Consider the following 55785-nt stretch of genomic DNA (forward strand, 5'->3'; position numbering starts at 1 on the left):
CAACCCGGGCTTGGGTTTGGGCTCTGTCATCTACTCCAACCTTTCGAAACGGACGAAACGTAGCCGTCTCCTGGTTGGGTGTTTCAGCCGGGCTCTGGTGTATTAACTCTGACGCGGAAGGGGACCAAGGCAAACTGCTGACGATCAACACCAACGGCGGCCGCCTCTTCCAGACCGACCGCCAGCCTGACGGCAGCCACATTGTTCGGGAGGATCCAACCCAACCAGGCGGCTTCGGGATCGGCGACATACGCGTGACCGATGCTCTCATGATCGTCCTAGCCCGTCTCGATATCGAGGGCGGCGTCGTGCCGATCCTCGAGAGGCAGTCAACTAGCGGCCGGGCCGCGCTTTACTCGTTCGCAGAGGCTCTCCGCCGGGGAGTTCAGGCGGAGCTCGATGTCGACCCGAGTGAAGTCACCGTCGGTCTCCAGCCACGCCGAGCGGGCGATGTGGTGACTGCAGGCATCTACGTGGCGGATCAGCTCGAGAACGGGGCCGGCTACGCCTCGGAATTGGGGCGGGGTGATCGACTTGTGCGGGTGGTCGCACGGATCGCCGATGACCTCGGCGCGATATGGTCCGCTGCCTCACACCAGAGTTGCGATTCCTCGTGCCCTGACTGCCTTCGTTCCTACGACAACCGTCATCTCCACCCAATGCTGGACTGGCGTCTTGCGCTCGACATCGCAGAACTCGCGCTCGGTCGCCGGGCGTCAGCTGACCGTTGGGCTCCAATCACTCGCCGCACCACCGAACAGTTCGCTGATGCATTCAGCGACTCGCTGGGGCACATCGAGGTGGGGAAGCAAGCGGGGGTGTCTTTCGTCGCTCATGGTCAACGAGTAGTCGGACTTGGGCATCCTCTGTGGCGAGCAGACTCGATGTCAGTCACGAACCCGCGCGGAGTTTTCGTGGCATCAATGACCGGAAACGGGCGGATCGCCACGGTCGTGGACGGCCGTCTCGCGGCGGCCTTCCCAGAGAAGATCTTCCGGGAACTGCAGGCATGAAGGGGTTTTGCGGGGCCGAGGATCTCATCGTGGCAGCGCGCCTTGCTGTTGGGGACTCGCGCTCGTGGACTATTGCACCTAGTCGCTCGCAGGCACAATCGATCTGGTGTAGATCAGGAAGTTGTCGATGTCCTTCTTCCTGATGGACACCTTGGCCTTGCGCGGCTTGCCATCGGGCTGGCGGAAGTCTTTCTGAAAGTCCTTGAGGACGATGCCGACGTTCGCTGGGTTGACTTCGAGGATGTTTACTCGCATAAACCGCACGGCCTCCTTGAACCTGCCTTGGTAGGAGAGGGGGTCGTAGGTGCCCTTTCGTCCGACGTGCCCTACGGAGCGGCGCCACTCGTTCCACGCAATCGTGGCCAGGTTGCTGTTGTCACGGCTGTGCCATGTCTCGTGCTCGAAGATGACGTACCAGAACCGACCGAAGGTATCGAGCGCCCGCAGGAAGTCGTCCTTGTCGTTGCCGGGTGAGTCGCTGACGGCGATGCTTGATGCCTTAAGATCCCCGTAGTACTCCAAGGACCCGTCGCGGAGAAAACGTAGATCGTAGTCGAACGCGCCCCTTCGCTTCTCCTTCTGCACCTGAACGTGCTGGGTCAGACCATGTGCAGCCAGGTACTGGTGGAGGCGGTACTCGACGTAGAAGCCGGCCCACTCGTTCTGGAAGGTGTCTGGCCACCTCGCGGCATGCATTTCCTGGACCGCGGTTAGGCCCTCGATTCTCATTCCGTCCATGAACTTCGTGCTGAAGCCGTCGAACACATCAATGTGCGCGTTCTTCTCCGAATAGCCGGTCAGTAGGTACGTGGCTAGTTGGTCGCCTCGTATGCTCGTGAGCCGGTTTCCATTCTTGTCCTCGCGCGAAAACTGACCCGCTGTCTGGGCTTGGTAGAGATCGTTAGTCGCGACGTGGGCTGCCGAGTTGTTGACGGCTCGTCGCACATAAGTGGTCGGGTCAAAGTCAACGAAGACGGTGACGTCGCGATAGTGATAGACACCCACGAAACGAGGAGTGAGGCCCTCCCGGACCGCGCCCTGGTGAACTTCGAGCCATCGCTTTGGGATCTGGATGCGCTTCTTGAACTCGGCCCATGGGTATCCGAGATGGGTGACTTGAGCCGCCAAGATTATCTGATTGCCAAACCGCACAACCTTCATGCCCGAATGCGTCTCGAGGGTTGCATCGGGAAGGGCTTCGATGAGCAGTTCGTGCTTCTTGGCGTTGCTAAGTTTGGTGTCGACGTCCTGGACCACGGTCCCGTCGTGGCTCAGTTGGTCGACGTTGACGGTTCCCATGTTCCATTCGTACCAGTCCGAATGGAGCGAGCGGCTCCGGACTGGCCCAGGTCATCGGACGCCTGTCAGACTGCGGCCTTGTCGACCTGTGCTGCATCAAGAATATTGGCCACCGACGGGCCGACCAGAACGGCATCGCCAACGGGGTTGCGCGGAGCACCGAGGACCGTCCGTACCAAGGCCTTAGGAAGATCCGACGAGTTCTGCTCGACGTGAGCCCGGAAGGTGTGCCATGCCGCACCGACAGCCACGCCGTTGCCCACCTGCTTGTACGACGCCTGGTCCCGCTGACTGCCGAACGAGAAGTCACGGCCAAATCCCTGCAACCTGGCTGCTTCGTGGGGCGTAATCCGTCGCCTTCGGCTGCCGATGATCGAGGTCTGGGTGATGGCGACGAGGGCCGGCAGGTACGTGGGAGCCTTGGCGCGGATTCCGGATGGGCGGAAGTGCATGACGGTCTCCCAGAGAGACGCGGTGTCCTGCGCCTGCCACTCGAGCTTGCGACGCGACTCCGGGAACTTGGCGAACGACGGATTGTCCTTCTTCCAAGCCTTGATGATGTCTCTGTGGTCGTCGTAGAACCGAGCATTCTTAACGAGGAAGTCTGCCTTCCACCTCGGCAGGACATCCAGCTCGAGCGGGTCCAGGCCTCGCTCTGGGATCCATGCATCTGCCCAAAGGGGAAACCCGGGTAGCCGGACGCCGCGCTCCGACCACATGCGCTGCACCAAGTCGTCCCAGACGTCGATCCACTGGGTCTCTTCCGGCGTCAAGCGGTACTTGTCGACGTTCGGAATCGCATTGTCGTCATCAAGGATCCACTCGGCGTCCCAATCCTGGACGTCCCAGCCAGCCACTGGTCCTCGAACGACGGTCGGCGGAACGTCAGTCTCCGCCAACGCACGTTCCGTGCCTACGTAGGTGCCGAGGATGAACACCCGGTCCCTTACCTGTGGTGTGCCACCAAGAGAAGGAGGCAGAAAGTGCGGTGAGAAGACGGAAGGTGTCGAGCTGACCCTGTAGCCCAACTCCCGCAAAGTCTGGATGATGACGTCCCACTCGTGTCGGTGCCGTGGCCCGGTTAGGTTGCGGACATTCTCGAGAAGGACGACTGCAGGCGTGCGCTCCTCCAGGATGCGCGCGATGTTCCAGAAGAGGGTTCCCCGCGCTTCATCCATGCCCCGCTGGTATCCCGACTTCGAGAACGGTTGACAGGGAAAGCCTGCGGCAAGGACGTCGTGGTCCGGCACGTCGACCGGGCCATCGTCAGGGGTGGCGATGGTGATGTCGGTGTTGATGACTGGCTGCTGCTCGGCGGGCAGTGGGTCGACCCAGTTTCGCATGTACGTCTGACGGGCCTCGCGGTCGATCTCCGAGACGTAGACACAGCGACCGCCTGCGTGATCAAGCATGGCGTGGAACCCGCCGATACCGGCGAAGAGGTCGACGTAGGTGAACGGTCGAGCCCCAGATTTCATAGTTGATAGCTTAGCTAGCTCAGTGAGCTTGTCAAGCACGCGCGCGGCGTGTGAAAAGTCGGCTGGAAGGGTTTCTGTCATCGGTACGTGGCTCCTGGTCCGGGCACGCTCCCCCCGGCAGGTCACCGACGCGCACTTTCGACGTGTTTGTACTGATATGAATCCAAACAGTCGACACCGACAGGCAGTGGTCTGGTCAGGTCAAGATCCGCGCGGCCACACCCGCCGGATCAGCACGAACGCTGCACTCCCATACGCGCATCACCCTCCAACCCTGCTCCTCCGCCAGGGCGTTTGCACGATGGTCTCGTTCGGTGTTGCGGCGCATCTTGTCAGCCCAGAGCTCGGCGTTCGGTCCGGTCCATGGTGTCCTTCGCCCATGCTCAGGACAGCCGTGCCAAAAGCACCCATCCACGAAGACCGCGAGCCGCCGGCTGGGGAGGACAAAGTCTGGTGTGCATCCCTTGGCTAGCCGAGGGTGAAGCCTGAAGCGTCCACCCGCAGCATGTACGGCCTTCCGCAGCTCCACCTCCGGTGACGTGTTGGTCTTGCGTCGTTTGGCTAGGTGTCGTCCCTCGGACGTGCTGACCCACTTCCCGACCACGCTCCAAACGTTAGGTCAAGGGCATCCGCGGTGCAGTTTCAGGGGGAGAGCAGGGTGAGGGGGACGCGGCAGTTGATGCCGGAGTTGTTGAGCCGGTCGACCAGGCTGTGGCCGTCGATCGTCGGCAGCACGAACGGCGTGGCTTTCCCCGCCGCCAGGGACCGCGCGTACTCGTCGCGGGCGGCGACCAGTCGCTGCCAGTCCTCGAGCCACTCGGCGGCGGGTTGGTCGCGGTCGAGTCGATCGGCCACGAGCGACTGCATCCGCGACACCAGCGCGACGACCGCGTCGTTCTGGGCGTTGATGGCGCCGACCTTCTGCGCCACCGTCGCCCCACGGCCCACCGTCGCAGCAGCGGTGTCGTCACGCAGCTGGGCGCACGCCACCCCGCCCAGGGCTGCGATGTCGGGTTCCTCGACGCGCGAGGGGTCGTCGGCCGTGGCATAGCTCCACAACCGGCTCAGCGCGACGGCGACCACCAGCACGGCCAGCGTCACCGCCACCCGCCCGGACCACCAGCGCCAGCTCTTCCCCGACATCGCACCCCCATCCTCACGTCCCGTCGCGCTCCCGCAACCGGAACCTGAGTCACCCCCGTTCGGGGCCTACCCCGTGACCTCCACGACGGCAGCACCCGGCGCGTTCTTCTGCACCGACTCGATGCCGTTCTGCGCGGCGGTCTTCGACTCGTAGGCCTCGCCGACCGCGATCGTCTGGCCGTTGCCTGCCTTGAGGCGGAACCGCCACTTGCCCGCCTTGTCCTGGTACAGCTCGAACTTCCCCGCCATCACGGCACCTCCGTCTACTCGGTCCAGCAACGAAACAGCACCCGCACGTACTCAGTAGTCCGCACCATAGGCCCGCTCACCGTTCTGCACCAGCGCCTCTCAGGTGATCTTCAGGAGAGACGCCTTCGGGAGAGACGTCGGGTATGCCGCTCAGCGCAGTGAGATTCGTGCGTCACCCTCCGTGGTGCGTCCGATCACCGGGTAACCGGGGACCTCCCCCACGACCAACAGCCCGCCGCTGGTCTGGGCGTCGGCCAGCAGCAGCAGATCGTCTTCTCCGACACCAGATCCCGCGTCGACGTGTGGCCGCACCCAGTCGAGGTTGCGCCGCGTCCCGCCGCTGACGAACCCGTCCCACAGCGCCTCCCGCGCACCGTCCAGCACCGGCACCGCGCCGACCTCGAGCTCGGCGCCCACCCCCGAGGCGCGCAGCATCTTCCACAGGTGCCCCAGCAGCCCGAACCCCGTCACGTCCGTCGCCGCCCGCGCCCCAGCTCCCAACGCCGCCGCCGAAGCCGCGTCGTTGAGCGCCACCATCGACGAGATCGCCTGCGGGAACACCTCCCCCGTCGCCTTGTGCCGGTTGTTCAGCAGCCCCACCCCGATCGGCTTGGTCAATGTGATCGGCAACCCAGCGGCCGCAGAGTCGTTGCGCAGCAACCGATTCGGGTCGGCCAGCCCCGTCACCGCCATGCCGTACTTCGGCTCCGGGTCGTCGATCGAGTGACCGCCGGCCACCGCACACCCGGCCACCGCGGCCACGTCGAGCCCACCTCGCAACACCTCGCGCAGCAGCTCCATCGGCAGCACCGACCGCGGCCATCCGACGAGGTTGATCGCCAGCACCGGCCGCCCACCCATGGCGTAGACGTCGGACAGCGCGTTGGCCGCCACGATCCGGCCGAAGTCGTACGCGTCGTCCACCACTGGCGTGAAGAAGTCGGCCGTCGAGATGACCGCTTGGTCACCCGCGATCCGTACCACCGCTCCGTCGTCGCCGTCGTCGAGCCCGACCAGGACGTCGCCCGACGCCTGTCCCACCAGGTCGCCGACGATCGACTCGAGCTCCCCCGGAGGGATCTTGCAGGCGCACCCGCCGCCCGCGGCATACTGCGTCAACCGCACCGTCCCGACCGTCGCACCCATGGTGCCTAGGCTAATCTCGCGGGTCAGGCCACGCTCACGTCGGGAGAGGACACGGTATGCCGGACGCGCACCAGGGCGACCCCCGTCGCCGAGTGCCCCGCACCGATGCCATCCTCGCCGATCCCCTTGTGGCAGAAGCGATCTCGCGCCACGGACGCGACCGCGTGAAGCAGGCCGTCGGCACCGCCCAGCAGCAGGTTCGCGATGGCGCGCTCACCCCGGATGACGTCGTGAACGCCACCCTTGCCGCACTCCCGCTCCACCGCAGCAGCCTCACCCCGGTCCTCAACGCCACCGGTGTCGTCATCCACACCAACGTCGGACGGGCGCCCCTCTCCACCGCCGCCGTCGAGGCGATCGCCGACGCGGCCGGGTACGTCGACGTCGAGCTCGACCTGGAGACCGGGCAGCGGTCGCGGCGCGGGCGCGGCCTCCTCGCCGCCCTGCTGCGCCGGGTGCCCGATGCCGAGGCCGCCCTCGTCGTCAACAACGGTGCCGCCGCCCTCGTCCTCGCCACCACGGCCCTCGCCGCTGGCAAGGAGGTCGTCGTGAGCCGCGGTGAGATGGTCGAGATCGGCGACGGCTTCCGGCTGCCCGACCTGATCGCCAGCACCGGCGCCCGGCTGCGCGAGGTCGGCACGACCAACCGCACGACCATCGCCGACTACGAGGACGCGCTCGGCACCGACACCGGCTGCATCCTCAAGGTGCACCCCAGCAACTTCCGGGTCGAGGGTTTCACCGCGCAGGTCCCCGTCGAGCAGCTCGCCTCGCTCGGCCCGCCCGTGGTGCACGACATCGGCAGCGGCCTGCTCTCCCCCGACCCGCTGTTGCCCGACGAGCCCGACGCCACCACGGCCCTGCGCGCCGGGGCGGCCGTCGTCACCGCCAGTGGGGACAAGCTGCTCGGCGGGCCCCAGGCCGGCATCCTGCTCGGCCGTGCCGACGAGGTCGAACGCATCCGCCGGCACCCCCTGGCCCGCGCCGTCCGCGCCGACAAGCTCGCCCTCGCCGCGCTCGAGGCGACGGTGACCGGCCCACCCGCTCCGGTCACGGCATACCTGCACGCGGACCCCGACCAGCTGCGCACCCGCTGCGAGCGCCTCGCGGCAGCCACCCCACCCGAACTGAACGCCACCATCATCCAAACTCACGGCGTCGTCGGCGGTGGCGGCGCACCCGGCCTCACCCTGCCCAGCTGGGCCGTCTCCCTCCCCGAGGACTGTGCCGCCCGGCTGCGCACCCAGCCACGACCGGTCCTCGCACGCGTTGACCGCGGGCGTTGCCTCGTCGACCTCAGATGCATCCCGCCAGACGCGGATCACCTTGTCGCAGAAGCCATCTCGCAGCTGCCCTGAGCTGCCTCACGCGACGATCGTGCCGCCTTCGAAGGTGCAGGTGAGACGTCCGTCTGCGGTGGAGGTGGTGTCGGTGAGCGGGTACCCGTACCGTCCGGTCGCACCACCGGCGGACTTCCACTGGGCGAGGACCGCGCCGACGACCCGGCGCGCGGGACCACTGCCCAGAGCCCAGAGCTCGCCACCCTGGAACACCTGGTGCCGCCCCCGCGACTCGACCACCTCCCCCGCGACCGGATAGGCGAGCACCCCCTGCTGTCGCGACGCGGCCGCCCACGCGGTCGCCATCACGCCCAGGACCAGCTGGGTGGAGGTGCTGGCCGAGTCGGTGATGGCGCCACCCTGGAACAGCTGGAGCCAGCCCGAGTCGCGCAGGTTGAAGGCGCAGGCCCCGGTCGGGTAGCCGAGGCTGCCGTTCTCCCTCCCCGCCTGGACCCACCGGGTGTAACGAATGTTGTGCACCACCTGCGTCGTCGTGCTCGCCGAGTCGGTGATGGCGCCACCCTGGAACGGTTGCAGCCAGCCCGAGTCGCGCAGGTTGAAGGCGCAGGCCCCGGTCGGGTACCCGAGCAGCCCCTTCTCCCGACCCTCGGCCTGCCACTTGGTCCACCGGATGTCGTAGACGACCTGGGTGGTGGTCCCCGCCGAGTCGGTGACGCAGCCGCGTTGGAAGATCTGGATCCAGCCTCCGTCGCGCAGGCCGGTGATCTGGTCGGAGGTGGGGTAGCCCATCGCCCCGAGCGGACCGCCCATGGCCTGCCACTTGCTGTCGATCCAGCTGTAGACGGCGCGAGTGCCGTGAGCCCTGGTCGTGACGATCTTGCCGCCTTGGTACTGCACGAAGGTCCCGATCCCGTCCCCCACGGACTTGATCGGCCCGGTCGAGGCCTTGAGGTACGACGCCTGGGCACCCATGTCCCGGTACTTCTGCTCGATGACGCCCCAGCGCGGTAGCAGCGACGTGCTGTGCTCGCTGGTGCGGTTGTCCGAGAGTGACGCGGTGGTGCACGAGGTCCACCGGTACGGCGGGACGCAGCTGACCACCCGGCAGTGGACGCCGCCGGAACACTTCACCTGCGTGTTGCACTGGCCGTAGCGGAAGGCGTTGCAGCAGATGCGCCGCTGGTCACAGGTCGCGGTGGAGCCGGTGCCGCAGGAGCAGTTCCAGCAGCGGCTGTCGCAGATGCCGTCGCTGCAGCCGGTTGTGCACTTCGTGCAGGCTGCGTTGCAGTCCACGATGTAGCGGTAGCCGCCGCCGCACCAGGACGAGTCCGCGGCCTTCCACCAGCCTGCGGCGAAGCTGCCGGGCGGGCAGGCGTTGGTGCCCTTGTTGATCGTGGCGCAGAAGACGGTCCACCCGCTCGACGCCGTGTTCCCCGGTCCACAGATCGTCGCGTATGCCGCGACCGGCCGAAGCACGTAGTCCTTGGGTTTGGTGGCCAGCGCCGTGGCCGCCACGGTGGTGCCGAGCAGGACGCTGCGCCGGCTCACGGGGCGGAAGGCACGGGCCAGCCTGGTGACCAGGCCCGCCATCCCGCGCGTCTCGGCGTTGTTGATGTCCTCGAGCGTGCTCACGGTCGCCCTCCCTGTCGGCGCATCGTGTCGCGGTCGGTGATGTGCAGGGTGCGCACCAGCTGCGCTGCTCGCTGCACCGACGCCATGCGGCGGGCATGGCTGCCAAGGACGGTGAACAGGCAGAAGGCACGACCGCCGCTGCTGAAGAACTGCTGGCTCGCGCTCATCCCGGGCAGGGGTCGCTGCATCCGGTTCGGTGCGAACTGCGAGGGTGCGAGCCTGGGTAGCCCTTGGCGTTCGAACAGACCCTGGTCGGCGACCTCCGGGCCGTAGTCGACCAGCGCGACGAACACGTCGTCGGGCCCCAGCAGGTCGACGACCCCGCTGCCGAAGTCGCCGCGGTCGGCGGGCAGGGCCCGGGTGCAGGCATGCAGCACACCACGCGTGACGTCGCCGTCGTCGCGCTGTCCGGCTGCGACCCGGCCGTTCGCCGCGGTCAGCGGTGGCTCCTCACCAGGTCGCCGGGTCACCTCGACGTACCAGCCTCGTGGCGCGTCGGCCTTCATGCCGTAACGGTCAGCCATGCTCCGCTCCCGATCGCCGCGGCGAGCAGCACCAGTGCCGCTCCTCCCAGAGCCACCATAGCCACCAGGTCGACCGGACGCGCCCACCGCTCGACCAGCGTGAACACCCCGTGCAGAGCCTCGCGGTCGCGAACCCGCGCCATCAGCAGGGAGGGCAGCGCGCGCACCAGACCGAAGACGCCACCGATGACCAGTCCCGCGCGCAGGTCACCTGACAGCACGGCCAGGAGCGCCACGGCATACGTCGTCGCACTCGTGATGATGGTGACCAGACCGAAACCCAGCTGGCCCCCGAAACCCAGACCCATCACCCAGCCCCGGTAGCGGTCGAGCCACGCCACGTCGACCTGTCGCCGCCACGAGGGCAGCGTTGCTCCGCCCACGCGCAGGTCGAGCGCCAGCCCGAGGAGCAGCAGCGCAGCGACCACCACGAGGGTGGCCGGCGCCGCGCGCACCGGGGCGGGGACGAGGCCGCCGAGGAGGGCGAAGAGACCGCCCAGCGCCAGCCCGCCGACGAGCGAGCCGAGGAGGTATGCCGTGGTGGTCAGCCACCAGCGTGAGTGCCGGGCCCGCTCACCGAGCGGGCTGATGCTCGAGAGCATCGACTCGCCTCAAGGCGACCAGGTGGCGCGGGCGGCGGCCACGACGGCCATCGGCACACCCAGGACGAGGGCGAATGCGGTGAGGCTCACGGCGGGCTCACGGGTGGCGCCGCGGATCGACCGGCTCGGCGTCCGGCGGCTCGTAGAGGCTGGGGTGCCCGGGCTCGATCCCGGCGCCGCGCAGCTCCTCGTCGATGCGCGGGATGCTGTCGCGGTCTCCGGGAAGCGACCCGGGGCCGGTGCGGCCGGCCGCAGCTCTGGCCTGCGCGGTCTCGGCGACGCCCTGCGCCATGAGGTCGCGGACCTGCGGCCAGGTCGTCGCGGACCCCTCTCCGGTCACGGTGCCACCCTCGACGAAGACGAAGTACGGCGAGCCGGGGATGTCGTAGTCGACCCAGGCGCGCGTCGACTGGATGACGTCGAGGCTCCCCGCGAGTTTGCGCAATGCGCTCGGTGACTCGTCCTCCGGACCCTTGGTCACGACGTGCAGCGTCGCCTCGCCCGGGACATCCACCTCGCGCTGGAACTCCTCCCAGAACGTCTGGCACACCGAGCACCCGCTCGACAGGAACGCCAGCAGCGAGCGCGACCCGGTCGCCGTCACCGGAACGCTGCGGGCCTGCTGGTCGAGGTTGGTGCCGGTGATGTCGTGGGCGGTGGCGGAGTCGTGGCGGGTAGCCGGGACGACCCCGGTCTCGAGCTCGACCGGCACCGGACCCGGCTTGCCGCCGGTCGTCGCTGTCGTGGCGCCGGTGCCCGCTTCCTTCTCCAGCTCCAACCCGGCACCGAGCTCGTGCAGGGCCTTGAGGATCAGCGCGTGGCTGCGCAGGAGGCCGAGCACGAGCATCCCGAGCAGCAGGATCGCGACCCCTTCGACGATGACCGCGGCGAGCACGTCAGCTCCTTCCGGTGCTGCGGACGGCAGCGGGCTTGAGGGTGGGCAGGACGGCCATCACCTGCCAGGCGAGGAACGCGACGAGGGCGGCCAGGGCGACGGTGGTCCAGGTGGTGGCTCCGGTGCTGGACCATGCCGAGACCGGCGGGTCGACGGCGACCGCTGCGGCCACCAGGGCCGCAGCGCCGGTGAGCACCGCGTGCGTGCGGGTCGCCGGGGTGTCGGCCTTGCCGAAGCACCCGCACGAGCCGACCACCCCACCGCGCCGCAGCACACGGACGACGAACACGGTGAAGGCGAGGTATGCCGCGGCGACGAGCGACGCGGCATACCGACCCGGCGCGATGAGCGCCCACAGCCCCACGACCACCTCGGCGAGCGCCCCGACACGCACCGCCGTGCGCCCCGCCGGCAGTCCGGCCGCGCGGATGGCGCGCACGAGGTTCATCGGGTCGACCAGCTTGGGTGCCCCGGCCGCGACGAGCAGCCCCGCCGCGGCGAGGTACGGACCGGCCAGGACGTCCCACATCAGGCGGCCACGCTACCTCGCAGCCCGACACGAGTCAGCCAGACACGAGTCAGGCCACCACCCGCATGGGGTGGTGGCCTGACGTCGGCTTCGCGGGGGTGAGCTCAGTCGAGCTTGTTCTTGGCGTCCTGGGCCACGTCCTTGGCGTCGTCGGCCGCGTCGTTCGCGACACCCTTGGCGTCCTGGGCGACGTCCTTCGCGTCGTCGGCCCGGTCGGAGGCGCGGTCCTTGGCGTCGGCCGCGGTGTCCTTGGCCTTGTCGGCCAGGTCCTTCGCCTTGTCGGTGACGTCGTGGGCGACCTCGGTCGCCTTGTCCTTGGCGGCGGTCGCCTTCTCTTTGGCCGCGTCAGCGAGCGAGGAGACCTTGTCGGCGGCCGTGCTGCCCGAACCGGCGCCGGTCGCACCCGCGCCACCCAGGGTGGACGCGCGACCGGTCGACGGCGCGGTGTACGGGTCGTCCAGCGGGGTGGCCCACGGGTCCTCGCGCGGCGCGCTCTTGCGGAACGCGGCGAACGCGGCCGCGGCAGCAGCCACGACACCGAGGACGATCAGCAGCTTGCCCTTGCCGCGCTTGGGCTTGGCGACCGCGTCGCCCTTGAGCACGGAGAAGGCGTCACCCGAGCGGTCGGCGGCCTCGGTCGCGCCCTCCTTGGCGGCGGCCGACGCGGCGGCGATCGTGGCGACCGCCTCGGCGATACGCGGGAGCACGGTGTCGACGATGGTGTCGCGGGCCTGGTCGACCTTGGGCGCGAGACCCTCGACGGCCTCCTGCACCTTGGGTGCGGCGACCTCGATGCCGTGGTCGACGTGCGGCTTGGCCCAGTCACGGGCGGCCTCGACGTGCGGCTTGGCCTTCTCGGCGGCGGCGCTGGCGCGGTCCTTGGCCACGCCGGCGGCCGGCGCCACGCGCTCCTTGAGCGCCGCGGCATACTCGGCGGCGCTCTGGGCGGTGTTGCTCACCGTCTCGGCGGCCTGCTCGGTCTTGCTCTTGGTACGGAACACCCGTGCCTCCTGAACGTCCGGTGCCGGCTCGGATGAGAACCGGGCTCTCGACCATCCTGCCAAGTTTGCCCACGTCGGCAAGCCCGAGGGGGTGCATTGAGACGTATGCCGCGTCGTCACCGGTGCGCGCCCGTCGCCCCATGCGGGCCCGATGTCCCGACCCCCGCATGGAAGGATGAGCGCATGGACGTCACCCTCAAGACCAACTACGGCGACATCAACGTCGCGCTGTTCCCCGACGCTGCGCCCAAGACCGTGCGCAACTTCATCGGTCTCGCCAAGGGCGAGCAGGAGTACCGCGACGACGCGGGTCGCACCAACCCCACGCCGTTCTACGACGGCCTGATCTTCCACCGCATCATCCCCGGCTTCATGATCCAGGGCGGCTGCCCGGTCGGTCAGGGCTTCGGTGGCCCCGGCTACACCTTCGACGACGAGATCAGCCCCGACAAGGACTTCACCAAGCCCTACATGCTCGCCATGGCCAACGCCGGCAAGCGGATGGGCAAGGGCACCAACGGTTCGCAGTTCTTCATCACCGTCGGCCCCACCACGTGGCTGCAGGGCAAGCACACGATCTTCGGCGAGGTGGCCGACGGCCCGAGCCGTGAGGTCGTCGACAAGATCGCGGCCGTGCCGACCGGTGCGAACGACAAGCCGGTCCAGGACGTTGTCATCGAGCAGGTCGTCGTCCACGACTGACCTGGTTGACCTGCGGTTCGAGGTATTGACGCGCCGGATCCTGGTGCGTTGATACCTCGAACCGCACCAGAGGACTGAGCAGATGAGCGACGATACGGCATACCCAGCGACGCCGCAGGCGCCACCGACCTGCCCGCGGCACCCGGACCGGGTGTCCTACGTGCGCTGCCAGCGCTGCAACCGTCCCGCCTGCCCCGACTGCCAGCGACCCGCGGCCGTCGGCGTGCAGTGCGTCGACTGCCTCAAGGAGCAGGGCAAGACCGTGCGGCAGGGCCGCACCGTCTTCGGCGGCCAGGTGCAGGCCGCCCCGGTCGTGTCCTACGTCATCATCGGCATCTGCGTGCTGGTCTACCTGCTGCAGATGACGCGGCGCGGGTTCACCGCCGAGATCGCCTTCGCGCCCGCGCTCGGCAAGGACGAGCCGTGGCGCTTCCTCACCTCGGCGTTCGCGCACAGCACCAGCCAGATCACGCACATCCTGTTCAACATGCTGGCCCTGTGGATGGTCGGCGCCCAGTACCTCGAGCGGCTGCTGGGCGGCGCCCGGTACGCCGCGGTCTACCTCATCTCCGCCTTCGGCGGCAGCGTCTGCTACCTCTTGCTGAGCTCGCCCCCGACACCGGCCGACCTGGCTGCCGGCGACTTCGGCAACTGGTACCAGTTCGCCGTCGGCGCCTCGGGTGCGGTGTTCGGGCTGTTCGGCGCGCTCGTCGTGCTCAACCGCAAGCTCAACCTCTCCAGCGCCGGGATGTGGGCGACGATCGCCATCAACGCGGTCATCGGTTTCGTCATCCCCAACATCGCCTGGCAAGCCCACCTCGGCGGCATCATCACCGGCGCCGCCTGCGCCGCGGTGATCGCGGCGTTCAACGCCCCGGAGCGCCGGCGCTACCAGTGGCCGGCCCTGGCCGGCATCGTCGTGGTGCTGGTCGTGCTCGCGGCGGCCAAGTACGCCTCGGTGGGCAGCTACCCGCAGCTGCTCGGCTGAGCTGCGTTCGAGCCGCCCTGAACTTTGGCCCAAAGTACGTCTGTGCCGGGAACGTTCCCGGCACCCTCGAACTTTGACCCAAAGTTCGAGGGGCTGGATTACACAGCTGTCATTTGTCCCCAGCTGTGAACAACCCTGTGGACAACCTCACCTGACCGTTCCCTGTGGACACGCAAAGGCGCCGGTATGCCGGGTGGTCACCACCCGGCATACCGGCGCCTTGAGCGTGTGGTCGCCGCTGGGAAGGTGCGCTCAGCGCCAGCGGGTCGTCATGCCGAACCCGATGAGCATGAGGCCGAAGCCGATGCCGAGGTTCCACCGGCCGAGCGACTCGATCGGGTACTGCTGCGACGTGATGTAGAAGACGACGATCCACAGCAGCCCCAGGATCATCAGGGCCAGCATGACCGGCACGAACCAGACCGGGTTGCCGACCTTGGGCTTGGCGGGCTTGCTCGGCGGGGTGTAGGCGCGCTTGGCGCGGCCCTTGGACTCCGGCACGGGAGGCGCTCCTTGCAGGTCGAGGCAGGTGGGTCGGTGTGGGGCGAGCGGTGTTCGCCCCCCGTCAGGTGTGCCTTAGCGTAGTGCCATGGTGGGCCAACAGCTGACGTGGTTGACGCGTCGACCCACCTTCTGGTCGGCGGTCGTGCCGCTGGTGGCCGTCGCGGCCGGGGTGCTGTTCGCGACCAGCGCCACCACGGCCAAGGGCACCGACCTGCGGGCCTCCGGTGGCGACCTGCCCGGGCTGATCCGCTCCGAGACCCGGCAGAACACCCTCGCGGGGCAGCGGCTGGGGCAGGTCCGCTCCGAGGTCGACCGGCTGAGCAGCCAGCAGGCACCCGGCGACCTGCGGGTCACCCAGCTGTCGCGCAAGGCCGACTCGCTGGCGCTCGCCGCTGGCACCGAGTCGGTGCGTGGCTCGGTTGTCGAGGTCAGCCTCAACGACGCCAAGATCGTCCCGGACCCGCTGCCCGACGGCATCTCGCTGGACTCCTACGTCGTGCACCAGCAGGACGTTCAGGCGGTGGTCAACGCGCTGTGGAAGGGCGGGGCCGAGGCGATGATGCTGATGGACCAGCGGGTCATCTCCACCAGCGCCGTGCGCTGCGTCGGCAACACGCTCATCCTCCAGGGCCGGGTCTACTCCCCGCCCTACCGCATCCGGGCGATGGGCGACCCGCAGGCGCTGCAACGGGCGCTCGACGAAAGCAGGACGGTGCAGATCTACCGCGAGTACGTCGACGCCCTCGGTCTGGGCTATGACGTCCAGACCCTTCCCGACGTGACCTTCCCGGCGTATGCCGGCTCCACCGCGCTGCACTACGCGAAGGCCGGCGCGTGAAGGCGCTGCGCTGGTCGCTCGGCGTCGTCGGCGACCTGCTCGTGACCGCCGGGCTGGTGCTGCTGCTCTTCGTCGCCTGGCAGCTGTGGTGGACCGACGTCACCGCCAACAGGGTGCAGGACCAGACGATCGCCCGGCTCGACCGCGAGTTCAGCCGGCCCGCGCCGGCCAGCGCGAACGAGAAGCCCAAGGCCGTGCCGTTCGGTGAGGCGTTCGCGATCCTGCGGATCCCGCGGCTGGGGGCCGACTACGCCCGCCCGGTGCTCGAGGGCACGAGCCTGGACATCCTCGACGAGGGTGTCGGGCACTACAAGGACACCGCGCTGCCGGGCGTCGTCGGCAACTTCGCCGTGGCCGGCCACCGCACGACGTACGGGCGGCCGTTCCATGACATCGACAAGCTGCAGCCGGGTGACAAGGTGGTCGTCGAGACGAAGACGACCTACTTCGTCTACGTCGTGCGCAGCCACAAGATCGTGCTGCCGACCGCGGTCGAGGTCATCGCCCCCGTGCCGGACAAGCCCGGTGCCAAGCCGACCGAGCGGTGGATGACGATGACGGCCTGCCACCCCAAGTACAGCGCCGCCCAGCGGTACATCGTCTTCGCCCAGCTCGAGAAGTCCTACCCACGTGCCAAGGGCCTGCCGGCCGGCACCCTCGCCGTCCCGAAGGGGGCCTGAGAGATGTTGTATGCCGCGATCTGGCGGGCGCTGCCCGGTCCCCTCGTCGTGCGGGCGCTGATCGCGCTGGTGCTCGTGGCGGCCGTGGTCGCGGTGCTGTTCCTGTGGGTGTTCCCGCACGTGGCGCCGTACATGCCGTTCAACGACAACACGGTCGACACCTCGGGTGCGGCCCGTGCGGCCGGTGCCGCCGCGGGTGGTGCGCGATGACGCGGGTGCTGGTCGTCGACAACTACGACTCGTTCGTCTTCACGATCGTCGGCTACCTCCAGCAGCTCGGCGCCGAGTGCGAGGTCGTGCGCAACGACGCGGTCGGCCCCGCTGACGGTGCCGACTTCGACGGGGTGCTGGTGTCGCCCGGGCCGGGCACACCCGAGGAGGCCGGGGTGTCGATGGCCATGATCGAGGCGTGTGCCGAGCGCTCGCAGCCGATGATCGGCGTCTGCCTGGGGCACCAGGCGCTCGGGGTCGTGTGCGGTGCCACGGTCGGGCGTGCGCCGGAGCTGTTGCACGGCAAGACCTCGCAGGTGGCCCACGACGGCACCGGCGTGCTGGCCGGGCTGCCGTCGCCGTTCACCGCGACCCGCTACCACTCCCTGACCATCGAGCCGTCGACCGTGCCGGACGTGCTGGTCCCGACAGGGCACACCGAGTCCGGCGTCATCATGGCCGCCCGGCACCGCGACCTGCCGTTGCACGGCGTGCAGTTCCACCCCGAGAGCGTCCTCACCCACGGCGGTCACCGCATCCTCGCCAACTGGCTCGAGCTGTGCGGCCTCACCGGGGCCGTGGAGCGCTCGGCCGGGCTCAGCCCGCTCGTGCGGGACGCCGAGGGCGTCGCCCGCGCCGTCGCCGCCGGCAGCTGACGGCGGCGCCCCGACTGCGGCGTCACCCCCTCGCAAAACGGGGGTTGCTGACACGAAACGGGGGTTCAGAACACCCGTTTCGTGCACGCAACCCCCGGATTGCGGGTGCGCCGTCAGGGGGTCTGGCCGGTGGTCGGGGTGCTGGCCGGGCCGGTCGGCGTCGTGGTGGTCGTGCTCGGGGTGGGCGGCGGCGTCGTGGTCGTCGTCGACGGGGTCGCCGTCGTGGTGGGTGTCGGCGGCGGGGGCTGGGCCACCGTGATCGTCACGGTCGTGCCCTCGTCGACCTTGGTGCCCGCCTTGATGCTCTGGGCGATGACGGTGTTCTCCGGCTCGCTGCTCTCCTTGAACACTGTCTTGACGTTGAGGCTCTTGGCGTTGAGGTCGTCCGATGCGTCGCTGCGCGTGCGGCCCTGCAGGTCCGGCACGCTCACCTTGCCCGAGGACACGCTCAGCGTCACCGTCGAACCCACCGCCACGGTCTCGCCCGCGGCGGGCGAGGTCGAGACGACCTTGCCCTTGTCGACACCTGAGTCGTCCACCTCCTTGTTCGACGCGGCGACCTTGAGCCCGAGGTTGGTCAGGGTCGTCTTGGCCTCCTCCTGGTCGTAACCCTTGAGGTCGGGCAGGTCGACCGTGTCCGGCCCGATCGACACGCTGAGGCTGACCACGCTGCCGGGCGCGACCATCTCGGCGCCACCGGGGCTCTGGTCCACGACCGTGCCCACGTCCTTGGGACTGTTGACCTCGTTGGTCTCCGGCTTCAGGCCGGCCGCGCGGATCTCGGCCTGGGCCGTCTCCACCGGCTTGTTGACGACGCTCGGCACGGCCACCTGCTGCTGCGGCTTGTCGCCACCGTCCAACAGGGACCGGCCGAACAACCCCAGCACCACGAGGGCGCCGAGGACGGCCGCCACCAACAGCACGTACATGAAGCCGCGCCGCTTCTTGGGCTCGTCGTCCGGGTCGTGGCCCACGGCCGGGAGGGTCGCGGTGTTGCCGTTCCCACCCCCGGCCGGCTGGCCGGCATACCCCGCCCCGGCAGGGAGGACGGTCGTGGCGGCCGCGGCGCTCGCGGGGGCCAGCGCGACCGTCGCGTCCGCCCCAGCAGCAGCGGCCGTGCCGCGCGCGGCGTCGCTGATGGGGCGCCCGAGCCGCGCCGCCTGAAGGTCCGCACGGAAGGCGGTGGCGTCCTGGTAGCGGGCCTCGCGGTCCTTGGCGAGCGCGTGCAGCACGACCGCGTCGAAGGCCGCCGGGATGTCGGGGTTGAGCGAGGACGGCCGCGGCGGCTGCTGGCCGACGTGCTGGTAGGCGATGGCCACCGGCGAGTCGGCCTGGAACGGCGGGCGGCCGGTGAGCAGCTCGAAGAGCAGGCACCCGGTGGAGTAGAGGTCGGAGCGGGCATCGACGTGCTGGCCCTGCGCCTGCTCGGGTGAGAGGTACTGCGCCGTGCCGATGACCGCCTGCGTCTGGGTCATCGTGGCGTTGGTGTCGGCGACGGCGCGGGCGATGCCGAAGTCCATCACCTTGATCTCGCCGTGCCGGCCGATCATCACGTTGGCCGGCTTGATGTCACGGTGGACGATGCCCATCCGGTGGCTGTAGGCGAGCGCGTCGAGGATGCCCTCGGTGATGCGGGCTGCCTCGGTCGCCTCCAGCGGCGCGCGCTCGTTCAGCACCTCGCGCAGCGTCTTGCCGTCGACGTACTCCATGACGATGTAGGGCACCGGGACGGTGGCGCCCCCGGCGTCGGTGATCTTGTCCTCGCCGGAGTCGTAGACGGCCACGATCGAGGCGTGGTTGAGCCCGGCGGCCGACTGCGCCTCGCGGCGGAAGCGCGAGAGGAACGTCGCGTCGCGCGCGAGGTCCGAGCGCAGCATCTTGATCGCGACCGGTCGGCCCAGCCTCGTGTCGTGCCCCAGGTGCACCTCGGCCATGCCGCCACGACCGATGAGCTCACCCACCTCGTAGCGACCGCCCAGCATCCGCGGCCCTGTCATCGCATGCCCCTGCGCATCGTTGCCCGTCCCTGCGTCGTCCTGCACCTGTCCCCGGAATTCCCTTTCCCGTATGCCGTTTGCCCGTGTGTCATCGGCCCAGCACCGCTTCCATCACAGCCTTGGCGATGGGCGCGGCCACCCGGCCACCGGCCGCCTCGTTGCCCGCGGTGCCGCCGTCCTCGACCACGACGGCCACGGCAACCTTCGCGTCGTCAGCGGGCGCGAACCCCGTGAACCACGCGTGCGGCGGCTGACCCGGCCCCTGCTGGGCGGTGCCGGTCTTGCCGGCCACGGACACGCCACTGATCTGCGCCGCAGTGCCGGTGCCGCTCTCCACGACCTTCTGCATCATCCGCGTCAGCGCACCGGCGGTGTCGGCGGACACGGCCTGCGACATCTGCTCGGGGCTGGCCTCGTCGATCGTCTCGAGGTCGGAGGACGTGACCCTGCCGACGAGGTAGGGCTTCATGACGATGCCGTTGTTGGCGACGCCCGCGGAGATCATCGCGACCTGGAGGGGCGTCATCCGCACGTCGTACTGGCCGATTGCGGACTGCGCCAGCTGGGGGGCGTTGAGCTCGGCCGGAACGCTGCTCGGCGTCACCGTCATGGGGACGGAGATGCGGTCGCCGATGCCGAACTTCGCTGCCTGCGAACGGAACTCGTCCGCGCCGAGCTCCATGCCAAGCCACCCGAACGCCGTGTTGCACGAGATCTCGAGGGCGCGGGTGAGGGTGACGCGGTTGTTCGGGCCGCACGCACCGGGGAAGTCGTTGGGCAGGTTGGTCGTCGTGAGCGGCAGGTCGAGCGTGGCCGGTCCGGGGATCGAGCTCTCCTCGGTGAACTTGCCCGACTCGAGGGCAGCCGCGGCCGTGACGACCTTGAACGTCGACCCGGGCGGGTAGAGGTTGCCGGCGATCGCGCGGTTGACCATGGGCCGGCTCTTGTCGGCGTTGAGCTCCTTCCAGGCGGCCTGCACCTTGGCGGTGTCGTGGCTGCTCAGGACGGAGGGGTCGTATGCCGGGTGGCTGACCATCGCGAGGATGGCGCCGGTCTTCGGGTCGAGGGCCACGACGGCACCCCGCTGGTTGCCGAGCGCTTTGTCGGCGGCGGCCTGCGCCTTGGCGTTGATGGTGAGCTCGAGGCTGGCGCCGGACTGCTCCTTGCCGGTGAGGATGTCGGTCACCCGGCGGTAGAACAGCTTGTCGGACGAACCGGACAGGAGCGCGTCCTCGGCACCCTCGATGCCGCCGCCCGCACCGTAGGTGAACGAGTAGTAGCCCGTGATGTGCGAGTAGAGGTCCTTGCCCGGGTAGGTGCGCAGCCACTTCAGCTCGTCGTCGGACGGCACCGAGCGGGCAATGGGGTTGCCGCCCACGAGAATCTGTCCGCGCTCGCGGGCGTAGTTGGCGAGCAGGGTGCGCCGGTTGTCCGGGCGCTCCTGCAGCTCCTTGGCCTGGACGAACTGGATCCACGTCGAGGAGAGCAGCAGCGCGGCGAACAGCAGTGCGACCAGGGTGGAGATGCGGCGGATCGGTGCGTTCATCGCACGGCCACCACCTCGGTCGGTGCGTCGTTCGTCGCGTTGGGACCGCTGCGCACCTCGGCGACCGGCCGGCGGGCCTGGTCGCTGATGCGCAGGAGCAGGGCGACGAGCGACCAGTTGGCGAGCAGCGAGGAGCCGCCGGCCGACAGGAACGGCATGGTCAGACCGGTGAGCGGGATGACCCGGGTGACGCCGCCGACGACGACGAAGCACTGCAGCGCCACCGAGAACGCCAGCCCCGCCGCGAGCAGCTTGCCGAACCCGTCACGCACACCGAGTGCCGTCCGCAGGCCGCGCTCGACGAGCAGCACGTAGAGCATGAGGATCGCGAACAGGCCGACCAACCCAAGCTCCTCACCGAAGCTGGGGATGATGTAGTCCGACTCGGCGAACGGCGTGAGGTAGGGGCGGCCGCGGCCGAGCCCGGTGCCGAGGAGCCCACCGGCCGCCATGCCCATGAGGCCCTTGGCGAGCTGGTCGGAGACGGCGAGGGTGTCCGGCGAGAACGGGTCGAGCCAGAACTGCACGCGCTGCTGCACGTGCCCGAAGAGCAGGTAGGCCACGTAGGCGCCGACGCTGAACAGGGCGAGGCCGATCGCGATCCACGAGATGCGCTCGGTGGCGACGTAGAGCATCACGACGAACAGGCCGAACAGCAGCAGCGAGGAACCCAGGTCGGTCTCGAAGACCAGGATTCCGAGGCTGAGGATCCACGCGACGAGGATCGGGCCGAGGTCACGGGCCCGGGGGAAGGTGAACCCGAGGACCTTGCGGCCGGCCAGGCTCAGGGCGTCGCGGGTCTGCACGAGGTAGCCGGCGAAGAACACCGCCAGCACGATCTTCGCGACCTCACCGGGCTGAAAGGTGAACGGCCCCAAACCGATCCAGATGCGCGAGCCGTAGACGGTGCGGCCGATGCCGGGCAGCAACGGCAGCAGGAGCAGGACGAACGCGACGGCGCCGGCGGTGAAGGTGTAGCGCCGCAGCACGCGGTGGTCGCGCAGGAACCACAGCACCCCGGCCGCGATGACGACCGACAGGGCGCTCCACATGAGCTGACGCGTGCCCTGGGCCTCGCCGATGCTGCGACCGGCGGCAAGGTCGAGCCGGTGGATCATCACCAGACCGAGCCCGTTGAGCAGGGTGGCGATCGGCAGCATCACCGGGTCGGCATACGACGCCTTGAAGCGCAGGACCAGGTGGAACCCGACCGCGAGCACCAGCAGGCCCACGACCTGCGTGGTGAGCCCGGCGGGCACCTCGTTGTTCACCGCCAGCGAGACGTTGACGTAGGCCAGCACGACGATGCCGACGGCCAGCAGCAACAGCACCAGCTCGACGTTGCGGCGGGTGCGGGGCGGGTGGCTGGAGACGGTGCTCATAACGGGTTCATCGCGTGCTGCTGGTGGGGCTGGTCGGGCTGGGCGGGCTCGTCGGGCTCGTCGGCGACGGGACGGTGGTCGACGTGGTCGTGGAGGGAGTCGGTGTCGTCGTGGTCGGCGAGGGGGTGGACCCCGGGCCGGAGGCGCACTGTTCGCCGAGCGCCCGCGCGACGGCGCAGCGTGAGGCCTCGGAGCGCAGCTGCTCGACGACCGCTTGGGCGTCGGCCAGGGTGTCGGCGGTCACGGTGTCCTGGACCCGCGTGCGGTAGAAGTCGGGCAGGTCGCTGACCCGCACGCTCGAGGACTCCTCGACGTGCGACAGCTTGACCGGGCCGAGGTCCTGCGAGACCCCCTGGTAGATCGCCACGGTGCCGTTGTCCTCACCGACGAACCACTGCCGCTGCGTCCATGTCCACGCGGCATACGCCCCACCGCCGATGACGATGAGGGCCACCACGAGCACGGCGATGCGACGCAGCCAGCGTCCCGGTCCGGCGGGCCCGTCCTCGGCGAGGCGGACCTCCTCGGGGTCGTCCTCGTCGTCGTCGGACCCGGTGGCCTCACGGGTGAGGGCCGCAGCCTTCTCGGCCGGGGTCACCGGGATCGGGCGCGTGCCACGGCGGGAGCGGACCGCGGCGGCGCCGACGACCTGCGGCTGGGTCGTGGCCTTCTCGGCCCGGGTCGCGTCGATCACGTCACCGATGACGATGGTGACGTTGTCCGGGGCGCCGGCCTTGAGGGCGAGCTGCACCAGCCGGTCGGCAGTGGGCCCGGGGGCCTCGCCGGCCGTCAGCACCTCGGCGACGGTGTCGGCGGCGACGTAGTCGGTGAGCCCGTCGGAGGCGATGAGGTAGCGGTCGCCGTCGCGGGCCTCGCGCACCGTGATGTCGGGCTCGTCGTCGGGTGCGCCGGTGAGGACCCTCGTCACGAGCGAGCGCTGCGGGTGGCCGATGGCCTCCTCGGGGGTGATGCGGCCCTCGTCGACGAGGCTCTGGACGAACGAGTGGTCCTTGGTGATCTGGTTGACCTCGCCGTCGCGGACGAGGAATGCCCGCGAGTCGCCGATGTGGGCGACGACCAGCTTGTTCTGCGCGCGCAGGATCGCGATGAGCGTGGTGCCCATCCCGTGCAGCGACGGGTCCTGCTTGACCATGTCGGACAGCTCGTGGTTGGCCGACGAAATCCGTTGCAGCAGAGCGCGACTCGCCTCCGAGCTGCCGGGCGCCTCGTCGTCCAGGTCGACGAGCGAGCCGATCACGACGGACGACGCGATGTCGCCACCGGCGTGGCCACCCATGCCGTCGGCCATTGCGAGCAGGCGCGGGCCGGCATACCCGGAGTCCTGGTTCTCCGAGCGGACCATGCCCACGTCCGATCGCGCGGCGTAGTTGAACGCGAAGGCCATCGTCGAGGTCGCCTACCGCCGCAGCTCGATGACGGTCTTGCCGATCCGCAGCGTGCTGCCTGCCTGGACGGGGGTCGGTTCGGTGAGCCGGTCGTTGCCCAGCCACGTGCCGTTGGTGGAGCCGAGGTCCTCGACGTACCAGGCGCCGTCGCGCACGAAGATGCGGGCGTGGCGACCGCTGGCGAAGTCGTCGTCGAGCACGAGCGCGGACTCGGGGTTGCGGCCGATGACGGTGCCGGACTCGCGCAGTGGCAGGGCGGTCCCGGTCAGCGAGCCCTGGGTGACGAGCAGCGAACGCGGGGCGTTGCCGCCGCCCGAGCGTCGTCCGCGGTCACTGCGGCCACCGCGGTCATTGCGGGCAGCAGGCGCCGGCGCGGCCTGGGGTCGCTCGGCCGCGCGACGCGACTGGCGCGAGGAGCGCGTCACCACCCGGGTGCCGTAGATGTCGCCGCGCAGCACGCCGACGACGCTGAAGACGAAGATCCACAGGAGCGCGAGGAGGCCGAGCCGGATGATCGTGAGGGTGAGTTCACTCATGTGGGGACGTCACCGCCGACCGGCGCGGTAGGTGACAGAGGTGCGGCCCACCGTGATCCGGTCCCCGTCGGACAGGCGGCCCGAGCTGATGCGCTCGCTGTTGAGGAAGGTGCCGTTGGTCGACCCCAGGTCGCGGATGCTGGCGACGAGGTGGGGGCCGTCGTTGGTCACGCGAATCTCGCTGTGCCGCCTGGAGATTCCCGGGTCGTCGAGGATGATGTCGGCGCTGTCGTCGCGGCCCAGGACCGTGATCGCGCCCATCAAGGGGTAGCGCTCGCCGTCGACGTCGAGCCACGGCCGGTCGGCGGGGTTGACCCGTCTGGGCGGCTTGGGCGGTGCGACCGGCTGCTGCGCCTGCGTCGCCTCCAACCCGTCGTCGTCGGTATGCCGCGTGGCCACCGGCGGTGCGACGCGTGCGGGCGGTGCCGGCGCGGCATACCCGCTCTCGCCCTGGCGGCTGGACGCGCCGCCGGGGCGACGCGCGGTGGACGTGCGGAGGCGGAAGACGCCGGTCTCGAGGTCGTTGGCGCTGGCGAAGGCGACCTGGATCGGGCCACCCGGCTGGTAGCGCTGGGACTCGGCGTGCTCCTGCGCGGCGGCGATCAGCTCGTCCTCGAGCTCCTCGTCGTAGCCGCCGAGCCGGTCGTAGTCGGTGTCGGACAGCTCGACCGTGAACAGGTTGGGGACGATGGTTCGGCCGCGGCCCATGACTGCGGCGCGGTCGTCCATGGCGCGGCGGATGGCGCTGGCGATCTCGACCGGCTGTACCTCGGACTTGAAGGCGCGCGCGAAGGCACCGTTGACGGCGCGCTCGAGCTTCTTCTCGACGCGGTCGAACAGCCCCATCGCGGCGACTCCTCTCGTGCGGCAGGCAGCGTGGTCCGGCCACCGATCGTAACCGGCTGGCGTGGGAGGTCCGCGTAGGCCGTGCGGGTGGAACCGGCCGGTTTGGAGTTCGGCGTGCTGGTGCGCCAGAATGTCCCGGTCCACGCGCAAGTGGCGGAACGGCAGACGCGCTGTCTTCAGGTGGCAGTGTCCTTACGGGCGTGGGGGTTCAAATCCCCCCTTGCGCACTGAACGAAGAAGGACCCGACACGCTTTTTCGTCGGGTCCTTCTTCGTTCAATCAGGCACGCGGGATATGGGAGGAGTCTGCGGCCCAGCGAGGTACGAGCTGGTCCGCAGACGACGGCTCCCCCCTTGCGCACAGGCGAGGGCAACGCCCGAGCTGCCCAACCCCGAGCTGCGCAGCGAGGCGCGTAGCACCCGCCGAGGTGAGCACGCGGCATACACAAAGTGCGGTGTGGCCCGTTTCAGGTGCGCCCCGGTGGGCACAGGTAGGGGTTGCAGCGGCAGCGATGGCCTGTGCGCGCGTCCGGTTCCGGCTGGGCCGCAGGGGCGTCGTGCCGGCCGGCACCGACCGCAAGGAGGAACTCGCATGGCTGACTCATTCACCAATGCAGTAACCGACTTCTTCAGAACCATCGCCACCTTCGTCCCGAAGCTGGTGGCGTTCCTGCTGATCCTGGTGATCGGCTACTTCATCGCCAAGGCGATCGGCAAGGCCGTCGACAAGGTGCTCGAGCGCGTGGGTTTCGACCGCGCGGTGGAGCGTGGCGGCATCAAGAAGGCGTTGGACCGCAGCAGTTTTGACGCGTCCGCGCTGGTGGGGAAGCTCATCTACTGGGCGTTGATGTTGTTCGTCCTGCAGATGGCGTTCGGGGTCTTTGGGCCGAACCCGATCAGCGACCTGTTGACGTCGGTCATTGCGTTCCTGCCCAAGGTCATCGTGGCGATCATCATCGTCGTCATCACGGCGGCGATCGCGACGGCGGTCAAGGAGCTGATCTCGACGACGCTGGGTGGGTTGTCCTACGGCAACCTGCTGGCGAAGATCGCCGCGGTCTTCGTCGTGGCGCTGGGTGTGATTGCCGCGCTCAACCAGGTCGGGATCGCCACGACCGTCACCATGCCGGTGCTGATCGCGGTGCTCGCGACTGTTGCCGGGATCCTCATCGTCGGTGTCGGCGGTGGCCTGGTGCGGCCGATGCAGGCCCGGTGGGAGCAGTACCTGCAGCGGATGTCGGAGGAGACCGGCCGGGTGCGCGAGCAGGTGCAGCAGGCGCCCGGCGTGGCTGAGCAGGCGCGGATGGCCAAGGCGCGTTACGAGGGTTCGGACCCCGGCAGCCACTCGGGCCAAGCTGGTACGCACGCCGGTCAGGTGGGCGAGCGCACCGAGGTGATCGACGCGACCGGTCGTTCGCGGCGCGTATCCGACGACCCGGATCGGCCGCTCTGACCGAGATCGCCCAGGAGGATCGCCCAGGAGGATCGCCCAGGAGGATCGCCTAGGAGTGCGGCGGCGTGCGGGCCTGGTCGTGGATCCGGGCCCGCACGCGTCGCATGCCCAGCCAGGTGCCGAGGATGACCAGTGGCGCGAGCGCGGCCATGAGCCAGACCTTGGAGATGCCGGCCTCCTCGACGACGGGCGCGAGCAGGTAGCCGAGCAGCCCGAGTGCGTAGTAGCTGATCGCCACCACCGACAACCCCTCGACGGTGTGCTGCAGCTGGAGCTGGGTCTCGGCGCGGGCGTCCATGCTGTGCAGGAGTGACTGGTTCTGGGCGGCTCGTTCCACGTCGACCTTGGTGCGCAGCAGGTCGGCGGCGCGCCCGGCGCGTTCGAGCATCCGGCCCAGCCGCTCCTCCAGTGAGGTCACCGTGCGGATCGCCGGCAGGTAGCGCCGGGCGAGGAACTCGCGCAACGTCTGCCGGCCGAGGAACCGCTCCTCGGCGAGCCCGGACAGGCGGTCGTCGACGATCGCGGCATACGCCGCGGTCGCCCCGAACCGGAAGTCGTGCGCCATCGCCAGCCCCTCGAGCTCGGCGGTCACCGACAACAGCTCGTGCAGCAGCTGCTCCCCCGGCTGCTCGGGCTCGTCGAGCTGGGAGACGAGGTGCAGCAGCTGCGGGTCGATGGCGGTGAGCCGGGTCCCGAGCTGCTGGCTCTCGACGAACCCGAGCATCGCCAGCGACCGGTACGTCTCGAGCTCCACCACCCGCTGCACCGTGCGCCCGACGCGACCGGGGCCGATGTCGGGTGGCACGAACAACACGAACCGCGTGTAGCCCTGCCGGTCCGCCCGGAAGTCGCCCGCCAGCACGGCCGCTCCCCCGAGGACCCGGGTGATGAGGGTGCTCCCCGGGTCGAGCCACGCCGACACCCGCTCGACCACCTGCTCGGGCGTCGACGGCAGGGGCAGTACCGCCACCGCCACGGCGGCGACCCGGGTCGCCGGGTCGGCCGCTTCCCACTCGGGCGGGAAGACGTCGGCGGCGTCACCCGCGAACGGGTCGGTGCTCGGGAAGCCCGAGCCGTTCCCGGCGTCAGGCTCGGGCCGCACCGCGGTGTAGGACGTGAACTCGGTGTGGCTCTCCCAGGTCACCTCCCACGGTCCGCGCCGGAACACGTGGTGCCGCGCGCCGTCCAGCGCGTCAGCGGTCGCCGAGATCAGGGCCCGCAGCTGGCGTTCGTCGTCGCCGCGGTCCCGCACGGCGGCCGCGGCCGGCTGGGCGAGCGCGAGGTGCAGCACCAGGGCCGGGGCCCCGAAACGGGGCGCGGGTCGCGCGTGCAGCTCCTCGAGCAGGGGCACCCGCCCGGGGTGGTCGAGCTCCCCCCGTGCTCCGTTGGCCTCCACGGGGTCAGCCGCGCCGGTCCAGCGCGCCGGTGATCTGGCTGCGCAGCACGGGTGCGGGTTGGGCTCCGATGATCGTGTCGACGACCTCCCCGCGGTCCATGAGCAGGATCATCGGGATGCTCTGGGCCTTGTACTTCATGGCGATTCGCGGCGAGTCGTCGACGTTGACCTTGACGACCTTGACCTGTCCCGCGAGCTCCTTGCTGAGGGTCTCGAGCACCGGCGCGATCATCCGGCACGGGCCACACCATGGCGCCCACAGGTCGACCACGACCAGCGCCTTGGTGTCGACGACCTGGTCGAAGTCGCCGTCCCCCGCGTCGACGAGCCACGGCAGCGGCTGCTTGCAGTGCGCGCACCGCGGTGTCCCCTTCGCGACCAGGGGGAGGCGGTTCTTGGTGCCGCAGTGGGGGCAGGCGATCACCGGGCCGGGCATGAGGGCAGCGTATGCCGCGTGGCCGCCTCGCGCGCGTCACCCGCGCCCCAGCCGCGACCCCCGGAACGGCGCGTTGCGTCCCCCAAACCTGAGCGAACCCGGCTCAAGATTCGGGAACAGTAATCATGTAATCGGCGTTGCACGGTCCATGACGAACCAGACCACCCCGGCAGGCGGCGCCGGCGCAGACCAGGCCGCCACGTTCCCGGTCCTGTTCCTCGACGACGTCGTCGTGCTCCCCGGCATGGTCGTCCCCGTCGAGCTGGACCCCAGCGCGCAGGCGACCCTCGATGCCGCCCGCGCCGGCCGCACCCCCACCAACCACACGTCCACGGATGGTGACGAGTCCACGAGCCGCGACCCCGCGGCATACCAGCACGTCCTCGTCGTTCCCCGCATCGACGGGCACACCGGTGTGGTCGGCACCGTGGCCGAGGTCACCCGAGTCGGGCGTATGCCGTCCGGCGAGCCGGCGGTCGTCCTGCGCGCCCTGCACCGGGCCACCATCGGCCGTGGCACGGTCGGGCCCGGCGCCGCCCTGTGGGTCGAGGCCGACGAGATCGACGAGAGCGCCACCCCGAGCGAGCGCGCCCAGAAGCTGGCGGCGGAGTACAAGACCGTCCTCAGCTCGATCCTCCAGGGCCGCGGTGCCTGGCAGATCCTCGACGCCGTCCAGCGGATGACCGAGCCGGCCGAGCTCGTCGCCTCCGCGGGGTACGCCCCGTGGCTCGACGGCGCGACCAAGCTGCGGCTGCTGGAGACCATCGACCTCGAGGAGCGCCTCGCCGACCTGCTCACGACGGCCAAGGACTACCTCGCCGAGGTCGAGGTGACCGACAAGATCCGCGAGGACGTCCGCGAGGGGATGGAGAAGACCCAGCGCGAGTACGTCCTGCGCCAGCAGCTCGCCGCCATCCGCAAGGAGCTCGGCCAGCTCACCGGCGACGGTGACGCCGACGCCAGCGTCGACTACCGCACCCGCATCGAGGCGGCTGACCTGCCCGAGGCCGTCCGCGAGGCCGCTCTGCGCGAGGCCGACCGGATGGAGCGCTCCCCCGAGGCGTCGCCCGAGACCGGCTGGATCCGCACCTGGCTCGACACCGTGCTCGACCTGCCCTGGTCGGAGCGCACCGACGACACGACCGACATCACTGCGGCCCGCGAGGTCCTCGACACCGACCACAGCGGCCTCGACGACGTGAAGGACCGGATCGTGGAGTACCTCGCCGTCCGCGCCCGCCGCGAGCAGCGCGGGATGCAGGTCGTCGGCGGTCGTGGCTCGGGTGCCGTGCTCGCCCTCGTCGGCCCGCCCGGCGTGGGCAAGACCTCGCTCGGCGAGTCCGTCGCCCGCGCGCTCGGTCGGAAGTTCGTCCGGGTCGCCCTGGGTGGCGTCCGTGACGAGGCCGAGATCCGGGGTCACCGCCGCACCTACGTCGGCGCACTGCCCGGCCGCATCGTCCGCGCCATCAAGGAGGCCGGCTCGATGAACCCGGTCGTGCTGCTCGACGAGATCGACAAGGTCGGCTCGGACTACCGCGGCGACCCGGCTGCGGCCCTGCTCGAGGTGCTCGACCCGGCGCAGAACCACACCTTCCGCGACCACTACCTCGAGCTCGACCTCGACCTGTCCGACGTGGTGTTCCTCGCGACGGCCAACGTCGCCGAGACCATCCCCGGTCCCCTGCTGGACCGGATGGAGGTCGTGCGGCTCGACGGCTACACCGAGGACGAGAAGGTCTCGATCGCCCGCGACCACCTGCTGCCGCGTCAGCTCGAGCGGGCGGGCCTGACGACCGACGACGTGGCCATCGAGGACGAGGCGCTGCACCTGCTCGCGTCCTCGTACACCCGCGAGGCGGGCGTGCGGCAGCTCGAGCGGTCCGTCGCCAAGGTGCTGCGCAAGGTCGCGACGAAGCTCGCCATGGAGCAGGACGTGACCACGCCGGTCGGCGTGACCGTCGACGACGTGACCGACTACCTGGGCCGTCCGCGGTTCGAGCCCGAAGCGGCCCGGCCCGACGGAATCCCTGGTGTCGCAACGGGATTGGCGGTCACCGGTGCCGGTGGAGACGTGCTCTACGTCGAGGTCGCCATGATGCCGGGCAAGCCCGGTCTCACCCTCACCGGCCAGCTCGGTGACGTGATGAAGGAGTCCGCCGCGATCGCGCTGGGTTACCTGCGCGCCAACGGCGAACGCCTCGGCCTCGACACCAGCCCACTGGCCGACCACACCGTCCACGTGCACTTCCCCGCCGGGGCGGTCCCCAAGGACGGCCCGAGCGCCGGCGTCACCATGACGACCGCGCTCGCCTCGCTCCTCACCGGGCGTGAGGTGCGCACCGAGGTCGGCATGACCGGCGAGGTCTCGCTCACCGGGCGGGTCCTGCCCATCGGTGGCGTCAAGCAGAAGCTGCTCGCCGCCCACCGCGCCGGCCTCACCGAGGTGATCATCCCCAAGCGCAACGAGCCCGACCTGGACGACGTCCCGGAGACGGTGCGCGAGGCGCTGACGATCCACCTCGCCGAGGACGTGGCCGACGTCGTCGAGACCGCGCTCGCGCCGGTGGCCCAGGGCGCCACGGTCGCCGCCTGACACGACACCCCTCCCAGCCGGGCTGGGAGATGCACGAGGCCCTCGTATGCCGGCCGGCCGGCATACGAGGGCCTCTCGCGTTCGCGCGTGATGACAGACGCGCGGATCGCCCGCAAGCCAAAGGCCTCATCCGTTCGGCTGGTTTTTGGTTACGGATATGGCATGAAACGGCATGAGACTCCTAAAGTCGGCGCAGTTCCCCCCACGACGACCCGAGGAAAACCGTTGCGTGAGAATCGCCCTGCAGGGTGGTACCGGGACCCCGACGGTGGGGTCGGCCAGCGGTACTGGGACGGCGTGCAGTGGACCGACCGCTACGGCGTGACCAAGCCGCTGCGGCTTCGTCCCCTCGCGCTCGCCGGCGCGCGCATCGGCACCGGTGCCCTCGCGATCGTCGTCGCCGCCGGCCTGCTGGGCCACGAGACGATCGTGCAGAAGCAGACCGTCGAGCTCGCGGCCCAGGCCACGCCCACCGGTGGCACGTCCAGCCCGCAGGTGCACCAGAACGCCGCCTCGGCGCTGCCCGCCACGCCCGGCCCGAGCAGCACCAGTGCCGTGGGCAGCAACACGCCCGCCATGACCTCGACGTCCGCGCCGGTGGTCGGCAGCCCCGCGAGTGCGGCGGTGCGCCTCGTCGACGACCGCGCCACCAACCAGGGCCGGCTGCCCGGCCAGCGCCCCGCCTCCGCGAAGCCCGCACCCACCCCCGGGCCCGCGACCGTGACCACCAGCGGGTCCGGCAGCACGAGCGGGTCCGAGTCGGTCACCGGCAGCGCCGGCAAGGGCAACGGCAAGGCCAAGGGCAACGCGAAGACGAAGGCCAAGGGCAAGACCGGCGTGACCGCGTCGACCCGGACCAGCACGGCCACGCCGACCGGCAGGGGCACGGCGAAGGCGCAGGTCACGACCACGCCGGCCAAGCCGGGCAAGGCCGCGAAGGCTGCCAAGGCGGCGAAGGCTGCCAAGCCCGCCAAGCCCGCCAAGCCCGCCAAGACCAAGGCGAAGGCCAAGGCTGCGAAGACCAAGCCCGCCAAGACCAAGGCGAAGCCCAAGGTCAAGACCAAGGGCAACGAGGTCAAGGACAGCGGCGGGCTCCACCAGGCCAAGCCCAGCACGCTCGGTTCGCTGACGATCCAGGACTGGGGTCGCTAGGTCGCCCTCGCGATGCCGCCGGCGATGGCACGATGGCTCCCGTGAGCACCCACGACACGTTCACCATCGCCACCGGCGACGGCACCCAGCTCCACGTCAACCGCTGGCTCCCTGCCGGTGACCCCAAGGCGGTCGTGCAGATCGCCCACGGCATGGCCGAGCACTCCGACCGGTACGACCGGTTCGCGCAGCGGCTGACCGACGCCGGGTATGCCGTCTACGCCAGCGACCACCGCGGCCACGGCCGGACGGCCCGCGCGGACAGCGACAAGGGCTACTTCGCCGACCGGGACGGCTTCGACACGGTGGTCGCCGACCTGGGCCTCGTTGGTGACCACGCCCGGGAGGAGAACCCCGGGCTCCCGTTCTTCCTCTTCGGCCACAGCATGGGCTCGTTCGTCAGCCGCGCCTACGCCATCTCCGACGGGGACCGCCTCGACGGGCTGGTGCTGTCGGGCACGGCCGGTGACCCGGGGCTGCTCGGCAAGGTCGGCGGCATACTCGCCGCGACGCAGGCGCGCCTGCGCGGACGGCGCCACGTCAGCGGGCTCATGGACTCGCTGACGTTCGGGCAGTACGGCAAGGCGTTCAAGCCCACCCGCACCAAGTTCGACTGGCTGTCGCGCGACGAGGCCGAGGTCGACAAGTACATCGCCGACCCCGACTCCGGCAACGTCTTCACCGCCGGCTTCTTCGCCGACCTCCTGCCGGCGCTCGCCCGCATCAACAACGACGCCGAGGTCGGCCGCATCCCCAAGGACCTGCCCGTCTACCTCGTGTCGGGGTCACTCGACCCGGTGGGCGACAACAGCAAGGGCGTGGAACGGGTGGCGGGCCAGCTGACCCGGCTCGGGGTGCGCGACGTGCAGGTGCGGTTCTGGCCGGAAGGGCGGCACGAGGTCCTCAACGAGACCAACCGCGACGAGGTGATGGACGACTTCGTGCGCTGGTTCGACAGGCATGTCGAGAACGACGGGTCGGCTCCGTCCCGGGGGTGATGGCGGCCGAACCCGTCGGCCACCGACCATCCCGACCAAGGAGAGCCACCATGGCGAAGTACCTGTTGCTCAAGCACTACCGCAGCTCGCACGCGCAGACCGGCAAGGGCCAGCTGCCCCCGATGGAGACGTGGACGCCGCAGGAGGTCGACGACCACATCGCGTTCATGGACCACGTCGCCGACACCCTGCGCGAGCGCGGCGAGTTCGTCTCCGGGCAGGCGCTGCGCCCCGAGGGGACTTTCGTCCGGTTCGACGGTGAGGGCCGGCCGCCGGTGACCGACGGGCCGTTCGCGGAGACCAAGGACCTCATCGCCGGCTGGATGATCATCGACGTCGACTCCCAGGAGCGGGCCTACGAGGCCGCGGCCTTCCTGTCGGCCGCCCCGGGGCCCGGGGGTGAGCCCATCCAGGAGTGGATCGAGGTGCGCCCGTTCCTCGAGCGCGAGGCGCCGTCGGTCACCGACTGATGACCGAGGTCGAGGTCGCGCTGCGGGACCTCACGCCGCAGGTGCTCGGTGTCCTCGTCCGTCGCGGCGCCGACTTCGCCGCGGCCGAGGACGCCGTGCAGGAGGCGATGGTCGAGGCCGTTGCCGCGTGGCCGGACCTGCCGGGAGGTATGCCGCGTGAGCCCAAGGGCTGGCTCGTCACCGTGGCGTGGCGCAAGTTCATCGACGCGCACCGCTCGGAGGTGGCGCGTCGCCGCCGCGAGGAGCGCGAGCTGGACGAGCCCGCGCCCGGCCCGACCGAGCAGGCGGACGACACGCTGCTGCTCTACTTCCTGTGCTGCCACCCTGCCCTGACCCCGGCGTCGGCGGTGGCTCTGACGCTGCGGGCCGTCGGCGGGCTGACGACGAAGCAGATCGCCCAGGCCTACCTCGTGCCGGAATCGACCATGGCGCAACGGATCTCGCGCGCCAAGCGGACGGTGGACGGTGCCCGCCTCAACGAGCCGGGTGACCTTCGGTCGGTCCTCACCGTGCTCTACCTCGTCTTCAACGAGGGCTACGGCGGGTCGGTCGACCTCGCGGCCGAGGCGATCCGGCTGACCCGCCAGCTGGCGCGGGTCAGCGATGAGCCGGAGGTCGCCGGGCTGCTGGCGCTGATGCTGCTGCACCACGCCCGCCGACCGGCCCGGCGCGACGCCACCGGTGCGCTGGTGCCGCTGGCCGAGCAGGACCGCTCACTGTGGGACACCGCGCTCATCGCCGAGGGCGTCGACGTGCTCCAGGTTGCGCTGGCGCGCGACCGGCTGGGTGAGTACCAGGCGCAGGCGGCCATCGCGGCCCTGCACGCCGACGCCCGGACGGCTGAGGAGACCGACTGGCCCCAGGTGCTCGAGTGGTACGACGAGCTGACCGCGCTCACCGACTCCCCCGTCGTCGCCCTCAACCGGGCCGTGGCCGTGGGTGAGGCCGACGGTCCGCTCATGGGGCTCAAGGCGCTCGCGGACGTCCCGGGTGACGTGCCCCGGCGCGACGCCGTCGCGGCATACCTGCACGAACGCGCGGGCGACCTCGCGAAGGCGAGGGGCCTGTATGCCGCAGCAGCACGTGCAGCGACCAACGCGGCCGAGCGCGACCACCTGACCCGGCAGGCCGCACGGCTCAGCCGCGCCGGCGCGTGAACACCGCCTGACGACCGCCGATGACCTCTTGGCTGTGGTGCGTGAACCGGATGACCTGGTTGTCGTCGATGCCCTCCCACCCGGTGCTCAGCGGAGGCAGCTCATCCTCCAGTGGTGGTGGGGGCGGCTCCCACGCGGCATACGTCGACTCGTCCCAGGCCAACGTACTGATCACGTTGCGCTGCAAGGAGATTCGCACGTCGGTCGGAATGGAGTCGAGGACGGTCCCCGCACGGCGGCGCTCGGCTGCGACCAGCAACCGCGCGAGGCGGGACACGAGCTCGGGTGTCAGGCGCTCACCCGTCAGGCACTCGTCCCGCAGGGCCACCAGCACGAGGTGGCGGTGCTCGACCGGTGCTGCCGCCAGCGCGCGTTCGTGCGCGCCGCGAAGGGCCTCGACCTCCACGGTGGCGACGAGGAACGCGTAGCGGCGCGCGAGTTCGTCCGGCTCCATACCCGGCGAGCGTAGGAGCGCGGGCGCCGGGGGAGGCACCCCGCGGTCGACGCCGTTGTCGAGACGTGACACCGGCGTGACCGCGGGGTGACCGAGGCGCCCGGCCTAGCAGCCGGTGCGGTCGACGGTGAAGGTGCCGTTGACCGAGGTGAGGTCGCGCGAGTAGCAGCCGAGCAGCGGGTCACCGGTGAGGCGGTAGGACTCGTTCGTGGTGGCCATGCCGTGACGCTGGTCGCGCGGCACGTTGTAGACCCACGAGGCCTTGCCGTCGTAGGTGTCGCTCATCGACCGGTTGAGGACGGTGCGGCCGAAGCGCATGGCCGTGGAGTCCTGGGCGTAGGTGATGGTGATGTCACCGGTCACGTCGTAGGCGCCGTCGATGCCGGGGTGGGGGTGGAACCCGAGGGTGCCGTCCTTGGCGTAGCGCAGGTCCTCGGTGGTGACGCTGGGCTTGCCGTTCGCCGTGGTGACGGTGCTGGTCGACCGGTCACGCCAGGTGGCCTTGAGGACGTCGTCGGCCTCGTCGTCGGTCCAGCGGTGGTCGCTGTCGTTGGTGAGGTCGCGCTGGACGGTGGTCGTGACCCGGCCCTTGGACGTGTCGAGCCAACCGGAGGCGGTGAAGGATCGCCGGGCGCCGAGGACGACCGAGCCCGCCTTGTCGCCCGCGCCGGTGACGGTGCTGTCGATGGACGCCGCGGGTGCCTGGAGCTTGGTGAGGCCGCCGGTGACGACCTCGCGGTCCGGGTCGGTCCAGACCCGGAACCGTGGCGCGAGGGTCCAGCCGCTCTGCCCTGCCGGGACCCCGGCGACCGAGATCCTGACGTCGTGGGCCCGGCCGTCATTGAGCAGGCCCGCAAAGGGAGTGAGGTCGTAGCGCAGCGGCGGGATGTCGAAGGCGTTCGGCGACGGGATGGTGTACCAGAGGAACGGGTTCGACCAACCGCCGGTGTAGATCACGGCGTAGGGCAGGGCGGTGCCGGCGAGCTTGCCGTCGATGGTGACGTCGACCTCGCGGTAGGGCAGGCCGTCCGAGCACGAGTAGCCGGTGCTCGCCGGGGCGCTGGTGTCCCAGAACTCCTCGCACCCGCCGCCGGAGCCGGTGGCGAACACGTCGGCCGCGACCTGGGTGGTGTTGCGCGGCAGCGTAATCGAGCCGACCAGGTCGGTGTCCTCACGCCGGCTGTCGGCCAGGGGGAGCACCCGGTCGGCGGTCTTGGCCGGTCCGCGCCCATCGCCGGGCTGGTAGAAGTCGAGCCAGACCTGGACGTCGAGAACGCCGGTGTAGGTCTCGTTGACGACGTTGCCGATGGACATCTGCACCTGCTGCCTGGTGGTGAACAGCGGCGCGAGCTCGGTGAGGTCCTTCTCGACGTGCCAGGTGATGCCGTCGGGGCTGGGCTCCGGGGTGGAGGTGGTGAGGACCCGCACGCCGCCCACGTCGAGCCAGCCGAGCCGGTCGAACTGGCGACCCGCGACCGCGCCCTCCATCCGCAGCCGCACCGCCGACCACCTCGTGCCGCACGCGGCCGGTGGCGTGAACTCGTTGCTGTAGACGGCGAAGTCGCGGAACTCGTGGTCGACGATCTGCACCGAGCAGGACTTGGTGTCCGGCACCGGCACGGGAGGCGCGGCGGTGCGGGGGTTGTCCCAGTCATTGCCGAACTCCGGCGGCGGCGTGGCGCCCGCCGCGGCGGTGGTGGCTGCGAGAGGGGCGAGCAGGGTGGCGGCGGCGATGGCCGCAAGGAGGCGGGGGCGCATGGCCGACAAGGTAGGCCCGACCCGCGGGTACCGCGACCGGAGCCGCCGCCCGCGGTGGAAGGTTCAGGGATGCCAGGGGCGCGGCATACTGCGCCTCTGGCAGCCCGCTGGGAGGGGCGCTGGGCGGACTCAGCCGGTCTGCATCGGCACCTCGCCGAAGCGCCGACGGTAGGCCGCGGGCGTCGCGCCCACCTCACGGGTGAAGTGGTGCCGCAGCAGCGCGGCAGTGCCGAACCCGACCTCCCGCGCGACCTGCTCGACCGACAGGTCGCTGCCCTCGAGCAGCTCCTGCGCCCGCAGCACCCGCTGGCCCGCGATCCACCGCCCGGCCGTCGTGCCGGTCTGCTCGTGGAAGCGGCGCACCAGCGTGCGCTGCGACCATCCCGCGCGCGCGGCGAGGGCAGCGAGGGTGTGCTCCTGCTCGAGGTGGTCGCGCACCCACGCGAGCAGCTCGCCGAGGCCGTCGCCACGCGGCTCGGGCAGCGCCGCCCGGACGAACTGGCGCTGCCCACCCTCGCGGTGCGGCGGCATGACGAGCTGACGCGCGACGAGCGCCGCCGTCGCCGGCCCGTGCGTGGTGCGCAGCAGGTGCAGGCAGGCGTCGACGCCCGCGGCCGTGCCCGCGCTGGTGATGACCGTGCCGTCCTGGACGTACAGGACGTCGGGGTCGACGTCGATGGACGGGTATGCCGCGGCGAGCTCGCCTGCCCACCGCCAGTGAGTGGTCGCGCGGCGCCCGTCGAGGATGCCCGCCTCGGCCAGGACGAAGGCGCCGGTGCACAGCGAGACGACCCAGGCGCCGCGGTCGGCGGCGGACCTCAGGGCCGCGAGGACGTCGGCGGAAACCGTTGCGGGAGTGGGCATTCGGGGTGCTGCCGGGACGATCACCACGTCTGCCTCGGCGACGGCGGACAGGTCGTGGCTGGCCGTGAGGGTGCCGGCCCCCACCAGCGGTACGGGCACGTCCGGGTCGTCGGTGCAGACCCGGAAGTCGAAGGCCGGCCAGCCCGCGTCGCGTTGGGGCGACCCGAAGATCTCGGCCGCGACGCCGAACTCGAACGGTGCGATGCGGCTCGGCAGCACCAGGGCGACGGTGCTGGTGGACGGGTGCGCTGCGGGGTTTCGGGCACTCACCGGGCCAGTATGGCCAGATTTGGCTCAACCGTGTCAATCGCGCCACTCGTGGCGGGATGACGCCCCAGCACAAGATCGAGCCATGACCGATGCGACCTTCATCCTCGACCTCATCCTCGGGCTCGCCCTCGTCACGGTGGTCGTCGGCGGCGCGCTCGTCCTCGCCGGCCGCGAGGCGGGCGAGGCACGCGAGCCGGCCACGCGGCATACCCATCGCGTCCGCGGATCTGGTCGCGATGGCAACCAGATCCGCGGACGCAAGCGGGGCTGGGCCAGTGTCTGCAGCGATGCCCGGCGCGGTGCCCGCGAGCTCGCCCGGGCCCGAGCCGTCGCGACCGGCACGCGGCCGGATCCACGGCTCGGCACCCGCGACGAGCCCGAGCGGGACCTCAGCCGGCGGACTTCGCCATGACCTCGATCTCGCTCACCGTCAGGTAGCTGTCGGCGGTCATGACCACCCGCACGGCAGTGGTGCGCGTCGGCGTGACCGGCACCGACACCACCGGTGCGCCCGGTCCGGTCTGGGGCACGGCCACGTCGCCGGACACGGCGGTCCAGGCGCCATTGACCAGGGCCTCGACGCGAATCGCCTTGGCGTAGCTGACGTTTCCGCCGTCCTGGTAGAAGCGCGTGACGACCCGGGTGACGTCCCGAGGTGCCGGCAGGGTCACGGTGATCGTGTCGCCCGGACGCTGCGCGCCGGAGGTCCAGTTGGACCAGCCCTTGTCGGCGAGGTTGCCATTCACGACGCCCTGCGGCGAGTAGCCGGGCTCGCTGTAGGTCGCCGTGGCGGTGGTGCCCGGCGTCAGGGCCGCGTTGGCCTCCACCGGCTCGGTGACGGTGACGACGCACGTCGCGGGCACGGTGGAGCCGTCCGGCAGTGTCGCCGTGCCGTGCACCTCCACCTGTCCGACCCGGTCATAGGTCTGGCCGGTGCTGTCCCACGTCACCGGGAGGGTGACCTTCGCGGCATACCGGTCGGAGACGGCCGTGACCGTCCGCGGCAGGTCGGGTATGCCGCCCACGTAGGTGCGTGCCGACGCGGGCTGGGTGCTCGAGACGGTGTCGACGGTGACGACGGCCCGGACCGGGTACTCGGTGCCGGTGGCCGGGTCGGTGGCGGTGCCGAACACGAAGACCTGGCCGGTCTTCTGCCACCGCACCGAGGGCACGGCGCGCCACTGCACTGGGATGGCCGTGGCCCCGCCGCTCGCCCGGTCCGGGACCACGGTCTGCGGCAGCTGGGGCGCGACGCCCGGCATGGTGAAGGCGGCGACGTCGGTGACGCCGCGCACCGTCTCGTCGGTCACCTTCCACCGCTGGTTCGCGTCGGCGTTCGGCTGCCACACACCGACGGCGGACCCGTCGGCGGTCGCCTGGCCACCGACCTCTATGTTGCCCGGGCCGGTCACGCTCGCGATCGTCCACGTCCCGTCACCGGTGGTCGACAGGTACCACTGGGCGCCGGCATCCGGTGCCGTCTGGGCCGGTTCGAGGACGAGGGAACCGCCTCGCAGGGCCACCTGTCGTCCGTCGAGGGCCCGCAGATGGTAGCGCTCGCGGTTGCTGACACCAGTGGTGACGGGGGTGACGGTGAACAGCTGGTCGCCACTGGCCGAGTCGGTGCCGCGGATGACGAGCGAGCTGGTCTCGGCGTCGAGCGACTTGCCGCTCTGGACCCCGGTGAAGCGGTAGAGGCTGCCCTCCTTGAAGGTCGCCGCGTCCTTGGCGACGTCCCGGACGTTCGACACGACCAGGGTCGTCACCGACTCGGCCGGCACCCGCACGGTGGCGCTCGTGCCCTGCACCGCGACGGGGGTCCGCTGCACGAGGGCGCCGCTCGCGTCAGTCACGACCGCGGTCACGCTGGCGCCGGGCCCCACGTGGCGGAACTTGGAGAGGTCGAGCACCACGTCGCGGGGGCTGCTGGTGTTGTTGGTGTGGACCAGCGTGGCGCTGCGGTCGGCGGCCCGGATGGCGGCGACGGTGTTGGTGTCGTTGACCTTGACGAGGCGGTCACCCGGGCGGATGTAGTGGGTGAAGTTGCGGACCGTGTTGAACTTCTGGTTCGTGTAGATGGGGCAGGTCTGCAGCGTGTCGGTCGAGGTGCAGTCGAAGGGCAGCTGGATCGAGCCCCAGTTCGCCCCGGCCGCGCTCTCACCGCCCGGCTTCATGTTGTCGTAGTCCTCGACCGGCTGCCAGAACACCCATGCCGACGGCTCGAGCTCGCGCAGGTCGTCGGTCATCCGCTGGGCCATGCCGAGCCCGGGCTCCATCGAGGTGAAGCTCTGGCCGTTGCCCCAGCTGCCCTCGACCTCGGACATCCACAGTGGCTTGTCCTCGGACTTGGACAGGTCACGCACGGCCGTGCGCTGGCTGGTGCCGTAGGTGTGGACGTTCATCTGCGCCACGGACGCCTTCACGTCGGCGGGGTAGGTCATCCAGTTGCGGACGAAGGTGCCGGGGTTGGTCTCGTCCATCGCCGAGATCTTGGCGCCGGTCGAGGAGGAAGCGAGGACCGGTGCGAGGGCGCGGATCACGGTCTGCTGCAAGGCCGGTCCGATGTGCGCGCCCTCCTGGCGGCCGCCGGTGGGCTGTCCGTCCGCGCCGAGCTGGGTGCCCCAGTAGCTCGTGTTGGGCTCGTTGAACGGGTCGATGGTGTCGACCTTGATGCCGTGCGCCTGTTCGAGCCGCTCGGTGGCGCCGACGACGTACTTGGCGAAGTCGCCGACGCTCGAGGTCTTGAGCTGGTCCTTCGACGCGTCGAAGTTGCCCGAGACGTAGCCCGACTCGGTCATGAACCACGGCGGGGAGTTGCTGAACGTCTCCCACTTGGTGATGCCCGGCTTGATCCGGTCGACCCACCACCGCTGCGTGCGGTCGGCGTCGGGGTTCCAGTCGGCGGGGTCGTCGGCCGACCACCACGTGGTGTCGGCGTGGGTGGTGCCGGCCGGTGCTTTCCACCAGCCCTCGACCGCGCCGCCGGGGCGAAGGTAGTCCTTGACGTCGGGAGCGTTGCCACCGCCGATGTTGTAGCGGGCGATGTTGAGGTTGAGGCCGTCCTTGCCGAAGACCAGGTCGGCGAGGCGCTCGCGGATGGCCGGCGGGTAGTCACCGGTCGCGTTGGCGAACCACACCAGGCTGGTCCCCCAGCCCTCGAAGGCCGGCTGCTGGTAGGACGGATCCGGCTGGACGCGGACGGTGGGCACCTGGTCGGCCGAGGTCGCCGCGGGGAGGGCGAGTGCGCCGGTGGCGGCTTCGCTGGGCGCGGCCGCGGCCAGACCCGCGCCGGTGAGGGCGAGGACGGCCGCGCCGGCGGCCAGGGTCCGGGCCCGGCGGCGGGCGGGGTTCGGGTGGGTCATGGCTGGGCCTTCCTGGTGCGACGTCGGTGGCGTGCCGGGAATGGGTGGCAATGGGCTATGTTTGCGTAAACATCGCCTCGAGTACGGTCGCAGCCGGGGCGAGCGGGTGTCAAGGGTCGTCCACGAGCAGGCCATCATGGGACCGCCGGCTCGACCGGCGTAGGCGCGAGGACGGAGGTGACCGGTGGCGACGAGACGGGCCTCGATGGCCGACGTGGCGCGGCTGGCCGGGGTCTCCGCGCAGACCGTCTCGCGGGTGAGCAACGGCGAGCCCAACGTCGTCGACACCACGCGGGAGACCGTGCTGCGAGCCATGGCCGAGCTGGGTTACCGTCCCAACAGCGCCGCGCGGGCGCTCAAGCGCGGAGCGTTCCGCGCCATCGGGGTCATCACCTTCACCCTCGCCACGACCGGCAACGTGCGCACCCTCGAGGGGATTGTCGCGTCCGCCGCCGCGCAGGACCACGCGGTCACCCTCATCCCGGTCGACGCGCCGACCCAGGACGCCGTTCGCGGTGCCTTCACCCGCGCCGGGGAGCTCGCCGTCGACGCCGTCATCGCGATCATGGAGACCCACCTCGTCGGTGACGCCCCCGCCTTCTTCCCGCCCGGCGTCAAGGTCGTCGTCGCCGACTCCGACGACGCCGGCGACCGCCACCCCGTGGTCGACACCGACCAGCGGGCGGGCGCCCGTGCCGCGGTCGAGCACCTGTTGGGCCTCGGGCACGCGACCGTCCACCACGTGGCCGGTCCGGAGCATTCGTATGCCGCGCAGCGTCGCCGTGACGCGTGGCGCGCAACCCTCGAGGCGGCCGGGCGCCCGGTGCCAGGGGTGCTGCACGGCGACTGGTCGCCGGAGTCGGGGTACGCCCTGGGGCTGCGGCTGGCCGAGGACCCTTCCTGCACAGCAGTTTTCGCGGCCAACGACCAGATGGCGCTCGGCATCCTGCGGGCGATGCACGACCGGGGTCGGCGCGTGCCGGACGAGGTCAGCGTCGTGGGTTTCGACGACGTCCCGGAGGCCGCGTCGTTCATCCCACCCCTCACCACGATCCGGCAGGACTTCGAGCAGATCGGTGCGCTGTGCGTCGAGCGGGTCCTCGGCCAGGTGCGCGGTGACGGCCCGGCCACCGGGACGACCCTCGTCCCGACCGAGCTCGTGGTGCGGGAGAGCACGGCCCCACACCGGGGATGACGCGCTCCGGGCTGCCGAGGGCGCGGCATACTGCGCCGCTGGCATCCCGCGGGATGCGCGCGCGGACTCTGACAGACTCGGCCCCATGGACCAGCGGCGCTCGGCGCAGGACTTCGACAACGCCTACCGGCACGGCTTCGCGCGCGTCGCGGCGTGCACCTTCCCCGTCACCTCGGCCGACCCGGCCGCCAACGCGGAGGCGATCCTCGAGCAGGTACGGGAGCTGTCCGACGACGGTGTCGCCGTCGCTGTCTTCCCCGAGCTGAGCCTGTCCGGGTACGCGATCGACGACCTGCTCCTGCAGGACGTGCTGCTCGACGAGGTCGACGCCGCGATCGTCACGCTCGCCGAGGCCACGAAGAAGCTGCTGCCCCTGGTCGTCGTCGGTGCACCGATCCGCAGCGGCAGTCGCCTCTACAACTGCGCCGTCGTCATCCACCGCGGCGAGGTGCTCGGTGTGGCGCCCAAGGCCTACCTGCCCAACTACCGCGAGTTCTACGAGAAGCGGTGGTTCGCCGAGGGCGCCGACATCCGCGGCACCGTCATCACCCGCCCGCACTGGCCGGGCGCCGACGAGGACGGCGACATCCCGTTCGGCGTCGACCTCATCTTCCGGGCGGCGGACGTGCCCGACCTCGCCGTCCACGCCGAGGTCTGTGAGGACATGTGGGTCCCGGTGCCGCCGAGCGCCAAGGCCGCGCTCGCCGGGGCGACCGTGCTGCTCAACCTCTCCGCCTCACCCATCACGGTGGGCCGCGCCGAGGACCGGCACCTGCTCGCGCGCAGCGCGAGCGCGCGGTGCAACGCCGTCTATGCGTATGCCGCGGCGAGCCGGGGCGAGTCGACGACCGACCTGTCGTGGGACGGCATGACGATGGTCTACGAGCTGGGCGACCTGCTCGGCGAGACCGAGCGGTTCCCCGAGGCGGCGCAGGCCACCGTGGTCGACGTCGACCTGGATCGCTTGCGGCAGGAGCGAATTCGTCAGGGCTCGTTCGACGACAACCGGCGCGGCGAGTGGCTGGGCGATCCCGAGGGGGAGCTGTTCCGGGCGGTCGAGTTCACGTTGGCTCCGCCCACCGGCGACATCGGGCTGCGGCGCAAGGTCGACCGGTTCCCGTTCGTGCCCGACGACCCCGAGCGGCTCGCGCAGGACTGCTACGAGGCCTACAACATCCAGGTCTCCGGCCTCGAGCAGCGGCTGCGTGCCCTCACCACCGACACCTGGCAGCCCAAGATCGTCATCGGCGTCAGCGGTGGTCTCGACTCGACCCACGCGCTGATCGTCGCGGCCAAGGCGATGGACCGGCTGGGGCGACCGCGCACCGACATCCTCGGGTTCACCATGCCCGGCTTCGCCACCAGCGACACGACCAAGTCCAACGCCTGGGCGCTCATGCGCTCGCTCGGCATCACCGCCGAGGAGCTCGACATCAAGCCCGCCGCCACCCAGATGCTCAAGGGCCTCGGCCACCCCGCCGGCGAGGGCGAGGAGGTCTACGACGTCACCTTCGAGAACGTCCAGGCCGGGCTGCGCACCGACTACCTCTTCCGGATCGCCAACCAGCGCGGCGGCATCGTGCTCGGCACCGGCGACCTGTCCGAGCTGGCCCTCGGCTGGTGCACCTACGGCGTCGGCGACCAGATGTCGCACTACGGCGTCAACGCCGGCATCCCCAAGACGCTGATCCAGCACCTCATCCGCTGGGTCGTCAGCACCGGCCAGTTCACCGGCGCCGCCGGCAAGCCCGGCGAGGGCGACGTCAACGAGACGCTCACGGCGATCGTCGACCAGGAGATCAGCCCCGAGCTCGTGCCGGTGAAGGCCGGGGAGAAGATGCAGTCCAGCGAGGACGCCATCGGCCCCTACGCCCTGCAGGACTTCACGCTCTTCCACGTGCTGCGCCGCGGCTACCGGCCCAGCAAGATCGCCTTCCTCGCCCGGCACGCGTGGTCCGACGCCGAGGCCGGCGAGTGGCCGCCGGGTTACCCGGAAGCCCGCCGCACGGCATACGACCTCGCGACGATCCGGCACTGGGAGGAAGTCTTCCTCACCCGCTTCTTTGCCAACCAGTTCAAGCGGTCAGCGCTGCCCAACGGGCCGAAAGTCGTTGCGGGAGGGTCGCTTTCGCCGCGTGGGGACTGGCGTATGCCGTCCGACGTCAGCTCGCGCGCGTGGCTCGAGGAGCTGCGCAACAACGTCCCTAAGGAGTGAGTGACAGGCGCCTGGCGTGGCTTGGCCCTCTGATCGTGACATGTGTCATGGGTTCTCCATGACGCCCGTCGTGACTTTGTCAAAGGTTTTGTCAAGTCATCCCCGCAACGAAGCCGCGGCTGGACGACGAGCCGCTGCTGACGCGGCGCGTAAAGCGAGAGCTGTGCTGGTTCGAAATGCTGTTGCCGCCGAGTCGCAGAGCGATCGCAAGCGATACCCAGGTTGGGATTTCCAAGATCCTGCCGTGTTGGCGCATCAGACTCTGCGGCGTACCAGCGTTATCGCCACAGGCGTAGCGGGGGTGGGAGACGCCCTTCCCATAGCGTGCGGCTCGTCTGCGGTGGCTGACGGTCCCATTGGGGCCGCCTGCGCTGCCGGCGTCCTTGAGTCGACATCGTTCGCGGGCGCTGTGGGAGGTGTGACAGACCTCGTCGACCAGGGTTTGGGCGAAGTGACTGGGGTGGGCCAAGGCTGGAATAACGGGGCCCGCGATCGCGGACATGTTCGGCGGATCCACAGCTGGCGCGAGCCTGGTCACCGCCCGTGCAGCTCGTGGAGTTGAGCTAGTTCATGAAGAGCAACAGCTCGAACCAGTAGGATCTGGAACGTTCAGTGGCTCTCTTGACTTGAAGCTCTCTTGCCTGGAGCAGCACGTTCTCGAGTATCTGGGATAACGCCTGGAATGGTTGACAAGGACGTGAACGACCCGCGCTATGAATACGTGCGTAAGTCATGGCTTGCATCAGGGCGACGCGCACTGCGGTTCTTTGTGGGGGCGGGCCTCTACCTTGCGGTGAGTTTCGGCGCGATCGGTCTCTACAAGATGGGGGTCGTATTTCGAACGACGGATTCTCTCGCGTGGTTTGAAATGGCCAGTACGGCTATTCTTATCGTCGCCTGGGTGGTGCTTGAGGTGGCCGTCTTCTTCCGCATGCGGCGGGACTTTCGTTACCTCCGTCAGGCTCGATCTCGCGGCGACAATTAGGCGGTGTCACCCTGCCATTCGACCGTGGCTATTCGTTGGTCTCTTTCGCCTGCCCGGCGCGGCCGGCGCAACGGCAAAATTCTTCCACGAGGGTGAGGAAAGCTAAACGCTGGTCGATGGGGCGAGAACCGCCTGTATATGTCGGCGCAGGTTGGGGTCAGATCGCTTGGGACCGGCGGTTCAGCAAGTACGACGTAGCCCTTGACCGGCGGACGGCGGGGTGCAAACACGAGGGAGTGCGCGGTCAGGGAAGGGTGTCGAGCGTGACCGCGGCCCTGACGGCGCGCAGCCGCCGGTGCAGCTCGCGGACCTCGTCGGCCAGCTCGGGCGCAGGCCCGTCGACGATGATCCCCGGCGCGACGACGTTCACCGGCAGCGGTGCCACCGGTGCCGGGCCGACGCCCCACTCGCGCAGCCAGCCGACGAACTGCTCGGTCGACACGGCATACACGATGCGACCGATCCCGACCCAGCCGTTGGCGGCCGCACACATGGGGCAGTGCTCGCCGGACGTGTAGAGCGTTGCGGCAGAACGCTCCTCGGCGCTCAGCAGCTCGGCCGCGCGACGCGCAAGGTCGAACTCGGGGTGCCGCGTCGCGTCGGCCAGGCTCGTCTCGCGGTTGCGGTCCTCGGCCACGCGCCGGCCGTCGTGGACCAGCACCGACCCGAACGGCTCGTCACCGGCATCGAGGGCCTCGCGCGCCAGCTCGACGCAGCGACGCAGGTGGGCGAGGTCGTCCTCGGTGAGCGCCATGCAGACAGCGTATGCCGCGTGGTCACCGCGGCGGGGGCGTCGGAGGCGGCGGGCAAGAGGTGGCGCCACGCCGGGCCACGGCGCATAGTGGAAGCAGGTCATCGTCGGCTCCGGACACCCGGCCCGGTGCCCGACCTGAGTTGGGAGCAGCCATGTCGCCGTCCGCCACCACCGTCACCCCAGACCTGGTCCCGGTCCTGTCCGCGGGCAAGCACCGCAACCCGCGCAAGGGTGCCTGCTTCATGGAGATGGCGTCGTTCCTGGCCGGCGAGAAGTGGAGCGACCGACCCAAGTGCACCCACCCGCTGCTCGCGTCGATGGCCCGCCTCGTCAACGACGCACTCACCGACGAGGAGCGGTCGCGGATCGTCATGCTCGTGCCCGAGGTCGTCGGACTCACCGGTGACGCCCTCGAGATCGACGTGGCCCTGTCGGTGCGCGCTGCCGCCACGGCGTTGCCCGTCGTGTCGGCGACCCGGCAGAACGTCCTGGCCGTCGGCCTGCTGACGTCGCTGCGGATGATGGACTCGCTCGAGCGCGACCGTCCCGACCTGCGTGACCGGGCGCTCGCCGCGTTCGCGTCGGCCCCCGAGGCGACCGCCTGGGCCCGGCGCTACATCCGCGACGCGCGAGTTCGCGAGCGCGTCTTCCGTCGGCAGACGGCGCCCCACATCGTGGCGTATGCCGTGGAGGGCATCGCCGTGGCGTGCGTCGACCACCCGGCGGACCGGCTCGTCGAGCTGCTCACCGGCGCGATCGGCGAGGTGCGCGATCAGGTGCGCCCGAGCTCCACGACGACGCGCAGCGCGCTGTGGTCGGAGGCGACGGAGTCGATGATCTCGGCCGTCCGCGCCTGAAGCCCACCACCCAGCCAGATGTAGTCGATCCGCCGCGGCGGGGGCTCGGCCGTGAACGTGGCGCCCGGTCCGGCGCCAACGCCCGCCCAGGCGTCATCGAGGTGTGTCGCGAGGAGCCGGTGGGTGGGTGACCCCGGCTCGGTGTTGAAGTCGCCCAGCAGGATCGTGGGCCGCTGGTCCAGGCCGGCGACGATCGCCTCGGCCTGCGCAAGCCGTTCGTCCTCGCGGTCCCACTGCAGGTGCGTGCCGAGCACCCGCACCGGGGTGCCGTCGACCTGCACCTCGGCCTCGAGGACCCCACGCTGCTCGCTTCCGTCGAAGCAGGGCAGGTGACGAATTCCCTTGTCCACCAAGCCGATCCGCGACAACAGCGCGGTCCCGTACTGGGCTCGTTCACCGGAGGGTGCCACGGGCTCGTCGTCGAGGCACGCGGCATACGCGAGCTCCATGCCGAGGCGCCGGGCGAGGTACCCGGCCTGGTCGACGTGGCCGGTGAGCTCGCGTCGGTGACGGTCGACCTCCTGCAGGGCCACGAGGTCGGCGCCACTGGCGCGCACGACGTCGACGATGCGGTCGAGGTCGAGTGCGTCGTCCATCCCGATGCCGCCGTGGATGTTGTAGGTGAGGCAGGTGAGGGGCATCGGACGTCACCTCATCTGCCGACGCAGGAGCCGGGGCAGGTATGCCGCGCCGGGCGCGTCATCGCTGTCGGCCGCCTCGTCGCCGGGGTTGGAGATGCCGCACTGCTTGAGCGACAGGCAGCCGCACCCGATGCATGAGTCGAGCTTGTCGCGCAGGGCTTGGAGGGCGGCGACCTGTTCGTCGAGCCGGCCGCGCCAGTCCACCGAGATGCGGTGCCAGTCGGACTTGGTGGGGGTGCGACCGCGGGGAAGCTCGGCGAGCTCGAGCCGGATCTCCTCGAGGGTGAGGCCGACGTTGCTGGCGGCGCGGATGAACGCGAGGCGGCGCAGCACGCTGCGCTGGTAGCGGCGCTGGCCGCCGGTCGTGCGGCTGGCCTCGATGAGCCCCTCGCGCTCGTAGTAGCGCAGCGCCGACGCGGCGAACCCGCTGCGGGCCGCCACCTGCGACACGGTGAGGACGTCGGTGCCGTCCAACGGGTCTCCCTTTCACCCGAGCCAAACTTGCAGTTCGCTTCAAGTATCCACCGGCGTCGGCGCCGATCGGCGCAGGCGGCGGGTGCGCACCCGGCATACAGTCGAACCATGACTCTCGGTGAGCTGCTGGTCGACTCCTTCACCCGCATCCGCGACGGCGCCCACGACGTCGTCGAGGGACTCACGCCCCAGCAGCTCGCGACCCGGCCCACACCGCGGGCCAACTCGATCGCGTGGCTCGTCTGGCACCTCACCCGGGTGCAGGACGACCACATCGCCGACGTCGCCGGGCACGAGCAGGTGTGGACGGCCGACGGCTGGGCGGACCGGTTCGGGCTGCCGTTCGACGCCGCCGAGACCGGCTACGGGATGAGCGCCGACGAGGTGGGCCAGGTGACCGGGCTGACCGCGGAGCAGCTGACCGGCTACCTCGACGCCGTGCACGACAAGACGGTCGCCTACGTGCGCGACCTCTCCGGCGACGACCTGGGTCGCGTCGTCGACGAGCGCTGGGACCCGCCCGTCACCCTGGGCGTGCGCCTCGTGAGCATCGTGAACGACGACCAGCAGCACGTCGGCCAGGCGGCTTTCGTGCGAGGGCTCATCGAGGACGGCGCTCAGCGGTAGCGCTTGGCCGCGGCCATGGCCCGCGCCGGGTAGTCGCCGCCGAACAGCACGGCGTGGACGAGCAGCGGGTGCAGCTGGTGCAGCGCCACCCGGGCCGGCCACTCCGCGTCGAGCCGGTGCTGCTCGAGGTACCCACCGATGACGAAATCCCAATGGGGGCAACCGAAGAGCGAGAGCATCGCCAGGTCGGTCTCCCGGTGGCCACCGTGGGCAGCCGGGTCGATGAGAACCGCGCCGTCGGCGGTCCACAGGACGTTGCCGGACCACAGGTCACCGTGGATGCGGGCGGGCGAGCTGCCGTCGTCGAACTCGCCCCGGGAGACGCGCCGGGCCACCGCCTCCACCAGGTGCACGTCATGCCGGTGGAAGACGCCCCGGTCGACGCCGAGGGCGAGGGTCGGCAGGAGCCGCTGGTTCGCGTAGAACTCGCCCCAGGACGAGGTCGGCTGCAGCGGCAGCGGGAGGAGCTCGGACACCGGCCCGAGGTAGCCGTCGCCCGACCAGCCCGGCGGTGCCACGCCGAACGCGGAGGCGCCCGCGTCGTGGACCCGCGCCAGCCCGGCCCCGAACGCCTCCGCCATCCCGGGGTCGGGGTTGACGAAGCTCAGCCGGCGCAGGTCGAGGTGGTCCTCGCCGACCTCGAGCACCTCGGCGACCCGAGCGCCGCCAGGGGCGTCGGCGAGCCACGCCAGCCCGGCGGCCTCCCACCGGAAGTACCCGGGTGGGGCCGTCGCGCTGCCCTTGCGGAAGACCGCGTCATCGGTCACCGCAGCAGGGTATGTGTCCGGCGCCCCTGCGTGCGCCGGCGGCCGCTGCGGGTGACCACGCGGCATATCCGGCCGCCTCGTCATGCGAAGTCTTTGCCAAGCCCTGCCGCTGGCCTTACCCGCGGTAAACCGCTGGTATGCCGGGTGGCTGGCACGGTGGCCGCATGCAGGGATACGTCGGGGTGCGTACGCGCCTGGCCGCGTTCGCGGCGCTCGTCCTCATCGCGGTCGGCGCGGCCTCCGCCCGGCCTGCCGCAGCCGCGACACCACTCACGGTCGCCCAGGCGATCGCGACCCAGAACGGGTCGGTCCAGACCGTGCGCGGCTACATCGTCGGCGAACCGGTGGCCACGAACACGGTCAACCGCAGCGGCTTCACCGCCGACTACGCCATCGCCCTGGCCGACACTGCGTCCGAGACCGCCACCTCGCGGATGCTGTACGTGCAGCTCACCACCCAGTGGCGCGCGGCGTGGGGCCTGAAGTCCAACCCCGGCAACCTCGGCAAGCAGGTCGACGTCACCGGGGCGCTGGGCGCCTACTTCTCGCACCCGGGACAGAAGTCGCCGACCGCCATCGCGGCCTCCGGCGGCGGGTCGACCGAGCCCCCGCCCAGCGGTGGCGGCCCCTACGACGACACCTACTACAAGGATGCGATCGGCAAGAGCGGCAACGCACTTCGCACCTCGCTGCACACGATCATCAAGCAGCAGCGCGTCCTCACCTACGACCAGGTGTGGGATGCGTTGAAGGACACCGACCAGGACCCGGCGAACAGCAACAACGTCATCGAGATCTACTCGGGCCGCTCGATCGCCAAGAGCGACAACGGTGGCGGCGTCGACCAGTGGAACCGGGAGCACGTCTGGGCCAAGAGCCACGGCGACTTCGGCACGGTCAACGGCCCCGGCACCGACGTGCACCACCTGCGGCCCGAGGACGTCACCGTCAACGCCGACCGCGGCAACCTCGACTTCGACAACGGTGGCTCCGCGGTCAACCAGTGCCCCGACTGCTGGCGCGACGGCGACTCGTTCGAGCCGCGCGACGCGGTGAAGGGTGACGTCGCCCGAATGATCCTCTACATGGCCATCCGCTACGAGGGTGACGACGGCTGGCCGAACCTCGAGCCCAACGAGTCGGTGAACAACGGGTCGGCACCCGCGATCGGCAAGCTGAGCGTCCTCAAGGCCTGGAACGCGGCCGACCCGCCGGATGCCTTCGAGCAGCGGCGCAACCAGCGCATCTACGACCAGTGGCAGGGCAACCGCAACCCCTTCATCGACCACCCCGAGTGGGTGACGTCGATCTGGCCCTGAGGGCCCCACACACGTCCGGTCGGTCGCCGCCGCGTCCTCCGGTGTCGGCGACCGACCGGACCTCCACCCATTCCGAGGATTTCGGGTCTTCGCCCCGGCACGGTGACCTGCGGAGTTACAGTGGCGGGCATGGATCTGGACACGCCGCTCGCACGGCTCATGGACGCGCTGCGCGGCAACCTCGAGGACCTCGACCAGCTGTCCCCGTACCTCGAGACCCTCGTGCAGGCGGTGAACTCCAACATCGACGGCTGCGACGCCGTGGGCGTCACGGTGGTGATGGAGGACCGGCCGCGCACCGCGGCATACACCACCGCGGGCACCCTCGAGATCGACGCGGTGCAGTATGCCGTGGGCGACGGACCGTGCCTCGACGCCTTCCGCAACCGGCGGGCGAACCTCGTCAGCTTTGCCCGCGGCGAGGAGCGCTGGCCCGCGTTCATGGACGCCTGCGACCCCGGTGACGTGCAGACCCTCTACGCCCTGCCGCTGGTCAGCGGTGACCGGTGCTACGGCGCGCTCAACCTCTACGCCTACGCCGCCGACGCGTTCGACGGCCTCGAGATGGGCGTCGTCGAGCTCGCGGCGAGCCGCGCGGCGGACGCGATCGCGGCCGGTGTGGAGCTGTCCGGTGCACGCGCTGTCGCGGGTCAGATGGAGCAGGCCATGGCGAGCCGGGCCGTCATCGAGCAGGCCAAGGGCGTGCTCATGGCGCGGCACGGCATCAACGAGAAGGTCGCGTTCGAGCTGCTGCGCCGCCAGTCCCAGGAGCAGAACCTCAAGGTGCGCCTCCTGGCCGCTCAGCTGGTTGCCGAGGCCCAATCCTCCCGTTCTGCGGCGATGTGAGCTAGTCTCTCCCCCACCTGAAGCAACCGGGTAGGCCGCAAGGCCACCCGGTTGCTTTTTTGTGTCCGCGCGTCTCGGAGGTGTCCATGTCTCGTGGTGACCTGCCCCATGGCAGTGCTTCCCCTGACCGGGTGCACTTCTGTTGCTATGCCTCGCCTGCGTCCGGGCGTCCTTCGCTGTGCGACCACGGGCAGCTGCTCGGCCACGCCACCCGTTCGGGTTGGCAGCTGCGGGCGGCGCGGGCCGCTGCCGAGGCGGAGGCCGGTGTCGAGCCGCACCGACCCGAGCTGTTCGACGGCTCCACCCTGCTCGTCTACGTCGTCGACCTCTACGACCCGCGGGCCCGTGACTACCAGCCGTCGGTGAACGCCGTCCTGCGCGAGGCCGTGCCGCCGGTCGACGTCGAGGTCGTGCAGTCGGGGCGCTACGCGTCGCTGGCGGCCGCCGCAGGGCTCATCGCCCTGCTGGCCACCGACCACGAGGACCCGGGCGCCGTGCTCGACGCGGTGCAGGACGAGTTCTTCGTCGCCGGCCGCGCCCTCGACGAGCCCGGGGTGCTGGCGGCGGTGTCGGACCGGCTGGGTGTCGACGGGGAGGCGGTCGAGCTGTTCGCCACGAGCGAGCGCGCGCTGGAGCTCGCGCGTGAGGACGTGGCGCTCGCCAAGGAGCTCGACGCGCGCGGCGGACCCGTGCTGCTCGCGAGCCGTGGACAGCGGCTGTTCGAGTTCGACGGGCCGGGTGCCTCCGGCCAGCGACTGGTCGACCAGTTCAGGACTGTGCTCGAGAGGTCATAGGGTCTGTCCATGGCCCGACCGCATGCAGCCGCGATCGTGGAGGACGCCTGGCACCGCCGGGTGGACGCCGTCCTGCGTGGACGGGGGTGGCAACCCCGGCTCGTCGCGCACACGGGGTACGGCTCGCCCCAGTTCGCCCGGGTGCTGGGACGGGTCCTGTTGTCCCGGCGAGGTGAGCGGGGCGCGCGCGCCGACGCGGGGGCGCCGACGCGTCAGCTGCGTTCGGCCGAGGACGAGCGCCGTGGATGGCGCGCGTTCATCACCGCGCCGGCCATGAACGTGCCCGTCACCGTCACCCTGGGCCGGGCCCAGGTGCACACCCGCTCGGACCGCAGCGGCTACATCGACATCAAGGTCAAGGACCACGGGCTGCCTCCCGGCTGGGCCGAGGCGACGATCAGCTCGATGGGGGCGACACCGGTGCAGGCTGCGGTGTTCCTCGTCGGGGACGACGAGACCTTCGGCATCGTCAGCGACATCGACGACACGGTCATCTCGACCTCGCTGCCCCGGCCGATGATCGCCGCGTGGAACACCTTCGTGAAGAGCGAGAACGCCCGCCACGTCGTGCCAGGCATGGCGACGATGTACCGCGAGCTGCTCACCGCGCACCCCGGTGCGCCGATGGTCTACGTGTCGACGGGGGCCTGGAACACCGCACCGACGCTGACCCGGTTCCTGCGCCGCCACGGCTACCCGGCGGGTCCGTTGCTCCTGACCGACTGGGGCCCGACCAACACCGGGTGGTTCCGCAGCGGCCAGGACCACAAGCGGGCCTGCCTGCACCGCCTGGCCAACGAGTTCCCCCACATCCGCTGGGTGCTCGTGGGCGACGACGGCCAGCACGACCCCAAGATCTACGGCGACTTCGCCCTCCAGCGCCCCGACGCGGTCGAGGCGATCGCCATCCGCGAGCTCACCCCCTCCGAGCAGGTGCTGTCGCACGGCATACCCGTGTCGTTGGAAGAGTTCACCCCCGCGCGCGACCGGCGGGAGAAGGACGTGCCCGTATGCCGTGCGGGCGACGGGTACGGACTGGTGCGTCTGCTGCGAGTCGCCTTGCGGCACAAGGGAACCAAGCAGGTGCCGTCGCCCGAGTGACCTCGAGTCAGCGGGCCGGTGGCTGGGGGTGTGCCTGGGCCTGCGGAGCGGGCGCGCACTCCGGTTGGCGGGGCCGCAGGCCGAGCGCGGTGAGCGCTGCGCCGCCGACGAGCAGGGCAGCGCACACGAGCATCGCGAGCCGGTAGGCCGGCGCCATCGAGTCGGGCTGGGCGTAGTCGGAGCCGCTGAGGCCGACGAGCGGGGGTAGTGCCGCGACGGCGAGCAGGCCGGCGGTGCGGGACACGGCATTGTTGACGCCGCTGGCGATGCCGGCGAGCTCGTCCGGGGCGGCGGCGAGGACGGTGCCGGTGAGCGGTGCGACGAGCATCGAGAGTCCCAGGCCCATGAGGAGGGTGCCGGGCAGGATGTTGACGACGAACGACGGGTCCCGTGGCGCGAGCGCGAGCAGGGTGAATCCCGCTGCGGCGACAAGGGTTCCGCCCACCATGTAGCGGCTCGGGCCGTGCTTTGTGGCGAGCGTGCCGAACCGGCTGGCGAGGGCGAGCATCATCGCGGAGACCGGCAGGGTCGCTGCCCCCGCCGCCAGCGCCGACCACCCGGCCACCGTCTGGAGGAAGAGCACGAGGAACAGCATCGACGCGGACAGCCCGGCATAGACGAGGAGGGTCACGAGGTTGATCGTGGTGAAGACGCGGTCGCGGAAGAGGCTGGGCGGCACCATGGCGTGGGGCGAGCGGCGTTCGACCAGCACGAAGCCGACCGCGGCGAGGACGGCCGCCACCCCGGCGCCGAGCGCGACGGGTCCCGGGTTGTCCGGCGCCACGGTCAGGGCGTAGGTGAGTCCAGCCAGTGCGACGACCGCGAGGATGACGCCCGCGACGTCGAATCCCTTCACTGCGGCGGGATTTCGTGACTCCGGGACGACGGTCAGGGTGAGTGCGACGACGGCGATGCACAAGGGCACGTTGATCCAGAACGCCCAGGTCCAGTCGATCGCGACGAGCCACCCACCGACGAGTGGGCCGCTGGCCGTGGCCACCCCGAGCAGCCCGGTCCACGCACCGATGGCGGCCATCCGGTCCTTCGGGCGGAGGGACGCCTGCAGGATGGCGAGGCTGCCGGGCACGAGCAGGGCCGCGAAGACGCCCTGCACGATGCGCGCCCCGACGAGCGCGCCGATGGTGGGGGAGAGGGCGCACGCGATCGACGACAGCCCGAAACCACCGACCCCGATGGCGTAGATCCGCGCCCGGCCGTACCTGTCGCCGAGCGAACCGCCGAGGAGGATCAGCGCCGACAGGGTGAGGGCGTAGCCGTTGACCACCCACTGGAGACCGGCGAGGTCGGCGTCGAGGTCCTTCCCGATCGTGGGCAGCGCGACGTTGACGACCGTGCCGTCGAGCAGGGCGATGCTCGAGCCGAGGATGGTCGTCGCGAGGACCAGGCGGCCCCGGTGGCTGCCCATCGTCAGCAGCTCGTCGGCGTGGCCCTGTGCCTGTCCCGTGGTCTCACCCGGCGTCGTCACCAGCCCATCATGCAACCTGGGCGCATCCCGGGTGGGTCAGGTTGCACGGTGGCCGCACCCTGACCCCCTATAGGGCGCCCGGGTTGCGTGACAGGATGGGCGCGTGCCGGAGCTGCCCGAGGTCCAGGCGCTCGTCGACTTCCTCGGCGAGCGGGTCGTCGGGCTGGCCGTGACCAGGGTCGAGCTCGGGTCGTTCTCGGTGCTCAAGACCTTCGACCCGCCACCGCAGGCGCTCGAGGGCGTGCCGGTCGACTCGGTG

At 70.5% G+C, this 55785-nt stretch carries 55 protein-coding genes and 1 tRNA gene (1 of these 56 only partly in view); 26 read left to right on the top strand and 30 right to left on the bottom strand.

What is annotated here, in order from left to right; genetic code table 11:
* Positions 1-1013, top strand: a 1013-nt coding sequence (locus tag HJG52_RS19460) for a DUF1998 domain-containing protein (protein WP_206071181.1), incomplete at its 5' end; no start/stop codon positions are given.
* 78 nt (positions 1014-1091) lie between these two features.
* On the opposite strand, the gene HJG52_RS19465 is transcribed toward HJG52_RS19460, so the two are convergent.
* From HJG52_RS19465 to selD, 6 genes are all read right to left on the bottom strand, one after another.
* On the bottom strand, positions 1092-2312 hold the full coding sequence (locus tag HJG52_RS19465; protein ID WP_171245309.1) for a hypothetical protein: 1221 nt from the start codon (positions 2310-2312) through the stop codon (positions 1092-1094).
* A 65-nt stretch (positions 2313-2377) separates the two neighbouring features.
* Positions 2378-3829, bottom strand: a complete 1452-nt coding sequence (locus tag HJG52_RS19470) for a DNA cytosine methyltransferase (protein WP_346767863.1) — start codon at positions 3827-3829, stop codon at positions 2378-2380.
* A 157-nt stretch (positions 3830-3986) separates the two neighbouring features.
* Positions 3987-4394, bottom strand: coding sequence for a DNA mismatch endonuclease Vsr (locus HJG52_RS21800; protein WP_171245311.1), 408 nt, complete (start codon positions 4392-4394; stop codon positions 3987-3989).
* A gap of 38 nt (positions 4395-4432) precedes the next feature.
* On the bottom strand, positions 4433-4933 hold the full coding sequence (locus HJG52_RS19480; RefSeq protein WP_171245312.1) for a hypothetical protein: 501 nt from the start codon (positions 4931-4933) through the stop codon (positions 4433-4435).
* Positions 4934-4999: 66 nt separating this feature from the next.
* The gene (locus HJG52_RS19485; RefSeq protein ID WP_171245313.1) at positions 5000-5182 is read right to left on the bottom strand and encodes a YegP family protein; all 183 of its coding nucleotides are present in this window, start codon (positions 5180-5182) and stop codon (positions 5000-5002) included.
* A 150-nt stretch (positions 5183-5332) separates the two neighbouring features.
* Positions 5333-6328 carry a selenide, water dikinase SelD gene (gene selD, locus HJG52_RS19490; RefSeq protein WP_171245314.1) on the bottom strand — a complete coding sequence of 332 codons (996 nt, stop codon included), beginning with the start codon at positions 6326-6328 and terminating at the stop codon, positions 5333-5335.
* A 56-nt stretch (positions 6329-6384) separates the two neighbouring features.
* Between selD and selA the strand changes: the two genes are divergently transcribed.
* Positions 6385-7686: an L-seryl-tRNA(Sec) selenium transferase gene (gene selA / locus HJG52_RS19495; protein ID WP_171245315.1), complete on the top strand. Its 1302-nt coding sequence runs from the start codon at positions 6385-6387 to the stop codon at positions 7684-7686.
* A gap of 6 nt (positions 7687-7692) precedes the next feature.
* Here selA and HJG52_RS21805 read toward each other — a convergent pair whose 3' ends face one another.
* From HJG52_RS21805 to HJG52_RS21950, 6 genes are all read right to left on the bottom strand, one after another.
* On the bottom strand, positions 7693-9261 hold the full coding sequence (locus tag HJG52_RS21805; protein ID WP_171245316.1) for an LGFP repeat-containing protein: 1569 nt from the start codon (positions 9259-9261) through the stop codon (positions 7693-7695).
* Positions 9258-9785 (bottom strand): hypothetical protein, encoded by a 528-nt coding sequence (locus HJG52_RS19505; protein WP_171245317.1) that lies wholly within the window; start codon positions 9783-9785, stop codon positions 9258-9260. Before HJG52_RS19505 ends, HJG52_RS21805 begins: the two co-directional genes overlap by 4 nt.
* Positions 9764-10387 (bottom strand): hypothetical protein, encoded by a 624-nt coding sequence (locus HJG52_RS19510; protein ID WP_171245318.1) that lies wholly within the window; start codon positions 10385-10387, stop codon positions 9764-9766. Before HJG52_RS19510 ends, HJG52_RS19505 begins: the two co-directional genes overlap by 22 nt.
* 97 nt (positions 10388-10484) lie before the next feature.
* On the bottom strand, positions 10485-11282 hold the full coding sequence (locus HJG52_RS19515) for a hypothetical protein (protein ID WP_171245319.1): 798 nt from the start codon (positions 11280-11282) through the stop codon (positions 10485-10487).
* 1 nt (position 11283) lies between these two features.
* Positions 11284-11811, bottom strand: coding sequence for a MauE/DoxX family redox-associated membrane protein (locus tag HJG52_RS19520; RefSeq protein WP_171245320.1), 528 nt, complete (start codon positions 11809-11811; stop codon positions 11284-11286).
* Between the two features lie 104 nt (positions 11812-11915).
* Positions 11916-12812, bottom strand: a complete 897-nt coding sequence (locus HJG52_RS21950) for a hypothetical protein (protein ID WP_206071182.1) — start codon at positions 12810-12812, stop codon at positions 11916-11918.
* Between the two features lie 183 nt (positions 12813-12995).
* On the opposite strand from HJG52_RS21950, the gene HJG52_RS19530 reads away from it, so the two are divergent.
* Both HJG52_RS19530 and HJG52_RS19535 read left to right on the top strand, forming a co-directional pair.
* Positions 12996-13514 carry a peptidylprolyl isomerase gene (locus HJG52_RS19530; protein WP_171245321.1) on the top strand — a complete coding sequence of 173 codons (519 nt, stop codon included), beginning with the start codon at positions 12996-12998 and terminating at the stop codon, positions 13512-13514.
* Between the two features lie 82 nt (positions 13515-13596).
* Positions 13597-14502 (top strand): rhomboid family intramembrane serine protease, encoded by a 906-nt coding sequence (locus HJG52_RS19535; RefSeq protein ID WP_171245322.1) that lies wholly within the window; start codon positions 13597-13599, stop codon positions 14500-14502.
* Between the two features lie 252 nt (positions 14503-14754).
* Here HJG52_RS19535 and HJG52_RS19540 read toward each other — a convergent pair whose 3' ends face one another.
* Positions 14755-15003 carry a cell division protein CrgA gene (locus tag HJG52_RS19540; protein WP_171245323.1) on the bottom strand — a complete coding sequence of 83 codons (249 nt, stop codon included), beginning with the start codon at positions 15001-15003 and terminating at the stop codon, positions 14755-14757.
* 88 nt (positions 15004-15091) lie between these two features.
* Here HJG52_RS19540 and HJG52_RS19545 point away from each other — a divergent pair, with 88 nt between their 5' ends.
* Genes HJG52_RS19545 through HJG52_RS19560 form a run of 4 tightly spaced genes read left to right on the top strand, consistent with a single transcriptional unit; the run spans position 15092 to position 17390 of the window.
* Positions 15092-15844: a DUF881 domain-containing protein gene (locus HJG52_RS19545; protein ID WP_171245324.1), complete on the top strand. Its 753-nt coding sequence runs from the start codon at positions 15092-15094 to the stop codon at positions 15842-15844.
* Positions 15841-16524 (top strand): class E sortase, encoded by a 684-nt coding sequence (locus HJG52_RS19550; RefSeq protein ID WP_346767865.1) that lies wholly within the window; start codon positions 15841-15843, stop codon positions 16522-16524. The genes HJG52_RS19545 and HJG52_RS19550 overlap by 4 nt, the downstream gene beginning before the upstream one ends.
* Before the next feature lie 3 nt (positions 16525-16527).
* Positions 16528-16734, top strand: a complete 207-nt coding sequence (locus HJG52_RS19555) for a hypothetical protein (protein WP_240978280.1) — start codon at positions 16528-16530, stop codon at positions 16732-16734.
* Positions 16731-17390: an aminodeoxychorismate/anthranilate synthase component II gene (locus HJG52_RS19560; protein ID WP_171245325.1), complete on the top strand. Its 660-nt coding sequence runs from the start codon at positions 16731-16733 to the stop codon at positions 17388-17390. The genes HJG52_RS19555 and HJG52_RS19560 overlap by 4 nt, the downstream gene beginning before the upstream one ends.
* Positions 17391-17503: 113 nt before the next feature.
* Here HJG52_RS19560 and pknB read toward each other — a convergent pair whose 3' ends face one another.
* The 6 genes from pknB to HJG52_RS19590 form a co-directional block, all read right to left on the bottom strand.
* A complete protein-coding gene (gene pknB, locus HJG52_RS19565; protein ID WP_240978281.1) occupies positions 17504-19387 on the bottom strand; it encodes a Stk1 family PASTA domain-containing Ser/Thr kinase in 1884 nt (627 codons plus the stop codon).
* Between the two features lie 88 nt (positions 19388-19475).
* Positions 19476-20933 (bottom strand): peptidoglycan D,D-transpeptidase FtsI family protein, encoded by a 1458-nt coding sequence (locus HJG52_RS19570; RefSeq protein ID WP_171245326.1) that lies wholly within the window; start codon positions 20931-20933, stop codon positions 19476-19478.
* The gene (locus HJG52_RS19575) at positions 20930-22315 is read right to left on the bottom strand and encodes an FtsW/RodA/SpoVE family cell cycle protein (RefSeq protein WP_171245327.1); all 1386 of its coding nucleotides are present in this window, start codon (positions 22313-22315) and stop codon (positions 20930-20932) included. Before HJG52_RS19575 ends, HJG52_RS19570 begins: the two co-directional genes overlap by 4 nt.
* A 7-nt stretch (positions 22316-22322) precedes the next feature.
* Positions 22323-23720 carry a PP2C family protein-serine/threonine phosphatase gene (locus HJG52_RS19580; RefSeq protein ID WP_171245328.1) on the bottom strand — a complete coding sequence of 466 codons (1398 nt, stop codon included), beginning with the start codon at positions 23718-23720 and terminating at the stop codon, positions 22323-22325.
* A gap of 12 nt (positions 23721-23732) precedes the next feature.
* Positions 23733-24257 (bottom strand): FHA domain-containing protein FhaB/FipA, encoded by a 525-nt coding sequence (locus HJG52_RS19585; RefSeq protein WP_171245329.1) that lies wholly within the window; start codon positions 24255-24257, stop codon positions 23733-23735.
* 9 nt (positions 24258-24266) lie between these two features.
* Positions 24267-25103, bottom strand: coding sequence for an FHA domain-containing protein (locus HJG52_RS19590; RefSeq protein WP_171245330.1), 837 nt, complete (start codon positions 25101-25103; stop codon positions 24267-24269).
* A gap of 144 nt (positions 25104-25247) precedes the next feature.
* Here HJG52_RS19590 and HJG52_RS19595 point away from each other — a divergent pair.
* Both HJG52_RS19595 and HJG52_RS19600 read left to right on the top strand, forming a co-directional pair.
* Positions 25248-25330: transfer RNA gene (locus tag HJG52_RS19595), tRNA-Leu, on the top strand.
* A 364-nt stretch (positions 25331-25694) separates the two neighbouring features.
* Positions 25695-26555, top strand: a complete 861-nt coding sequence (locus HJG52_RS19600) for a mechanosensitive ion channel family protein (protein WP_171245331.1) — start codon at positions 25695-25697, stop codon at positions 26553-26555.
* Between the two features lie 49 nt (positions 26556-26604).
* On the opposite strand, the gene HJG52_RS19605 is transcribed toward HJG52_RS19600, so the two are convergent.
* Entirely contained in the window at positions 26605-27951 is a 1347-nt protein-coding gene (locus HJG52_RS19605; protein ID WP_171245332.1) for a DUF3422 family protein, read from the bottom strand.
* A 4-nt stretch (positions 27952-27955) separates the two neighbouring features.
* Complete coding sequence (gene trxA / locus HJG52_RS19610) at positions 27956-28387, bottom strand: thioredoxin (RefSeq protein WP_171245333.1); 432 nt, start codon at positions 28385-28387, stop codon at positions 27956-27958.
* A 148-nt stretch (positions 28388-28535) separates the two neighbouring features.
* On the opposite strand from trxA, the gene lon reads away from it, so the two are divergent.
* The 5 genes from lon (at position 28536) to HJG52_RS19635 (ending at position 34757) form a co-directional block, all read left to right on the top strand.
* A complete protein-coding gene (gene lon, locus HJG52_RS19615; RefSeq protein ID WP_171245334.1) occupies positions 28536-30980 on the top strand; it encodes an endopeptidase La in 2445 nt (814 codons plus the stop codon).
* Positions 30981-31205: 225 nt separating this feature from the next.
* A complete protein-coding gene (locus tag HJG52_RS19620) occupies positions 31206-32132 on the top strand; it encodes a DUF2510 domain-containing protein (protein WP_171245335.1) in 927 nt (308 codons plus the stop codon).
* A gap of 41 nt (positions 32133-32173) precedes the next feature.
* Positions 32174-33130, top strand: a complete 957-nt coding sequence (locus HJG52_RS19625; protein ID WP_346767867.1) for an alpha/beta hydrolase — start codon at positions 32174-32176, stop codon at positions 33128-33130.
* A gap of 50 nt (positions 33131-33180) precedes the next feature.
* A complete protein-coding gene (locus HJG52_RS19630) occupies positions 33181-33600 on the top strand; it encodes a YciI family protein (RefSeq protein ID WP_171245337.1) in 420 nt (139 codons plus the stop codon).
* Positions 33600-34757: an RNA polymerase sigma factor gene (locus tag HJG52_RS19635; protein WP_171245338.1), complete on the top strand. Its 1158-nt coding sequence runs from the start codon at positions 33600-33602 to the stop codon at positions 34755-34757. The genes HJG52_RS19630 and HJG52_RS19635 overlap by 1 nt, the downstream gene beginning before the upstream one ends.
* Here HJG52_RS19635 and HJG52_RS19640 read toward each other — a convergent pair.
* The 3 genes from HJG52_RS19640 to HJG52_RS19650 form a co-directional block, all read right to left on the bottom strand.
* A complete protein-coding gene (locus HJG52_RS19640) occupies positions 34738-35211 on the bottom strand; it encodes a hypothetical protein (RefSeq protein ID WP_171245339.1) in 474 nt (157 codons plus the stop codon). The two genes, HJG52_RS19635 and HJG52_RS19640, sit on opposite strands and share 20 nt — an antisense overlap.
* Positions 35212-35316: 105 nt before the next feature.
* Entirely contained in the window at positions 35317-36969 is a 1653-nt protein-coding gene (locus HJG52_RS19645) for a peptide-N4-asparagine amidase (protein WP_171245340.1), read from the bottom strand.
* A 129-nt stretch (positions 36970-37098) separates the two neighbouring features.
* The gene (locus HJG52_RS19650; RefSeq protein ID WP_171245341.1) at positions 37099-38103 is read right to left on the bottom strand and encodes a helix-turn-helix domain-containing protein; all 1005 of its coding nucleotides are present in this window, start codon (positions 38101-38103) and stop codon (positions 37099-37101) included.
* Between the two features lie 82 nt (positions 38104-38185).
* Here HJG52_RS19650 and HJG52_RS19655 point away from each other — a divergent pair, with 82 nt between their 5' ends.
* A complete protein-coding gene (locus HJG52_RS19655; protein ID WP_171245342.1) occupies positions 38186-38515 on the top strand; it encodes a hypothetical protein in 330 nt (109 codons plus the stop codon).
* On the opposite strand, the gene HJG52_RS19660 is transcribed toward HJG52_RS19655, so the two are convergent.
* Positions 38493-41465 (bottom strand): glycoside hydrolase, encoded by a 2973-nt coding sequence (locus HJG52_RS19660; protein ID WP_171245343.1) that lies wholly within the window; start codon positions 41463-41465, stop codon positions 38493-38495. The genes HJG52_RS19655 and HJG52_RS19660 overlap by 23 nt on opposite strands.
* Positions 41466-41649: 184 nt before the next feature.
* On the opposite strand from HJG52_RS19660, the gene HJG52_RS19665 reads away from it, so the two are divergent.
* From HJG52_RS19665 to HJG52_RS19675, 3 genes are all read left to right on the top strand, one after another.
* Positions 41650-42660: a LacI family DNA-binding transcriptional regulator gene (locus HJG52_RS19665; protein ID WP_346767868.1), complete on the top strand. Its 1011-nt coding sequence runs from the start codon at positions 41650-41652 to the stop codon at positions 42658-42660.
* 85 nt (positions 42661-42745) lie between these two features.
* Complete coding sequence (locus HJG52_RS19670; RefSeq protein WP_171245344.1) at positions 42746-44875, top strand: NAD(+) synthase; 2130 nt, start codon at positions 42746-42748, stop codon at positions 44873-44875.
* A gap of 682 nt (positions 44876-45557) precedes the next feature.
* Positions 45558-45860: a hypothetical protein gene (locus HJG52_RS19675; RefSeq protein ID WP_171245345.1), complete on the top strand. Its 303-nt coding sequence runs from the start codon at positions 45558-45560 to the stop codon at positions 45858-45860.
* A 244-nt stretch (positions 45861-46104) separates the two neighbouring features.
* Here the strand turns inward: HJG52_RS19675 and HJG52_RS19680 are convergent, their stop codons facing one another.
* On the bottom strand, positions 46105-46614 hold the full coding sequence (locus HJG52_RS19680) for a nucleoside deaminase (RefSeq protein WP_171245346.1): 510 nt from the start codon (positions 46612-46614) through the stop codon (positions 46105-46107).
* A gap of 152 nt (positions 46615-46766) precedes the next feature.
* On the opposite strand from HJG52_RS19680, the gene HJG52_RS19685 reads away from it, so the two are divergent.
* On the top strand, positions 46767-47471 hold the full coding sequence (locus HJG52_RS19685) for a hypothetical protein (RefSeq protein WP_206071183.1): 705 nt from the start codon (positions 46767-46769) through the stop codon (positions 47469-47471).
* Here the strand turns inward: HJG52_RS19685 and HJG52_RS19690 are convergent.
* Both HJG52_RS19690 and soxR read right to left on the bottom strand, forming a co-directional pair.
* On the bottom strand, positions 47387-48112 hold the full coding sequence (locus tag HJG52_RS19690; protein ID WP_171245347.1) for an endonuclease/exonuclease/phosphatase family protein: 726 nt from the start codon (positions 48110-48112) through the stop codon (positions 47387-47389). The two genes, HJG52_RS19685 and HJG52_RS19690, sit on opposite strands and share 85 nt — an antisense overlap.
* A 6-nt stretch (positions 48113-48118) precedes the next feature.
* Entirely contained in the window at positions 48119-48586 is a 468-nt protein-coding gene (soxR, locus tag HJG52_RS19695; RefSeq protein ID WP_171245348.1) for a redox-sensitive transcriptional activator SoxR, read from the bottom strand.
* Between the two features lie 108 nt (positions 48587-48694).
* Between soxR and HJG52_RS19700 the strand changes: the two genes are divergently transcribed.
* Positions 48695-49213, top strand: a complete 519-nt coding sequence (locus HJG52_RS19700) for a mycothiol transferase (RefSeq protein WP_171245349.1) — start codon at positions 48695-48697, stop codon at positions 49211-49213.
* Here the strand turns inward: HJG52_RS19700 and HJG52_RS19705 are convergent.
* Complete coding sequence (locus HJG52_RS19705; protein ID WP_346767869.1) at positions 49204-49980, bottom strand: fructosamine kinase family protein; 777 nt, start codon at positions 49978-49980, stop codon at positions 49204-49206. The genes HJG52_RS19700 and HJG52_RS19705 overlap by 10 nt on opposite strands.
* 164 nt (positions 49981-50144) lie before the next feature.
* Here HJG52_RS19705 and HJG52_RS19710 point away from each other — a divergent pair, with 164 nt between their 5' ends.
* From HJG52_RS19710 to HJG52_RS19725, 4 genes are all read left to right on the top strand, one after another.
* A complete protein-coding gene (locus HJG52_RS19710; RefSeq protein ID WP_171245351.1) occupies positions 50145-51299 on the top strand; it encodes an endonuclease in 1155 nt (384 codons plus the stop codon).
* 129 nt (positions 51300-51428) lie between these two features.
* Entirely contained in the window at positions 51429-52145 is a 717-nt protein-coding gene (locus HJG52_RS19715; RefSeq protein WP_171245352.1) for a GAF and ANTAR domain-containing protein, read from the top strand.
* A gap of 86 nt (positions 52146-52231) precedes the next feature.
* Positions 52232-52939, top strand: a complete 708-nt coding sequence (locus HJG52_RS19720) for a DsbA family protein (RefSeq protein ID WP_171245353.1) — start codon at positions 52232-52234, stop codon at positions 52937-52939.
* 9 nt (positions 52940-52948) lie between these two features.
* Positions 52949-54040, top strand: coding sequence for an App1 family protein phosphatidate phosphatase (locus HJG52_RS19725; RefSeq protein ID WP_171245354.1), 1092 nt, complete (start codon positions 52949-52951; stop codon positions 54038-54040).
* Positions 54041-54047: 7 nt separating this feature from the next.
* Here the strand turns inward: HJG52_RS19725 and HJG52_RS19730 are convergent, their stop codons facing one another.
* A complete protein-coding gene (locus tag HJG52_RS19730) occupies positions 54048-55526 on the bottom strand; it encodes an MFS transporter (protein WP_346767870.1) in 1479 nt (492 codons plus the stop codon).
* Between the two features lie 103 nt (positions 55527-55629).
* On the opposite strand from HJG52_RS19730, the gene HJG52_RS19735 reads away from it, so the two are divergent.
* A protein-coding gene (locus HJG52_RS19735; RefSeq protein ID WP_171245355.1) for an Fpg/Nei family DNA glycosylase crosses the window boundary here: on the top strand, positions 55630-55785 show its start. The gene runs 705 nt beyond the window's last position; 156 of the gene's 861 nt are visible here — the first part of the coding sequence; the start codon lies at positions 55630-55632; its stop codon lies beyond the right edge, outside the window.

The sequence above is a fragment of the Knoellia koreensis genome, assembly GCF_013041615.1.
Classification (GTDB): domain Bacteria; phylum Actinomycetota; class Actinomycetes; order Actinomycetales; family Dermatophilaceae; genus Pedococcus; species Pedococcus koreensis.

Coding starts and splice junctions, on each gene's coding strand:
- HJG52_RS19465 (WP_171245309.1), bottom strand. CDS start 2,312: ATGGGAACCGTCAACGTCGACCAACTGAGCCACGACGGGACCGTGGTC.
- HJG52_RS19480 (WP_171245312.1), bottom strand. CDS start 4,933: ATGTCGGGGAAGAGCTGGCGCTGGTGGTCCGGGCGGGTGGCGGTGACG.
- HJG52_RS19485 (WP_171245313.1), bottom strand. CDS start 5,182: ATGGCGGGGAAGTTCGAGCTGTACCAGGACAAGGCGGGCAAGTGGCGG.
- selD (WP_171245314.1), bottom strand. CDS start 6,328: ATGGGTGCGACGGTCGGGACGGTGCGGTTGACGCAGTATGCCGCGGGC.
- selA (WP_171245315.1), top strand. CDS start 6,385: ATGCCGGACGCGCACCAGGGCGACCCCCGTCGCCGAGTGCCCCGCACC.
- HJG52_RS19505 (WP_171245317.1), bottom strand. CDS start 9,785: ATGGCTGACCGTTACGGCATGAAGGCCGACGCGCCACGAGGCTGGTAC.
- HJG52_RS19510 (WP_171245318.1), bottom strand. CDS start 10,387: ATGCTCTCGAGCATCAGCCCGCTCGGTGAGCGGGCCCGGCACTCACGC.
- HJG52_RS19520 (WP_171245320.1), bottom strand. CDS start 11,811: ATGTGGGACGTCCTGGCCGGTCCGTACCTCGCCGCGGCGGGGCTGCTC.
- HJG52_RS19530 (WP_171245321.1), top strand. CDS start 12,996: ATGGACGTCACCCTCAAGACCAACTACGGCGACATCAACGTCGCGCTG.
- HJG52_RS19535 (WP_171245322.1), top strand. CDS start 13,597: ATGAGCGACGATACGGCATACCCAGCGACGCCGCAGGCGCCACCGACC.
- HJG52_RS19545 (WP_171245324.1), top strand. CDS start 15,092: ATGGTGGGCCAACAGCTGACGTGGTTGACGCGTCGACCCACCTTCTGG.
- HJG52_RS19555 (WP_240978280.1), top strand. CDS start 16,528: ATGTTGTATGCCGCGATCTGGCGGGCGCTGCCCGGTCCCCTCGTCGTG.
- HJG52_RS19560 (WP_171245325.1), top strand. CDS start 16,731: ATGACGCGGGTGCTGGTCGTCGACAACTACGACTCGTTCGTCTTCACG.
- pknB (WP_240978281.1), bottom strand. CDS start 19,387: ATGACAGGGCCGCGGATGCTGGGCGGTCGCTACGAGGTGGGTGAGCTC.
- HJG52_RS19570 (WP_171245326.1), bottom strand. CDS start 20,933: ATGAACGCACCGATCCGCCGCATCTCCACCCTGGTCGCACTGCTGTTC.
- HJG52_RS19575 (WP_171245327.1), bottom strand. CDS start 22,315: ATGAGCACCGTCTCCAGCCACCCGCCCCGCACCCGCCGCAACGTCGAG.
- HJG52_RS19580 (WP_171245328.1), bottom strand. CDS start 23,720: ATGGCCTTCGCGTTCAACTACGCCGCGCGATCGGACGTGGGCATGGTC.
- HJG52_RS19585 (WP_171245329.1), bottom strand. CDS start 24,257: ATGAGTGAACTCACCCTCACGATCATCCGGCTCGGCCTCCTCGCGCTC.
- HJG52_RS19590 (WP_171245330.1), bottom strand. CDS start 25,103: ATGGGGCTGTTCGACCGCGTCGAGAAGAAGCTCGAGCGCGCCGTCAAC.
- HJG52_RS19600 (WP_171245331.1), top strand. CDS start 25,695: ATGGCTGACTCATTCACCAATGCAGTAACCGACTTCTTCAGAACCATC.
- trxA (WP_171245333.1), bottom strand. CDS start 28,387: ATGCCCGGCCCGGTGATCGCCTGCCCCCACTGCGGCACCAAGAACCGC.
- lon (WP_171245334.1), top strand. CDS start 28,536: ATGACGAACCAGACCACCCCGGCAGGCGGCGCCGGCGCAGACCAGGCC.
- HJG52_RS19630 (WP_171245337.1), top strand. CDS start 33,181: ATGGCGAAGTACCTGTTGCTCAAGCACTACCGCAGCTCGCACGCGCAG.
- HJG52_RS19635 (WP_171245338.1), top strand. CDS start 33,600: ATGACCGAGGTCGAGGTCGCGCTGCGGGACCTCACGCCGCAGGTGCTC.
- HJG52_RS19640 (WP_171245339.1), bottom strand. CDS start 35,211: ATGGAGCCGGACGAACTCGCGCGCCGCTACGCGTTCCTCGTCGCCACC.
- HJG52_RS19645 (WP_171245340.1), bottom strand. CDS start 36,969: ATGCGCCCCCGCCTCCTTGCGGCCATCGCCGCCGCCACCCTGCTCGCC.
- HJG52_RS19655 (WP_171245342.1), top strand. CDS start 38,186: ATGACCGATGCGACCTTCATCCTCGACCTCATCCTCGGGCTCGCCCTC.
- HJG52_RS19660 (WP_171245343.1), bottom strand. CDS start 41,465: ATGACCCACCCGAACCCCGCCCGCCGCCGGGCCCGGACCCTGGCCGCC.
- HJG52_RS19670 (WP_171245344.1), top strand. CDS start 42,746: ATGGACCAGCGGCGCTCGGCGCAGGACTTCGACAACGCCTACCGGCAC.
- HJG52_RS19675 (WP_171245345.1), top strand. CDS start 45,558: ATGGTTGACAAGGACGTGAACGACCCGCGCTATGAATACGTGCGTAAG.
- HJG52_RS19680 (WP_171245346.1), bottom strand. CDS start 46,614: ATGGCGCTCACCGAGGACGACCTCGCCCACCTGCGTCGCTGCGTCGAG.
- HJG52_RS19685 (WP_206071183.1), top strand. CDS start 46,767: ATGTCGCCGTCCGCCACCACCGTCACCCCAGACCTGGTCCCGGTCCTG.
- HJG52_RS19690 (WP_171245347.1), bottom strand. CDS start 48,112: ATGCCCCTCACCTGCCTCACCTACAACATCCACGGCGGCATCGGGATG.
- HJG52_RS19700 (WP_171245349.1), top strand. CDS start 48,695: ATGACTCTCGGTGAGCTGCTGGTCGACTCCTTCACCCGCATCCGCGAC.
- HJG52_RS19710 (WP_171245351.1), top strand. CDS start 50,145: ATGCAGGGATACGTCGGGGTGCGTACGCGCCTGGCCGCGTTCGCGGCG.
- HJG52_RS19715 (WP_171245352.1), top strand. CDS start 51,429: ATGGATCTGGACACGCCGCTCGCACGGCTCATGGACGCGCTGCGCGGC.
- HJG52_RS19720 (WP_171245353.1), top strand. CDS start 52,232: ATGTCTCGTGGTGACCTGCCCCATGGCAGTGCTTCCCCTGACCGGGTG.
- HJG52_RS19725 (WP_171245354.1), top strand. CDS start 52,949: ATGGCCCGACCGCATGCAGCCGCGATCGTGGAGGACGCCTGGCACCGC.